This window comes from Gordonia sp. HS-NH1, from assembly GCF_001418765.1.
In the GTDB taxonomy this organism is placed as follows: domain Bacteria; phylum Actinomycetota; class Actinomycetes; order Mycobacteriales; family Mycobacteriaceae; genus Gordonia.
The window spans coordinates 1-57,671 of the sequence record NZ_LIYC01000015.1 but is presented as its reverse complement, the minus strand read 5'-3'; the positions used below and the strand labels follow the sequence as shown (position 1 = coordinate 57,671).

The 57,671-nt window shown below is 68.7% G+C and carries 34 protein-coding genes and 2 pseudogenes (1 of these 36 running past the window's edge); 27 read left to right on the top strand and 9 right to left on the bottom strand.

What is annotated here, in order from left to right:
* The 3 genes in view from AMD30_RS12550 to AMD30_RS12540 are tightly spaced (at most 1 nt apart) and all read left to right on the top strand, a layout consistent with a single transcriptional unit that may run on beyond the window.
* A protein-coding gene (locus AMD30_RS12550) for an ABC transporter substrate-binding protein (RefSeq protein WP_055475868.1) crosses the window boundary here: on the top strand, window positions 1–886 show its 3' portion. It extends 29 nt beyond the left edge of the window; 886 of the gene's 915 nt are visible here — the last part of the coding sequence; its start codon lies off the left edge, out of view; its stop codon occupies window positions 884–886.
* A gap of 1 nt (window position 887) precedes the next feature.
* On the top strand, window positions 888–1,847 hold the full coding sequence (locus AMD30_RS12545) for an amino acid ABC transporter permease (protein WP_055475867.1): 960 nt from the start codon (window positions 888–890) through the stop codon (window positions 1,845–1,847).
* Window positions 1,844–2,653: an amino acid ABC transporter ATP-binding protein gene (locus AMD30_RS12540; protein WP_442902700.1), complete on the top strand. Its 810-nt coding sequence runs from the start codon at window positions 1,844–1,846 to the stop codon at window positions 2,651–2,653. The genes AMD30_RS12545 and AMD30_RS12540 overlap by 4 nt, the downstream gene beginning before the upstream one ends.
* 6 nt (window positions 2,654–2,659) lie before the next feature.
* Here the strand turns inward: AMD30_RS12540 and AMD30_RS12535 are convergent, their stop codons facing one another.
* Entirely contained in the window at window positions 2,660–3,523 is an 864-nt protein-coding gene (locus AMD30_RS12535; RefSeq protein ID WP_055475866.1) for a class I SAM-dependent methyltransferase, read from the bottom strand.
* Between the two features lie 44 nt (window positions 3,524–3,567).
* Between AMD30_RS12535 and AMD30_RS12530 the strand changes: the two genes are divergently transcribed.
* The gene (locus AMD30_RS12530) at window positions 3,568–6,567 is read left to right on the top strand and encodes an ATP-binding protein (protein WP_231632708.1); all 3,000 of its coding nucleotides are present in this window, start codon (window positions 3,568–3,570) and stop codon (window positions 6,565–6,567) included.
* On the opposite strand, the gene AMD30_RS12525 is transcribed toward AMD30_RS12530, so the two are convergent.
* The gene (locus tag AMD30_RS12525) at window positions 6,533–7,630 is read right to left on the bottom strand and encodes a class I SAM-dependent methyltransferase (RefSeq protein ID WP_055475864.1); all 1,098 of its coding nucleotides are present in this window, start codon (window positions 7,628–7,630) and stop codon (window positions 6,533–6,535) included. The two genes, AMD30_RS12530 and AMD30_RS12525, sit on opposite strands and share 35 nt — an antisense overlap.
* A gap of 488 nt (window positions 7,631–8,118) precedes the next feature.
* Here AMD30_RS12525 and AMD30_RS12520 point away from each other — a divergent pair, with 488 nt between their 5' ends.
* From AMD30_RS12520 to AMD30_RS12480, 9 genes are read left to right on the top strand one after another with little or no spacing between them, the layout of a single operon-like run.
* Window positions 8,119–9,000, top strand: a complete 882-nt coding sequence (locus tag AMD30_RS12520; protein ID WP_425307025.1) for a glycosyltransferase family 2 protein — start codon at window positions 8,119–8,121, stop codon at window positions 8,998–9,000.
* Complete coding sequence (locus AMD30_RS12515; RefSeq protein WP_055475863.1) at window positions 8,990–10,330, top strand: lipopolysaccharide biosynthesis protein; 1,341 nt, start codon at window positions 8,990–8,992, stop codon at window positions 10,328–10,330. Before AMD30_RS12520 ends, AMD30_RS12515 begins: the two co-directional genes overlap by 11 nt.
* On the top strand, window positions 10,327–12,012 hold the full coding sequence (locus AMD30_RS12510; RefSeq protein WP_055475862.1) for a glycosyltransferase family 2 protein: 1,686 nt from the start codon (window positions 10,327–10,329) through the stop codon (window positions 12,010–12,012). Before AMD30_RS12515 ends, AMD30_RS12510 begins: the two co-directional genes overlap by 4 nt.
* Window positions 12,009–13,757 carry a hypothetical protein gene (locus tag AMD30_RS12505; protein WP_055475861.1) on the top strand — a complete coding sequence of 583 codons (1,749 nt, stop codon included), beginning with the start codon at window positions 12,009–12,011 and terminating at the stop codon, window positions 13,755–13,757. The genes AMD30_RS12510 and AMD30_RS12505 overlap by 4 nt, the downstream gene beginning before the upstream one ends.
* Window positions 13,754–15,037 carry a hypothetical protein gene (locus AMD30_RS12500; protein ID WP_035717242.1) on the top strand — a complete coding sequence of 428 codons (1,284 nt, stop codon included), beginning with the start codon at window positions 13,754–13,756 and terminating at the stop codon, window positions 15,035–15,037. The genes AMD30_RS12505 and AMD30_RS12500 overlap by 4 nt, the downstream gene beginning before the upstream one ends.
* Window positions 15,034–16,215, top strand: coding sequence for a glycosyltransferase family 4 protein (locus AMD30_RS12495; protein ID WP_055475860.1), 1,182 nt, complete (start codon window positions 15,034–15,036; stop codon window positions 16,213–16,215). The genes AMD30_RS12500 and AMD30_RS12495 overlap by 4 nt, the downstream gene beginning before the upstream one ends.
* Window positions 16,215–16,976: an alpha/beta hydrolase gene (locus tag AMD30_RS12490; RefSeq protein ID WP_010842433.1), complete on the top strand. Its 762-nt coding sequence runs from the start codon at window positions 16,215–16,217 to the stop codon at window positions 16,974–16,976. The genes AMD30_RS12495 and AMD30_RS12490 overlap by 1 nt, the downstream gene beginning before the upstream one ends.
* Complete coding sequence (locus AMD30_RS12485; protein ID WP_231632707.1) at window positions 16,949–18,157, top strand: glycosyltransferase; 1,209 nt, start codon at window positions 16,949–16,951, stop codon at window positions 18,155–18,157. Before AMD30_RS12490 ends, AMD30_RS12485 begins: the two co-directional genes overlap by 28 nt.
* A 59-nt stretch (window positions 18,158–18,216) precedes the next feature.
* Complete coding sequence (locus tag AMD30_RS12480) at window positions 18,217–18,942, top strand: glycoside hydrolase family 16 protein (protein ID WP_231632706.1); 726 nt, start codon at window positions 18,217–18,219, stop codon at window positions 18,940–18,942.
* A gap of 283 nt (window positions 18,943–19,225) precedes the next feature.
* Here the strand turns inward: AMD30_RS12480 and AMD30_RS12475 are convergent, their stop codons facing one another.
* Entirely contained in the window at window positions 19,226–19,801 is a 576-nt protein-coding gene (locus AMD30_RS12475; protein WP_055475858.1) for a 2'-5' RNA ligase family protein, read from the bottom strand.
* A 226-nt stretch (window positions 19,802–20,027) separates the two neighbouring features.
* On the opposite strand from AMD30_RS12475, the gene rpsA reads away from it, so the two are divergent.
* Window positions 20,028–21,506, top strand: a complete 1,479-nt coding sequence (rpsA, locus tag AMD30_RS12470; protein ID WP_055475857.1) for a 30S ribosomal protein S1 — start codon at window positions 20,028–20,030, stop codon at window positions 21,504–21,506.
* Window positions 21,507–21,579: 73 nt separating this feature from the next.
* Here rpsA and AMD30_RS12465 read toward each other — a convergent pair whose 3' ends face one another.
* The gene (locus tag AMD30_RS12465) at window positions 21,580–22,185 is read right to left on the bottom strand and encodes an SWIM zinc finger family protein (protein WP_055475856.1); all 606 of its coding nucleotides are present in this window, start codon (window positions 22,183–22,185) and stop codon (window positions 21,580–21,582) included.
* Window positions 22,182–23,866 (bottom strand): annotated as a pseudogene (locus AMD30_RS12460) (DEAD/DEAH box helicase). The gene AMD30_RS12465 and the pseudogene AMD30_RS12460 overlap by 4 nt, the downstream one beginning before the upstream one ends.
* Before the next feature lie 162 nt (window positions 23,867–24,028).
* On the opposite strand from AMD30_RS12460, the gene AMD30_RS12455 reads away from it, so the two are divergent.
* Both AMD30_RS12455 and aztD read left to right on the top strand, forming a co-directional pair.
* Window positions 24,029–24,775, top strand: a complete 747-nt coding sequence (locus tag AMD30_RS12455) for a TetR/AcrR family transcriptional regulator (RefSeq protein WP_197282776.1) — start codon at window positions 24,029–24,031, stop codon at window positions 24,773–24,775.
* A gap of 101 nt (window positions 24,776–24,876) precedes the next feature.
* Complete coding sequence (gene aztD / locus AMD30_RS12450) at window positions 24,877–26,112, top strand: zinc metallochaperone AztD (protein WP_055475854.1); 1,236 nt, start codon at window positions 24,877–24,879, stop codon at window positions 26,110–26,112.
* Window positions 26,113–26,237: 125 nt separating this feature from the next.
* On the opposite strand, the gene AMD30_RS12445 is transcribed toward aztD, so the two are convergent.
* Window positions 26,238–26,993 (bottom strand): hypothetical protein, encoded by a 756-nt coding sequence (locus AMD30_RS12445; RefSeq protein ID WP_055475853.1) that lies wholly within the window; start codon window positions 26,991–26,993, stop codon window positions 26,238–26,240.
* A gap of 81 nt (window positions 26,994–27,074) precedes the next feature.
* Here AMD30_RS12445 and AMD30_RS12440 point away from each other — a divergent pair, with 81 nt between their 5' ends.
* Window positions 27,075–27,908: a hypothetical protein gene (locus AMD30_RS12440; protein WP_055475852.1), complete on the top strand. Its 834-nt coding sequence runs from the start codon at window positions 27,075–27,077 to the stop codon at window positions 27,906–27,908.
* Window positions 27,909–27,933: 25 nt separating this feature from the next.
* On the opposite strand, the gene AMD30_RS12435 is transcribed toward AMD30_RS12440, so the two are convergent.
* Window positions 27,934–28,485 carry a TetR/AcrR family transcriptional regulator gene (locus AMD30_RS12435; protein ID WP_197282775.1) on the bottom strand — a complete coding sequence of 184 codons (552 nt, stop codon included), beginning with the start codon at window positions 28,483–28,485 and terminating at the stop codon, window positions 27,934–27,936.
* A gap of 93 nt (window positions 28,486–28,578) precedes the next feature.
* Here AMD30_RS12435 and AMD30_RS12430 point away from each other — a divergent pair, with 93 nt between their 5' ends.
* From AMD30_RS12430 to AMD30_RS12415, 4 genes and pseudogenes are all read left to right on the top strand, one after another.
* Window positions 28,579–29,493 (top strand): alpha/beta hydrolase, encoded by a 915-nt coding sequence (locus AMD30_RS12430; RefSeq protein ID WP_055475851.1) that lies wholly within the window; start codon window positions 28,579–28,581, stop codon window positions 29,491–29,493.
* A pseudogene (locus AMD30_RS12425) lies at window positions 29,490–30,289 on the top strand (SDR family NAD(P)-dependent oxidoreductase). The gene AMD30_RS12430 and the pseudogene AMD30_RS12425 overlap by 4 nt, the downstream one beginning before the upstream one ends.
* Window positions 30,290–30,406: 117 nt before the next feature.
* Window positions 30,407–31,303: a dephospho-CoA kinase gene (gene coaE / locus AMD30_RS12420; protein WP_055475850.1), complete on the top strand. Its 897-nt coding sequence runs from the start codon at window positions 30,407–30,409 to the stop codon at window positions 31,301–31,303.
* 135 nt (window positions 31,304–31,438) lie between these two features.
* Window positions 31,439–31,909, top strand: a complete 471-nt coding sequence (locus AMD30_RS12415) for a hypothetical protein (RefSeq protein ID WP_035717260.1) — start codon at window positions 31,439–31,441, stop codon at window positions 31,907–31,909.
* A gap of 22 nt (window positions 31,910–31,931) precedes the next feature.
* Here AMD30_RS12415 and AMD30_RS12410 read toward each other — a convergent pair whose 3' ends face one another.
* Window positions 31,932–32,522, bottom strand: a complete 591-nt coding sequence (locus AMD30_RS12410; RefSeq protein ID WP_055475849.1) for a DUF402 domain-containing protein — start codon at window positions 32,520–32,522, stop codon at window positions 31,932–31,934.
* Between the two features lie 94 nt (window positions 32,523–32,616).
* Between AMD30_RS12410 and AMD30_RS25435 the strand changes: the two genes are divergently transcribed.
* The 4 genes from AMD30_RS25435 to AMD30_RS12395 all read left to right on the top strand — a co-directional run bounded on the left by AMD30_RS25435 (window position 32,617) and on the right by AMD30_RS12395 (window position 36,130).
* Window positions 32,617–32,913 carry a hypothetical protein gene (locus AMD30_RS25435; protein ID WP_231632702.1) on the top strand — a complete coding sequence of 99 codons (297 nt, stop codon included), beginning with the start codon at window positions 32,617–32,619 and terminating at the stop codon, window positions 32,911–32,913.
* On the top strand, window positions 32,910–33,284 hold the full coding sequence (locus tag AMD30_RS25430; RefSeq protein WP_231632701.1) for a hypothetical protein: 375 nt from the start codon (window positions 32,910–32,912) through the stop codon (window positions 33,282–33,284). Before AMD30_RS25435 ends, AMD30_RS25430 begins: the two co-directional genes overlap by 4 nt.
* Before the next feature lie 20 nt (window positions 33,285–33,304).
* Window positions 33,305–35,461 (top strand): excinuclease ABC subunit UvrB, encoded by a 2,157-nt coding sequence (gene uvrB / locus AMD30_RS12400; RefSeq protein WP_014927058.1) that lies wholly within the window; start codon window positions 33,305–33,307, stop codon window positions 35,459–35,461.
* 225 nt (window positions 35,462–35,686) lie between these two features.
* On the top strand, window positions 35,687–36,130 hold the full coding sequence (locus AMD30_RS12395) for a universal stress protein (protein WP_004018865.1): 444 nt from the start codon (window positions 35,687–35,689) through the stop codon (window positions 36,128–36,130).
* Between the two features lie 88 nt (window positions 36,131–36,218).
* Here the strand turns inward: AMD30_RS12395 and AMD30_RS12390 are convergent, their stop codons facing one another.
* Complete coding sequence (locus AMD30_RS12390) at window positions 36,219–37,121, bottom strand: hydroxymethylglutaryl-CoA lyase (RefSeq protein ID WP_055475848.1); 903 nt, start codon at window positions 37,119–37,121, stop codon at window positions 36,219–36,221.
* 588 nt (window positions 37,122–37,709) lie between these two features.
* Between AMD30_RS12390 and AMD30_RS12385 the strand changes: the two genes are divergently transcribed.
* Together AMD30_RS12385 and AMD30_RS24555 are read left to right on the top strand one after the other, a co-directional pair.
* Window positions 37,710–45,902 carry an amino acid adenylation domain-containing protein gene (locus tag AMD30_RS12385; RefSeq protein ID WP_055475847.1) on the top strand — a complete coding sequence of 2,731 codons (8,193 nt, stop codon included), beginning with the start codon at window positions 37,710–37,712 and terminating at the stop codon, window positions 45,900–45,902.
* The coding region (locus AMD30_RS24555) for a non-ribosomal peptide synthetase (RefSeq protein ID WP_084817253.1) at window positions 45,899–57,671 on the top strand (11,773 nt) is incomplete at its 3' end. The genes AMD30_RS12385 and AMD30_RS24555, both read left to right, overlap by 4 nt.

The following is a 57,671-nucleotide window of genomic DNA, read 5'->3' as shown; positions in this document are numbered from 1 at the left end:
TCGCTGGCTCGGCGTCCTGCTCGCCGTCCTGGTCGTCGTGACGGGTTGTGTGGACAACGAAGCCCGTGAACGCGCGAACCAGGTCGCCCCGATCGACGTCGACGTGGCGAAGGTGCCGGCGATCGCCGCCCTCGTCCCACCGGAGATCGCTCGCACCGGACGGCTGATCGTCGGGGTCAACATCCCGTACCAGCCGAACGAGTACAAGGACGCGTCCGGGAAGATCGTGGGCTACGACGTCGACCTGATGAACGCCGTCGGCAAGGTGCTCGGACTCGTACCCGAATACAAGGAGTCCCAGTTCGACACGATCATCCCGTCGATCCAGGCCGGCACCTACCAGGTCGGCATGTCCTCGTTCACCGACACCCTCGAACGCGAGAAGCAGGTCGACTTCGTGACCTACTACAGCGCCGGCGTGCAGTGGGCGCAGGCGACCGACAACGACGACGTCATCGATCCCGACAACGCGTGCGGTCTCCGGGTGGCGGTCCAGACCGCCACCTACGAGGACACCGACGAGATCCCCGCGAAGAGCGAGGCCTGCGTCGCGGCCGGTAAGCCCGCGATCGACAAGGTCAGGTTCGACAGCCAGGACGAGGCGGTCAACGCGCTGATCCTGGGACGCGTGGCCGCGATGTCCGCCGACTCGCCGGTCACCGCCTATGCCATCAAGCGCACGAACGGCCGGCTGAAACCGGCCGGTGGGATCTTTGATTCCGCCCCATACGGTTGGGCCATACGGAAGGGCTCGCCGCTCGCGGTCGCGATGCAGCGCGCAGTGCAATACCTCATCGACAACGGACAGTACGAACAGATCGCGGCCAATTGGGGTCTCGAGGAGGGGATGATCGATGTCTCCGTCATCAACGGGGCGGTGAGCTGAGGTGACGTCACCACAGGCCGGCCCCACCACATCGGCCGAACCGGAACCGATCAAGGCGGTCCCGCTCCGTCGTCCCGGGCAGTGGATCGCCGCCGTGATCATCATCGTGCTGGCTGCGCTGTTCATCTACGGTGCCGCCACCAACGAGGCCTACAGCTGGGGCACGTACGGCAACTATCTCTTCGACTCGCGCATCTTGTCGGGTGTCGGCTACACCCTGGCCCTGACCCTGCTGTCGATGGCGATCGCCATCGTGCTCGGTGTGCTCCTCGCGATCATGCGGCTGAGCCCGAATCCGGTGCTGCGCGGGACGTCGTGGGTGTACCTGTGGATCTTCCGCGGCACGCCCGTGTACGTGCAGCTCGTGTTCTGGGGCCTGTTCCCGGCGATCTACAAACAGATCGACCTCGGCATCCCGTTCGTGCACCAGTTCGTCTCCTTCGACATCCAGACCCTCAATGCGGCGTTCCTGTTCGCGGTGATCGGTCTGGGCCTCAACGAGGCCGCATACATGGCGGAGATCGTCCGGGCCGGTGTGTCTTCGGTCGGTGAGGGACAGACGGAGGCCTCGGTCGCGCTGGGTATGTCGTGGTCGCAGACGATGCGACGCACGGTCCTGCCGCAAGCCATGCGGGTCATCATCCCGCCCACCGGCAACGAACTGATCAGCATGCTCAAGACCACCAGCCTGGTGGCGGCGGTCCCGCTGACCCTCGACCTCTACGGACGCCAGCGTGACATCTCGGGCGTGATCTTCGAGCCGATCCCGTTGCTGCTCGTCGCCTCGACCTGGTACCTCGTCATCACGAGCGTCCTGATGGTGGGGCAGTACTACGTAGAGCGCTATTACGCCAAGGGAGCGACCCGCGCGCTGACCGCGCGACAACTCAAGACGATGGCCGACGGAGCGGCCACGGCCCCCGGCGGCGCCGCCGGCCCGGCAGGGGGAGAGAAGGCATGACCCAGCCAGAGCACACGGCCGCATCGGCAGCACCCGGTGGCTCGCCGCCGCCGATGGTCGTGGCCGACCGTGTCTGTAAGAGCTTCGGTTCGGTGCAGGTCCTCAAGGGGATCTCGCTGGAGGTCGCACGCGGTGAGGTGTTGTGTCTCATCGGGCCGTCGGGGTCGGGGAAGTCCACGTTCCTGCGATGTGTGAACCATCTGGAAGTCGTCAACGCGGGCCGGCTCTACGTCGACGGTGATCTCATCGGCTACCGCGAACGCAGCGGCAAACTCTACGAGATGAGCGCCAAGGACGCGGCCACCCAGCGACGCGACATCGGCATGGTGTTCCAGCATTTCAATCTGTTTCCGCATCGCACGGTGCTCGAGAACGTGATCGAAGCTCCGATGCAGGTGAAGAGACAATCGCGATCGGAAGCGGTCGACAAGGCACGCTATCTGCTGGACCGGGTGGGGCTGTCCACGCGGGCCGATGCCTACCCGGCGCAGTTGTCGGGGGGCCAGCAGCAGCGGGTCGCGATCGCCCGTGCGCTCGCGATGGACCCCAAGCTCATGCTCTTCGACGAACCGACTTCGGCCCTCGATCCCGAACTCGTCGGCGACGTCCTGAAGGTGATGCGCGAACTCGCAGCTTCGGGCATGACCATGATGGTCGTCACGCATGAGATGGGTTTCGCCCGGGAGGTCGCCGATCAGCTGGTCTTCATGGACGGCGGTGTCGTCGTCGAGCGGGGCGATCCCCGCGAAGTCCTCGCCGACCCGAAGGAACAGCGCACACGGGAGTTCCTGTCGAAGCTCCTGTGAGTGCCGCTAGGCGGCCTTGTGACTGCAGAAGATCGCGGTTCCCGGAAAGTAGCTGCCACGCAACGGACTCCACTGGCCCCATGTTCGGTCGAAACCGTCCGGCCACTCGGGTTCGATGATGTCGTCGAGGACGAAGCCGGCGGCACGGAGTTCACGGACACGGTCACCGATCGTGCGGTGGTGCTCGACATAGGTCAAGGCGCCGTCGGCATCGGTCTCGGTGTACGGCGTGCGGTTGAAGTAGGGGATCCGCACGGTCAGACCCTCCGGGCCCGGGTCGTCGAGGAACATCCACCGCATCGGGTGGTTGACGGCGAAAACCCAACGCGCGCCCGGCTTCAGGACTCGGGCGACCTCGCTCATCACGCCGGCGGAGTCGGCGACGAACGGTACCGCGCCGAACGCCGAGCAGGCGGCGTCGAACGACTCGGCCGCGAAGGGCAGGGTCTCGGCGGTGGCCTGCACGAGCGGTACCCGCACACCTTCGGCAGCCATCGCGTCGAGCCCGATGCCCAGCATCCGCCGCGAGAGGTCCACCCCTACCGCACGTGCGCCGTGCGCGGCCAGCCACCGGGCACAGGGCGCCGAACCGCAACCGATCTCGAGGATGTCGCGCCCGTCGATGTCGCCCAGGAGCCGGACATCGGATTCGCGGAGGCCTTCCGGGCACCAGACGAAGTCGCCGCCCGCGGCATGCGCGCCGAGAAAATCACCATGCTCGTCGTGGTAGTTCTCGGCGTCGTGATCCCACCACGACCGGCTGGCACGGTCGCTGGTCGCGGAGTCGACGTCGCCGAGAATTCTCGGGGGTCGGCTCGATCCGGGGCCGGTCGACGTCGTTTGTTCGGATTCCGCCTGGTTGGGGGACATCCTGCGATGATAAGGCCATGGTCTGTCTCGCTCTGCTGGGTCCGGTGGACACATCGGACGGCGCGGGCGTGCCTCGACCCCAGTTCGGGACCCCTCGTCTCCGGTGCCTGCTTGCCGCACTGGCGTTGCGTGCCAACGCGGTCGCCGACGTGGACTGGCTGACCGAGATCCTCTGGACGGATGTAGCTCCCGCCACCCCCGAGTCCGCACTGCACAACCTCGTCTTCCGGCTGCGGGCAACCCTGCGACAGCGTGAGGTCGATGACCGGCTGAGGGTCGTCACGACCTCACCCGGCTACACCCTCCAGGTGGATCGGGCCGACGTCGACACCCTGTTGTTCGACGACATGGTGACGCGCGCCTGCGCTGTCGTCGACACCGAGCCCCGACTGGCGGTCGATCTGCTCGACAGGGCCGAGACTCTGTGGCGTGGAAGGCCTTTCGGGGAGTTCGCCGACGCCTCCTGGGCGCGGGCGGAGGTCGGGGCACTGATCGAGCGGCGCGTGCTGGGAGTCGAGACCGCGGCCGACGCCCTGATCGCCCTCGGCCGCCCGGAGGATGCCTATGTGCGGTTGCTGCCGATCATCGACGAGCACCCCTATCGCGAGGGACTCCACCTGAGAGTCATGGATTCGTTGTGGCGGATGGACCGTGCGGCCGACGCGCTCGACGTGTACCAGCGGCTCCGTCGACGTCTCGCGGAGGACATCGGCACCGATCCGGCCGTGTCGGTCCGCGAGCTGCACGCCCGCATTCTCGACGGGGAGTCGTCATCGTGGACGCTCGGTGTCGCGACGGACCCGGACGCGCCGGACCCGGACAAACCGGCCCACGACCGGACGGTCACCGCCTCGGATGCGCGTGACGGTGCACCGCAGTCCGGATCGGCGTCCCTGATCGGACGCGAGGCACAATTGGCCGACTTGGCGGCAACCATCCGCGCCGGCGGGGTGGTCACTGTGGTCGGACCCGGAGGCGTCGGCAAGACGGCTCTCGTCCGTCGGCACGCACGGTCGGTGAGCGATCGTCCCGTCTGGTTCGCCGAGCTGGCGGCGATCGGGAGTCCCGACGGGGTCGCGCATGTCGTGGCGTCCGCGACGGGGTCGACGATGCGGCGCGACCTCCCGACCCTGGACGCACTCGCCGACGCCCTGAGCGGGCAGCAGGGTCTGCTCGTGCTCGACAATTGTGAGCACGTACTGGACGCCGTGGCCGAAGTCGTTGTCGCGCTACAGGATCGATGTCCGAACGTCACCGTGATCACGACCTCTCGGGCACCGCTCGGACTCGCGACCGAACAGATCATCGTTCTCGATCCGCTGCCCGTGCCCGACGTGGACGCGACCGCCGATGACATCGAGTCATCTGATGCGGTGCGGCTGTTCTGCATGCGCGCCCGTGCCCGGGACCCGCGGTTCGAGTTGAACCCGAACAGCGCGCCGGCGGTCGCCGAGATCTGCCGGCGACTCGACGGGCTGCCGCTCGGTGTCGAGCTCGCAGCGACCAAGGCCCGCGCGATCCCGCCGACCGAATTGGTCGACCGGTTGCACTGGCGTTTTCGAATCCTGCGGGCTCCACACGGAGTCGAGCCTCGGCACCGCAGTCTCCATGCGCTCGTCGACTGGTCCTACACGCTGCTGAGTGAACCGGCACGCGGTCTGTTCGACGTGCTCAGCGTCTTCCCCTCTCGGTTCGGCCTCGACGACGCGGAGTTCCTGGCGGAGGCCATCGGTGTGCTGGCCCGCGACGCCGTGGCCGACGCCGTGGCCGAACTGGTCGAGGCGTCCATGGTGTCCACCGACACGGGTGGCTACCTGATGCTGGAGACGTTGCGCGCGTACGGTACGGAGTCGCTGACCGGCCGCGACGCCCTCGGCGCCGCGCGATGTGCGCACACCGCGTGGGTGGCGGACTGGCTCGGGCCGTTGGGATGCGACGTCTACGGACGCGGGCACCTCGAGGCCGCGCGACTGGTGCACGACCGGCTCGACGACGTGCGGCAGGCGATCGACCACGCGGGCGTTCATGACCTCGACCTCGCCGACACGATGCTGCAAGGGTTGATTCCCTATCTCGAGCTGACCATGAGCCCGGAAGTCACTGGGTGGGCACGGGTCCTCGTCGACCGTCACGAACCCTCGTTGCTCGGTGCCGGCGTGTGGGCCGTGTCGGCCGGCGGCGCTCGATTCGACGGGGATCTGCCGGCCGCTCGGCATTGCACCAACCAGGGCCTCGCCGCCGACCCCGGCCCGGCCGTCCGGGTCTATCTCCACATGATGTTGGTCGACGTCGGACTCTTCCAGGGGGATCTCGACGCCGCGCTACGAGACGCGCGTACGTTTCGCGAACTCGCGCTGGTGGCCGACATGCCGGGCGCGGCGCACATGTCCGACATCAGCGCTCTGCTCATCCGCTCCTACCAGGGCGAGGACTCCTACCCGGCGGCCCGTGCCCTCGAGATCGCCTGCTCGACCGCGGGGGAGGACGTGGTCGCCGCATGGTGCCGATACGTCTCGGGCGAGTGCTTGCTCGACACGGATCCCGTCCGGGCACGGCAACTTCTCGACGGCGCCATCGGATCGGCGCGCCGTCACGGCGATCGGTATCTGCTCGGGGTGGCGATGGCGTCTCGGGCGTCGATCGTGGCGCGGTCCGGCGATACCGAGCGCGCCGCTCTGCTCTACGTCGACGTACTCGAGCACTGGCGACAGACCGGGAACTGGACCAATCAGTGGGTGACCCTGCGTTCGGTGGTCGATGTCTTGGTGGAGCTCGGACGGAGTGAACCGGCCGCGCTGCTGCTCGGCGCCATTCGGCGCGCGAGCCGGGTGGCCGGGTCCGATCCGTTCGGGAGTGATGTCGAACGACTCCGCTCGGCCGAGAACCGCATCCGTGACGCGGTGGGTGACACGACGGCGGACGATCTCGTGGCCACCGGTGCGGCGGTGACACCCTCGGATGCTGTCGACGTGGCCCTGACCGCGTTGGCCACCGGGCGCGCCGACCAGCTCAGGTGGTCAGCTCGTAGAAGCGGAAGAAGCTGAAGTCCTCGATGGGGAGGACTTCCACGCCGGCGAACCCCGCATCGTCGGCGTACTGCCGCAGGGTCGACGACCGGAACACGGTGCCGGTGGCTGCCGACGGAGGCGAACTCATCGAATCGGGTAGACAGACGAACAGCGAGAACCCGTACATGATCTTGTCCAGATCGTCTGCGGGGCCGGTGAATTCGTCGGACACCGCCTCATCCATGACGATCAGCGAGGCGCCGGGTGCCAGCGAGCGACGGACCGCGGCGAGCACCTCGACCGGCCGGGGCATGTCGTGTAGGCACTCGAAAGCGAAGGCGGCGTCGAACGGACCGTGTGCCGCCGCCCCGTCACCATCGGCGACAAGGAAGGTCACACGCTCGGAGACCCCCGCGGTTGCGGCGTTGGCACGGGCCATCCGGACCGACGCCTCGTCGACGTCGAGTCCGATGAAGGTCGCCTCCGGGTAGGCCCGGGCGAGAGCGATGGTCGAGTGGCCCGCTCCGAACCCGACGTCGGCGACACGGGCACCGGGGCGCGACAGCCGCTCGTGGAGGTGTTCGACGCCGGCGAGCGCAGGAGCGAGTCGGGCGTCGAACCACGGCCGATTGAGGTCGGCCTGGGACTCGCGCGCGTCGGCGCCCAGGGTCTCCCAGCTGACGCCTCCGCCGTGCCGGTAGGCGTCGAGCAGCTCCGGCAGATGACGTGCCGCCGCCGCGAACATGCGCGGGAGTGCTCCGAGATACGACAGGCTCGAGGTGTCGGTGAGCACCTCCGCGACGCCCGGCGAGATCGCGAAGGTGGGTGGCCGGTTCGTCAGGTCGGCGTCGAGGATGCCGAAGGCGCACTGCATCTCGAGCCACTCGCGGGCGTAGCGCGCGTTGGTCTGGGTGCGTTCGGCGAGCCCGTCGGCGGTGAGGGGGCCGGATTCGGACAGGCATCGGTACCACCCGAGCCGGTCCCCGAGATAGACGCTCAAGGTCTCGGCGGTGGCAAGGGCCGAACCGAAGAGTCGTTCGGCGAACTCGTCGGCGCCCGGTGCTGATGAGTCGGTGGCGGGTGTCGTTGTTTCGGTCATGACCCGATGATGGCGGCAGCACCTCTCACGTCGCTCTCACGGCGATCGCGAAACCGCGTCGCCGGTGCTCTCGGAAATCAGCTCCGACCGGGAAACATTCCCTGAAGGTATGGAAGAAATGATTTCGCGGCCATCCATATCGGCGGGCGGAAAGGGGTCGATTCGCGATGCCTTGTCGGTGACTGGTTCGCACCGCGCATCCAAACGGATTGGTGCGCAACGTTAAACGGTTCCGTGATTTAACTCACTGGGCGGAAATGCGTTGTTCACACTGTCGCGATTGCGCGCTTAGGGGTTCTGTGCCAGATTGGATTCAGCGATGCACGGGGGGAAACCATTCCGGGGGGAAAGGTTCCGGCGTCGCCCAGCCCCGAGTTCGGGGGCTTCATGCGCAACTCACTGGTCCGACAGGCCGCCGCGGTTGCCGGCATGTCGGACCGACCATGTGTGAGCGCTTCGCTTCTGGTCGACCGGAAAAGGTTTTTGTCATGGGGGAGAATCAATTCGCTCCCGGGGGGAGTTCTGCTGTTCCCGGGATCTGGGACCATCTGGCGCCGGGAACCCCGCGCCCGAAGGTCTCGGTGATAGTGCCTGCGATGAACGAGGCGAGGAACCTGCCGCATGTCGCGGCGCGGATGCCACCGGACGTCGACGAGATCGTCGTCGTCGACGGGCATTCGGTCGACGACACGGTGGCGGTGGGTCGTGCCCTGTGGCCCGACGGCATACACGTCACCCAATCCCGCAAGGGCAAGGGCAATGCGCTGGCCTGCGGTTTCGCGGCCTCGTCCGGCGAGATCATCGTGATGATCGACGCCGACGGAAGTACTGACCCGCAGGAGATCTCGCGGTACGTCTCGACGCTCGTGGACGGTGCGGACTACGCGAAGGGCTCACGGTTCGTGGCCGGCGGCGGCAGCGCGGACATCACCAAGGTTCGCCGCGTGGGGAACTGGGGACTCAATCTGATTGTGAACACCCTCTTTTCGTGTCGGTTCACCGATCTGTGCTACGGCTACAACGCGTTCTGGCGGCAGTGTCTGGGCGTCATGCAACTGCCGTCCACGGCTGAGCCCGATCCGCAGTGGGGCGACGGTTTCGAGATCGAGACACTCATCAACGTCCGTATCGCGGTGAGCGGTCTTCGGGTCGCCGAGGTGCACAGCTTCGAGGCGAACAGGATCCACGGAGAGAGCAACCTCAACGCGGTTCGCGACGGACTCCGGGTGCTGCGGACGATCCGTCAGGAATTCACCCATCAGCGCAGGTCGGCCCGGTCGGTGGGCCCGGTCCGGAACCTGCCGCCGGTGCCAGCCGCGCCGGAACCGCGCGGCGACTCGGGCTGGGCGAGATCCCGCAATGTCAGCTGACCTCGACGCCGGGCATCCATCGACCTCACGGTACGGCGCTCAGCGAGTGCAACGCGAAGCGATTGCGGTCGCCATCGGTTCGGCGATCAATGCTGTTCTCGGGGTTGCCTTCTGGGCGTTCTCGGCGCGGTTCGTGGCACCGGACGAGCTCGGTGTGATGACGGCCGTCCTGTCGGTCATCACTGCGGTCGGATCGGTCATCGCCGCGGGTGTCGGCGACGCCTACACCGCGATCCTGCCCGCCGTCGGTCGCGACCGCCCAGCCGTGTTCCGGCGTGGCCTCCGCCTGACGACTGTGCTGTCGACCGTCGCCGGAATCGTCAGCGGCCTGGTGGTCATCACCTCGCTGTCCGAGGTGCGCGGCGACTACGCGGTTGCCGCCGTCGTCGTCGTCGGGATCATCGCTTGGTCGGCATACGGATTGCAGAGCGCCACGCTGATCGCCATCGGGCGGGCGAACTGGACACCGCCGTCGAACATCGCGCACGGCGTCGCCAAGATCGTGGTGCTGCCGGTGCTCTGTGCGACCATCGCGTGGCAGAGCGTGCCCCTCGCGGTGGTGATCGCCTCTGCGGGAATGGTGGTGGTGCTGCGGCCGTCGATCAGGCGGCTGATCGACACCGGTGACGGGCTACCCACGAGCGGAACCATCTCCGCGGGACAGGCGATGGTCGAGTTCCATCGCGTGGTCAGCCGTACGACCGCGTTGTCCGGGCTCAACCTGGGCGTTCTCGCCCTCACTCCATTTCTCGTGACACTCTTCGCCGGTCCCGAAGACGGTGCGCGATTCGCCCTCGTCTTCGCGATCGTGTCCACCCTCGACTTCATCGGTGCGTCGATGGCGGTGTCGCTGGCGGTTCATGCGTCCGCGGAGCCCGCCTCGGCCGGCGCGATGGCCAAGAGGCTCATGGCCCGTGCGGGTGTCGTGACCGTGCTCGGATCGGTCGGCGCCGCAGCAGTCGTTCCCACCGCGCTCCATGTGCTCAACCCGGCCTACGACAGGGGCACGACTCTTGCCGTGGTCGTGGTGCTGTGCGCGGGCTCGATCATCCGGTTGCCCTATCTGATGTGGGCGGCGCTGCGGCAGTCGGAGCGGCGTCTTCGGGCGCCGTTGGTACTCAGCGGCGCCACCGCGATCCTGCTGTTCGCGATGATGCCGGCGTGCTGCGCGGCGTTGGGAGCCGTCGGTGCGGCGTGGGTCGTTCTCGCGCATCAGGCAGTACTCACCGCGGGAGCGGGGATCGTGTTCGGGCGCAGGTACTTCGGTGATAGTGCCCGTGGTCGCGAAGTGTTGTCCCGCGGCTCGTCTCGGAAGAAGGAGAAGCGATGAGAGACACCGAGACGTCCACTGGACCGGCGACGCTCACACCGGTCAGACAGATCGTGGGCGCGGGTCCGGTGTGGTCGGGAGCCGTCTGGGTGGGGCAGGTCGAGGACGGGGACATCCCGCCCGGGCGGATCGAGGTCGTCGGCGGCTCCGGCTTCTCCGAAGCACGGTTTCTCGTCAGACGGGACGGTCAACCTCTCGGCTTCGTCCAGGTCCCGATCGTCGACGGTACGGTCGACGGGTCGATTCTGCGCACACGCGCCCGTGAACTGCCCGGTCTCGTGTCGCAACCGCGTCGGGAGACCTCACCCGCGGTGTCGGTGGTGATCTGCACCAGGGACCGCCCGGACCATCTCGCGCGGCTGTTGGCGAGCCTCGTCGAACTCGACTACCCGGAGTTCGAGATCCTGGTGGTCGACAACAACCCGGCGAGCGGTGTCACCCGGCCCGTCGTCGAAGCGGCTTCCGGCCTTCCGGTGCGGGTCGTCGACGCGGTCGGGCAGGGATTGTCGATCGCCCGCAATGTCGGTGTCCGCCATGCTATCCACGACATCGTCGCCTTCACCGATGACGACGTGGTCATCGACGCGCAGTGGCTCGATCGCCTCGTGATCGGCTTCGAACGGGACTATCGCGTGGCCTGCGTCTGCGGGATGGTGCCGTCGGTGGAAGTGCTGACGCCGACGCAGGCCTGGTTCGACCATCGGGTCGGTTGGGCCCGGCGGTGGGAACCGGCGCTCTACGGGCTCGACGACCACGCGGCGGACGACGACCTGTTCCCGCTTCGCGTGTCGGAGTTCGGGACGGGCGCCAACTTCGCTGTGCGCAAGGCGGCGGTCACTGCACTCGGCGGGTTCGACGAGGCGCTCGGCGCCGGGTCGCCCGCCGGGAGCGGTGAGGACATGGACATCTTCGTGCGGATCCTTCTGTCGGGCCGGCTCCTCGCGAGGGAGCCCGGTGCGATCGTCTGGCACAGCCATCGGGAGACCGTCGCCGAACTCGACAAGCAGATGCACGACTACGGAGTCGGGTTGAGCGCCCTGCTCGTCAAGATGCTGGTGCATCCCCGCACCACGGGCATGGTCGCCAAACGACTCGTCGTCGGTGTGCGCCATCTGGGAGCAGTCACCGACGTCGAGCATTCCGCGGCGCTCGCGGCGGAGCCCGAGCTGGCCACGGTACGCCGGCGGGAGCTGACCGGCGTCGTTCGTGGTCCGTGGAGGTTGCTGCGAGGCAGACTCGCCGGGCGTAGCGGCACTCCGCTGCGCAACCGTGCGCGCGGGGTCGCCGGGCTCTTCGACTTTCGTCGCGAGCAGATGTGGGGGGACCGGGGCAACACGATCCTGGCGGGCCGCCTGGCAGGCACCGCCGTCTGGTGCGGGGCGATCGGCATGCTGGCGGCGGCCGGGGTGCTGCCGGGCGCGCTGCAGGCGCTGGCGGTGGCAGTGTTCGTCCTGGCCGGGCCCGGTTCACTCGCGGTGTCGTTCTCGGCATACCTGCCGGGTTCGGCGCGTTGGGTGCTGGTCCCGACGCTCGGTTCGGCCATCTGCACCTTCTCGGTGACAGGTCTGCTGATGGCCGGGTTCTGGGATCCATCGGCGCTGTTGGCGGGCCTCGGCGCGCTCACGAGCGTGGGAGGACTGCTGCGTGGCAGGTACCTCGCGTCCCGGGCGGTGCGGCGATGACGGCCACCCCGACCATCGAGCCCATCACCACCGCACGCGAATCGGCAGCCACGGGTTCGACAGCGGCGGGGTCGGCGGCACGGGTCCGCCCGCCGTGGCGCCGGGTGGCGACACCCTGGGTCGTGCTGGCGCTCTGCCTGGCGTGTTTCGTCCACGGCGTCCGGACGATCCCGACGTCGGCCTTCAACCAGTTCGGACTGCTCGCCGGGGCGTCGCCGACGTATGCGATCTCGATCGTGCTCGCCGCACTGGGTTTCGGTGTTGCGATACGACAGCGCAATTCGCCCGCGGCGGTGACGGCGATCGTCGCGATGGTCGTGTGTCAGCGGCTTCCGCGGGCGATCTCCACCGAGGAGCCGATGTATGCATGGACCTACAAACACCTGGGTGTTGTCGACCATGTCCAGCAGAGTCATTCGCTCGCGCACGGTGTCGACGTCTACAACGGCTGGCCCGGGCTCTTCGCACTGACCGCCTGGCTCAGCGATCTCACCGGCGTCGAGCCGATCGACATCGCGCACGGATTCACCCCGGTGTTCTGTCTCGCATTGGCCGCTCTGGTCTACGCCGCGGCGCGTGCCTGGCGATTGACGCGGGACCAGAGTCTGACGGCGACGTTCCTGGTGGTGTCGTTGAACTGGGTGGAACAGGACTATTTCGCTCCCCAGGCCTTCGCCATCCTCCTCACGGTCGGCATCCTCGTTCTCATCGGGCTGTCCCGGACCCGGCCCGCGGGGACCCTCGCCCTGGTGATCCTCTTCGCTGCTCTCGCCATCTCCCATCAGCTGACCCCGTACTGGGTCCTGGGAGCTGCCTGCCTACTCGTGCTGGGGCGACAACTCAAGCCCTGGTGGGTCGTCCTGCTGATGGCCGCGGCCCTCGCCGCGGTTCTCGCCTACAACTTCGACGTCGTATCGCAGTACACGCTGTTCTCCAGCGATGTCACGGGCAATGCGCGGACGAATGGTGCGGGACTCACCGGAATGGCCGGACAGGTCGTCGCGAGCTGGGTGATGCGACTTCTCACGGTGTCGATGTGGGGCGCCACCGCGACCGTCCTGCTGATCAGATGGCGACGTCGCCAGCCGGTCTGGGCGCTGGGAGTGCTGGCGCTGAGTCCCATCCTGATTCTCGGTGGCCAGAGCTACGGGGGCGAAGCGGTGTTCCGCGTGTTCCTCTACTCGCTGGTCGGTTGCGCATTCGTCCTGGCTCCGGCGCTGGTGGGTGGATTACGTTCTCGGCCGGCCATATCCGTGCCGGCGTTCGCGGTGTTCTTGTTGGTCACCGTGATGGCCGCACAGGCGTCCTCGGCCAACTGGTACACGAATCTGATCGGTGCCCCGCAGGTTGCGGCAAGCGAGGAGCTGCTGGAGGGCAACGTCTTTCCCGCCTACGTCACGCCGCTGGTGCCGACGTGGCCGGAGCGCAGCACCGGCGACTACGTGCGCTTCGCCGAGTTCACCGACACCTACGACCACTCGCTGATGTTCGTACCCGGAATGCGCGGCCGGAGTTTCGCGTCCGACACCGACTACCAGCAGTTCATGTCGGTCGTGACCGGACGGGACCGGCCGACGTATCTCGTGCTGTCCGAACCGATGCGGGCCTACGGCGCCTATTTCGGAATGTTCCCGGCCGACTCGGTCGCGAACCTACGCGCCCACGTGTCCACCGACCCGCGGTGGGAGGTCGTCGACGACCGTCCCGGCGCGTGGGTCTACCTGTACCAGGAGGCTTTGAGATGAGTAGAACCGTGACGAGCGATGCGGTGACGAGTGACACCGGGGCCGGCAGCAGCACCGGTCGGACGGACCCCCTCGCGTTGCAGAGGCGCGACCGGCCATGGGTCGGAACGGTGTTGAGCCTGCTGCTCGGCCCCATCGACCTGCCACCCCTCGAGGGTGTCCGGGCGGCGGTGGCCAGGGTGGCCGAGGAGAATCCCCATGCCCGCATCGGATGGGGACTCGACCGCGACGAGCTGCGCTGGATACCCGGAGCGCCGACCGAGGCCATGGTGACCGAGGGCGCGGCGTGGGACGACACCACGGGTATCGGTGAGGTCGTGGATGCGATGGTCGCGGACGCCGACCCGCACCTGCCGCTCCAGTTCGTCGTGTACCCGGGATATCTCGGGATGGTGGTCTGGCATGCGCTCGGCGACGGGCGGAGCAACGGCGCCCTCATCGAGGCCGTGGCCGGCGCGGCGTCCGGTGGCGGGTACAAGCCGGTGGCCTCGCACCCTTCGGGACGGGCACCGGTTCTCGCCGCCGCCTGGGCGACCTTCGGGCGAGACCCGAAACGGCTGCGCGCGGCCTTCACCGACCGGCCGGATCGTCCGGAGACGCCGGCGTCCGGTCTGACGGTGCCCTGGCGACCCTCACGGAAGACGTTGTACACCAGTATCGACGGTGCGGTCCGCGATGAGGCGTTGTCCGCCGCGCGGGAGGCGTCGGGCAAGGTCAGCAACTTCGCGGTCATGGCCTTCGCGGTCACCCGGGCGCTGCGTGAGGCCGGCATCGTCATCGCGCCGATCTCGAACGTCGTCGTCGACCTGCGAACCTACCTCGACGGGGACTGGATCAACGGCAACTTCCTCGGCTCGCTGCCGATCCGGATCGACGACCGCACCTCGATCTCGGATGTGTCGCAGTCGATCCGCTCGGGTCTGCGGACGGGCCGGCCCCTGGCCGGGGCGGTCCTGTCCTCCGTGCGTACCGGCGGACGACGGCACCGCACCGCGATCCCCGAGTCTGCCGACCGGGGCATGCCCGCGGTCGTCTCCTTCTCCGATGTCGGAATGCGCACCGACATCCCGTTCGCGCCCGGTGGCCGTCCGGTGTACGCGAGCAGTTCCGAACCCGATGGGCCCCACGGGGTGACGGTTGTCGGCCTGCACACCCGCGAGGCGAGTCTGCTGTCGGTCTCGTTCCACGACAACGTCGTCGACGCCGACCGCGTCGGCGCTGCGCTCGCCGCGCTGACACATGACTTCGGCGCGATCGTCGCGGGAGGGAGGGTGCGGTGATCAGGGTCCTGGCGGTCTCTCCGTCGCCCGACGTGACCGGCGCCGAGCAGAGCCTCCTCAACATCGCGGCGCACTTCGAGCAGTCCGCGATCCACATGACCCTCGCCGCTCCCGCAGGCGGGACTTTCGAGAAGCGCTGGCGCGAGACGGGTCTCGGGTTCCACGCGCTGGATGTTCCCGCCCGGCAGGGATTGCGGTCCGGTGATGGCCGCCGGTGGCATGGTCTGCGTGCGCTGTCGACCAGCGTGTGGCGAACGGTCCGGGCGACCGGCCGGCTGGTTCGCTCGGTCCGGGAGACCGAGGCCGACGTGATCCACTCGAATCTGCTGATGACGCACGTGGATTGCGTGATCGCGGGTTTGCTCACCGGGGCGAGGCCGGTGCTCGAACTCCACGAGATCGTCGCGCCGGGTCTCCCGCGCTGGATTCTGGGCGCGCTGATCCGCATGTCCGGTGCGACCATCGCCATCAGCGCCGCGTCACGGGACCAGGTGCCGACGTGGGCCCGAGCCGGAGTGGTCGTGGTCCCGCAGTGCGTCGACCCCCGCCGGTTCGACACCCGCCGAGAAGGGAACGGCGCGGCCGACACCCCGTGGCGGGCACGGCTCGCGGCACGCCCGAACGAACTGATCGTGGCCGCCGTCGGCCGCGTCGACCCCGAGAAGGGTCTGCACATCCTGGTCAGAGCGGTTGCGCGGTCCCGGGAGAAGGGACACCCGTTGCAGTTGGCCCTGGTGGGTTCGCCGGGGACCGACGATGGACGGTACCTGTCGGAGCTGACCGCACTGGGTGCGGAACTGCTCGGTGAGGCGGTGCGGGTCGTCCCGCACACCGACGACATCGCCGGCGTGCTGGGCGCGATCGACGTGCTCGCCTGTCCGTCCTACGCAGAACCGTTCGGCATGATCTTGCTGGAGGCCCAGTTGTGCGAGCTACCGGTGATCGCCTGCCGGTCGGGCGGGCCGGCGGAGTTCATCGAGGACGGGGAGACCGGGTTGCTGGTCGAACCGGGGGACGTCGACGATCTCGCCGCGGCACTCGTCCGGCTCGCCGAGGACGACCTCCTGCGGAAACAGCTGGCGCGTTCCGGTTCCGAGCGTGTGCGCGACGAGTACACCGCTCCGGTGCGTGCGAGTCGGGTCGGATCGCTGTACGAGTCAGTGGCGGGTGTGCAGTGATGCGCCGTGTCGGCCTCGTCATGATGCTGGCGGCAGTGCTCGCGTCGACGGGGTGCTCGACGGTCGACGACGGCGGCCTCACCCGTGACCGCGTGGTCGTGGACGGGGAGAACACTGTGGGCGTCGTCGACGCGGATGTGACCACACGAGGCGTCGTCGTCTACTTCCACGGGCTCGACGAAGACGAGTCGATCCTCGAGAAGGATGACCCGCACCGGTCTCTCGTGCGCGATCTCACGGACGCGGGCTACGCGGTCGTGGCCAGTCGTGCGGGCGGAAATGCATTCGGAAACAATGCGTCCCAGCTGAACTACGCCGAGTTGGCGACCTGGGCGGCCGACCGGTATCGCGTCTCCGACGTGTTCTTCCTCGCGGAGTCGATGGGAGCGATCGCCGCGATGAACCTGCTGGCGAAAGATCCGGACCTGCGGCCCCGAGGGCTCGCCGCGATCGGGCCCGCGCTGAATTTCGACCAGGCGCCTGCCGACTATCGGACGAGTATCGCGGACGCGAACCCCGATCCGGCTGCGGTCGATCCGATGCAACTGCCGGTGGAATCATTGAGCGGCAGCAACATCCGCTTCTACGTGAGCCCGTCGGACACCCTGGTCCCGACGTCGGCGAATGCCGATGCGTTCCGCGCGCGGTTCGGTGGCGTGGCGGACATCTCGATCGTCGAATGCACGGGACCGCACCTGGATCCGTCGTGCCTGCAAGGAGAGGATGTGGTGACGTGGTTCAACGGACTCACCCGTTGGTGATCGAGGAGGCCCCCGCACCCTCGGTACCGGACACCGGCATCGAGCGGGTGATGGTCGTGGGCTCCGGGCCGCACTTCGTGAGCGGGATCAGCTACTACACGCACGCTCTCAGCGAAGCGCTCGGTACGCGGTACGACACTTCGGTCGTCCTGATGCGACGCCTGCTGCCGACCCGGATGTACCCGGGCGCGGAACGGGTCGGCGAACCCATCGCCGACCTCGAGTATCCACGGGAGATGCACGTCTACGACGGGGTCGACTGGTTCTGGTTCCCGTCCATGTTCCGGGCCCTCTTGCTGTTGTGGCGGCGTCGCCCGCACGTGGTCACCTTCCAGTGGTGGACCGGGACCGTCGCGCACAGCTATCTGTTGCTCGCCGCGGTGGCACGGTGCCGCGGATCGCGAATCATCATGGAGATGCATGAGATACAGGACACCGGCGAGGCGGACATACCTCTCGTGCGTCGGTACACCCGCATCATGATGACGCTCCTGCTGCGACTCGTCGACGGCTTCGTCATCCACTCCGAGGCGGATCTGGTACCCCTGGCCACGACCTATCCGATCGGCTCGAAACCCGTCGAGGTCGTACGGCACGGGCCCTTCCGGCAGTATTCGTCGAGTTCCCGACCGACGCGGGTGGCGCCGGCGGACTGCACCAACCTGACCTACTTCGGCACCATCCGGCCCTACAAGGGGCTCGAGGATCTCATCTCTGCGTTCGAGACCCTCGAGAACCCGGAACGGTTCTGGCTGACGGTGATCGGGGAGACCTGGGAAGGGTGGGAGCTGCCCGCCCAGCGCATCGGCACGAGTCCGCTCTCCCATCGGATCACCTTCGTCAACCGCTACGTGACCGACGCCGAGGCGGCGAGCTGGCTCGCCGGCGCGGACGCCCTGGTCCTGCCGTACCGGAGATCGTCGGCCAGCGGCCCGTTGCACGTCGGCATGTCCCTCGGCCTCCCCGTGGCGATCACCGCCGTACCGTCCCTGACGGAGGCGGCGCGGGGTTACGACGGCTGCGTGTTCTTCCCGTCGGGGGACATCGGTGCCCTGCGCGATGCCCTCGTCACCGTCGCGACGATGCGCGACACGACCTTCGATGATCCCGCGTCCTGGCAGCATTCGGTGCAGGCGTACGGAGATCTCGTGGGCCGAATCGACGCACGGGCTCGCCGGTGAACCGCCACCGTCAACGGAGTCGCTCCGGAGGGCTGTCCCGTCGATACCTCTGGATCGCGTTGCCGCTCGCGGTCATCGCCGTCCTCGCCCTGGTCGGTGGTCATCAGCTCGGCGTCGGGTCGTCATCGGCGGATCCGGAACGGTGCACCGCCACCGCGGCGCAGCGTGGGGGATGGGGGAGTCCGTCGAAACTGGATTCCTTCGACACCGAGGCCTCGCTGGACAACTGGTGGATCTACGACGGTCCGGGTCACGCCGACAACGGCCGTCGGACGCCCGACGCGGTGGCCGTCTCGGACGGCAACCTGGTCATCACCGCCCGCCCGGACGGCAGCTCGGGCGGGATGGCCGTTCGCGGCGGGGGCAGCAGATTCGGGCGCTGGGAGATCTGCTCGCGGTCCTCGGTGGCCGCGCCGACGTGGCACGCGGTGGCGCTGCTATGGCCCGACACCAACGACTGGCCGGTCGGAGGCGAGATCGATTTCATGGAGATCATCGATCCGCTCCGCCGTTCGGTCGAATACAACCTGCACTACGGAGCGCAGGACGACATCGAACATCACCGGGTGGAGGTCGACGCCACGAGATGGCACGCGTGGGCGGTGGAATGGACCCCGCGCCGCATCGCGGTGTACCTCGACGGAGAGCTGTGGGCGCAGAGCACCGACGTCTCCCGTTTTCCGCCCCGCTCGATGCACCTCTGTCTGCAACTCGACAACTTCGGCGGGCCGACGGTGCCGGGTGGCGAGATGCTCGTCGACTGGGTGACCGAGTATTCCGTGTAGCGACCTCACGTCATAGCCGGTGGATTTCGGTCCCGAGTGGGTAATCTTTGCGCCGTGGGCGACGAGACTTGCCGATGCGGTCACGACCGAGCGGCGCACGAGCACTATCGGGCAGGCACCGAGTGCGCATTGTGCGGCGCCGGCTCCTGTCCGCGATTCCGGCGGAGGTCCCGGCTTCGGCGCCTTCTCGGCGTATTGCCCGGCGGCCCGGGCTCCGGCCGCGCATCCGCCTGACGCCGTTCGGGTCTCTCGGGCGTGATCGGCGGCGCTGTCGTGGCGTCCCTCAGCAGGCCCGCCCCGCGAGCACCACGTCGGCTCCCTCGTCGGGGTCCCAGCGGCGGAGCGCGGTGAACTCGCCGACGATCTCGGCGCGCGGGTCGAGGACGGCCAGTGCCCGGACGAGCTGCTCGGCGTCCATCCGTCGTGCGAGGGTGACGTGCGGTGTCCACTGCCCGGGGGAGGTGTGCGCGAACGCGGACCCGCGACTCCCGGGCGTCGCCGAGGCGCCCGCCTGTCCGGACTCGACGAAGTCGGCGGACAGCCGGCAGACCTGCGCATGGACCGAGAGGAGTTCGCTCGACGGCACCACGAGTCGTGCGAGCGTCGATCGGGTGCCGGCGCCGAAGACGATCGGAGCGCCGAGCCGCATGCCGACCGGCAGGCGCATGGCGACCCCGGCGAGCGCCGCATCGGCCTGGGGATCGATCCGCGACGCGGCCACGAGCGTCACGTGGGGCCGGTTGGTCGCCGAGGCGACGCGCCCCTGATGGGGCAATCCCGCCGTGGCGAGTGCGGCCCATTCGGCACGAACCTGCTGGTCGGACGAGTCGTCGAGGAGGAGTTCGAGCGAGTGGGCCACCAGGCGATCATCTCATCCGCCCGCGGGGCGCTCGTCGGTGCGCACTCATGCGACGAGCCATTTGCCCAGCACATTGCCGCTGGAGTAGGCTTCTACACGCGCGTGTGCGCTATGACGCGCGGTTCGCACCTGACCTGACCGGTGACAGGCTGGTCCAGGTGGTGTCGATCAACAAAGCTTTGACGAAATCGTACCTACTACACACCTGTCCGGAGCAACTCAACATATGTCGTCCCCCACGATCACCTCGCCGCAAGTAGCCGTCAATGACATCGGCACTGCCGAGGACTTTCTCGCCGCCATCGACTCCACGATCAAGTACTTCAACGATGGCGACATCGTGGAAGGCACCATCGTCAAGGTCGACCGGGACGAGGTTCTGCTCGACATCGGTTACAAGACCGAAGGCGTCATCCCTTCTCGCGAACTGTCGATCAAGCACGACGTCGACCCCAATGAGGTCGTCAACGTCGGTGACGAGGTCGAGGCCCTGGTTCTCACCAAAGAGGACAAAGAAGGTCGTCTGATCCTCTCCAAGAAGCGCGCGCAGTATGAGCGTGCGTGGGGCACCATCGAGGAGCTCAAGGAGAAGGACGAGGCCGTCAAGGGCACCGTCATCGAGGTCGTCAAGGGCGGCCTGATCCTGGACATCGGGCTGCGCGGCTTCCTCCCGGCATCGCTGGTGGAGATGCGTCGCGTCCGCGATCTGCAGCCGTACATCGGCAAGGAGATCGAGGCCAAGATCATCGAGCTCGACAAGAACCGCAACAACGTGGTCCTGTCGCGTCGTGCATGGCTCGAGCAGACCCAGTCCGAGGTCCGCAGCGAGTTCCTGCACCAGCTGCAGAAGGGCCAGGTCCGCAAGGGCGTCGTGTCCTCGATCGTCAACTTCGGTGCGTTCGTCGATCTCGGCGGTGTCGACGGTCTGGTTCACGTCTCCGAGCTGTCCTGGAAGCACATCGATCACCCGTCCGAGGTCGTCGCAGTCGGCGACGAGGTCACCGTCGAGGTCCTCGACGTCGATCTGGACCGCGAGCGTGTGTCGCTGTCGCTCAAGGCAACCCAGGAAGATCCGTGGCGTCAGTTCGCCCGCACCCATGCGATCGGTCAGATCGTGCCGGGCAAGGTCACCAAGCTGGTGCCGTTCGGTGCGTTCGTCCGCGTCGACGAGGGCATCGAGGGTCTGGTCCACATCTCCGAGCTGGCCGAGCGCCACGTCGAGGTGCCGGATCAGGTTGTCGCCGTCGGTGACGACGCGATGGTCAAGGTCATCGACATCGACCTGGAGCGTCGCCGGATCTCGCTGAGCCTCAAGCAGGCCAACGAGGACTACACCGAGGAGTTCGACCCCTCGAAGTACGGCATGGCCGACAGCTACGACGAGCAGGGCAACTACATCTTCCCCGAGGGCTTCGACGCCGAGACCAACGAATGGCTCGAAGGCTTCGAGAAGCAGCGTGAGGCATGGGAGGCCCGGTACGCCGAGGCCGAGCGTCGCCACAAGATGCACACGGCCCAGATGGAGAAGTTCGCCGCTGCCGCCGCCGAGGCCGCCAACGTCCCGACCGACTACTCGTCGGCGACGGAGAGCCGCGGAGGCTCCTCGTCGAGCAGCAGCTCGACCGGTGGGTCGTCGGCGGGCGGATCGCTGGCCAGCGACGAGCAGCTCGCTGCGCTCCGCGAGAAGCTGTCGGGCAACGCCTGACACACCCCGCTCACCGAGCAGTAGAGAAGCCCTCCCGGGAAACCGGGAGGGCTTCTCTCGTTCTCACCTCCGGTCAGCGAGGGAGGTCGGCGCGAGGCCCGGACTGCCAGTAGTCCCTGACATCGAACGCGGTCAGCGCCGACCAGCGCGGGGGTATCCGACTCGATGGTGCGTCGGGATCCGGTGCGGCGTCGACGGACGAGCCGTCGAGCGATCCCTCGAAGTCGCGGAGCCGGAGGGCAAGGGCGGGCTCCCGGTCGACCGCGGCGGCGAGCGCGTACAGCGTCGCGAGGATGTGCAGGCACCGATCGCCGCGCGCGCGACACGAACAGTCGGCGACATCGAGACCGGCGGGCGACCACGCCGCGGCCTCGACCAGCCGGTGGTACATGTCGTCGGTCGGTTCGGTGGACGCGCCGAGCAGCTCGCGCAGGGCTGACGCGGTGGCCGAGGTCATCGGGCCGAATTCGAGATGTGCCACCGACGCCTCGCCACCCCGTTGGACCAGACCGCTGACCGATCGTCCGTCGACCGTCAGCGTGACTCCGCCATTGCGGGCGACACTGCGGGCGCGTGGCGCGAGCTGGTTGGGAGAGCGCGTCGAGATCGGCTCGGCGAGCCGGACGATCTCGGCACCCCAGCGGCTGAAGCCGAACTCGGCGGGTGGGCCGGCGGTCATCGCACCTCCCGATTGCGGCGCAGGACGTCGATCAGCCGCTCGTCGCTCAGGCCGGTCAGCTCGGCGAGGGCCGAGGAGTCGTCGGCGTGCGCGCTGAGTGCGGACTTGCGGCGGTGCAGGTCGTCGATGTGCTCCTCGAGAGAGGTGGCCGACGTGAGGGTCGTGATCGTGACCGGACGCTGCTGACCGATGCGGTGCACCCGATCGGAGGCCTGGGCCTCGACCGCGGGATTCCACCAGCGATCGAAATGGATGACGTCGCACGCGCGAGTAAGGGTGAGTCCGACGCCGCCGGCCTTGAGACTCATCACCATCACCCCGGGCCCCGGCCGGCCTGGAAGTCGGCGACGAGTTCATCGCGCCGGCCCGGTGGAAGACCGCCGTGGAAGAACGGGACGTCGACACCGAACTGCTCGGCGAGGTGACGGACCAGGAGTTCGCCCGTGTCGCGGTACTGGGTGAAGACGAGCGTGGGGGAGTCGGTACGCAGGTTGTCGACGAGAATCTCTGTGCACACATCGAGTTTGCCCGAGCGGCCCGTGAGCACTCGGGTGTCGCCGGTGACGAGACCGGGATGGTTGCAGATCTGTTTGAGCCGGGTGAGGGTGGCGAGAATCCTTCCGTGCCTCTCGAATCCATCGCCGAACCCATCGTCTTCCACGCGTGCAAGATGGGCGTCGTAGAGCTGCGCCTGCTCGTCGGTCAGATCGACGAGAACGGGATTGGAGATCTTCGGTGGCAGTGCCGACGCCACGCGGGATTTGGAACGCGCCAACACCACCGGCGACACCGCGACCCGGAGTCGGTGCAGTGCTCCGGTGTCACCGTCGTCCAGGGCCCTGGTGAATCGGCGTCGGAACACCGCCCGGTGGGGGAACACTCCGGGCGCGATGACGCGGAGGATCGCCCAGAGGTCGTCGAGACTGTTCTCGATGGGCGTGCCCGTCAACGCGATGCGAGCGCGGGCGTCGATGGAGCTGGCCGCGCGGGAGACCTGGGTCCGCGGGTTCTTCAAGGCCTGCGCCTCGTCGAACACGACTGTCGCCCAGGGATACCGGCGTATCGCCTCGATGCTCAACCGCAGTCTCGCGTAGGAGATCACGGCGACCGAACCGGGCGCCTCCGGGGTGTGATCGAGAGGTCCGGTGTGCACGTCGAGTGTGGGCGCGAAGCGGGTCATCTCATGTGCCCAGTTGGTCACGAGGCTCGTCGGGCAGACGACCAGTTGGGGTCCCTCGTGTGCCCGGAGCGTCAGCAGCCCGATGGCCTGGACGGTCTTGCCGAGTCCCATCTCATCGGCCAGCACGGCGCCACCGGTGACCTCCGCGGTACGGGCGAGCCATGCGACGCCGCGGATCTGATACGGCCGCAGGCTCGCTCGAAGCGAGTCGCGTAGTGCGTCCTCTGCGGCTAGACAGTCGTGCATCGCCGAGCGCGCGAACTCGGCCGTGGTCATCGCGGTGCCGGTGGGGTCGACCTCGGCGTGCGCGGCGAGAGGCAGTGACGTCGCGGAATCACCGGCGAGCGTGCGCTGCCAGGCGTGTACCGACTCGGCGACCGGACCGGACGCGCTGAGTTCGCCCGGTTCGCCCGGTTCGCCTGCGGCGACGAGCGTCGGGACGTCGACGAGGTCGCAACGGACGTCGCGGACGACGAGGCCGCGGCCCTCGGGAACCGCCAGGCGGCACGAGTCCGGACGGTGTGCGGCATCGGGATCGTGTGACGACCACAGGGCGAATTGATGGAGATCCGGCAGATATGTGGCCTGGATGGTCAGCAGGGGCTCCTCTTGGTACGGTGTACGGAGTTTCTACTCGGTACACCGTACGGGAAAGGCTTCGCCGTGTCGACCGCTGATGACGCACGCGTGCTGGTCCGGCTGTTGTGGCGGGCCGAGGCCGGAGTCGAAGGTCCGCGGCGCGGTCCGCGACAGCGGGTCTCGATCGACGACATCGTGACGACGGCGATCCGCCTCGCCGATGCGGGGGGACTCGACGCGGTGTCGATGCGCGCACTGGCCGCCGAGATGGGCGTCGGGCCGATGAGTCTCTACACCTACGTACCGACACGTGACGTCTTGGTGGCGCTGATGGTCGACCAGGTGGCGGCGGACGCGCCGATGCCTCCGAGCTCGCCGACCGTGGTGGAGTCGCTGGCGGGTGTCGCGCGTGCACTGCGCGCCGAGTGTCTCGCCCACCCGTGGCTGCTGGAGGCCACGCCCTGGCGCCAGGTGCTGGGGCCCCACCGGCTCGCCCGCTATGAGCGACAGCTCGAGCTGCTCGAGTCTGCCGACATCTCGGATGTGCAGCGCGACAACATCATCGCACTGATCGGCGCCTTCGTGACCGGCAACGCCCGCGAAGCGGTCGGGGAGCGGTCGGCAGCCGTGGAGACCGGGATGAGCGATGCGCGATGGTGGGAGATCGTCGGCCCCGCACTCGCGGCGGTCGTTCCTGACGGCGCGTTCCCCCTTGCGGACCGGGTCGGGAGTGCGGTCGGTGAGCTCCATCAGGCGCCCGGCGCCCCCGACGACGCCTTCGAGTTCGGGCTCATGCACGTACTCGACGGATTGCGACCATTGCTGACCTGACTCCCGGGCGCGAGTGCTCGGAAGGATAGCTGCGGACGCGAGGGCTCACCTGCATCCATGCGTTGTTGACAATCATTTTCATTGAGCTGTTCACTGTTCGGGTGTTTGCACAACGGACAAATCTGACCCGATCTCTGGCGATCCTCACCGCCGCATCGTTCGCGCTCGTCGCCTGTGGCAGCGAGGATTCCGGCGACTCGACGCCCGCTGCCCCCAGTTCGGCCAAGGCCGTCGAACAGCAGAGCGCCACACCGCGTCTCGCGCTCAGCTACGACGGCGGCATCCTGGTTCTCGACGCGGAGTCGCTCGAGCAGGTGGCCGACCTTCCGGTCGACGGCTTCATCCGACTCAACAGCGCCGACAACGGCCGGAACGTGTTGGTCTCCGAGTCGGACGGATTCCGGGTTCTCGACATGGGGACCTGGACGCGCCAGCACGGCGACCACGGTCACCACTACACGACCACTCCGGCCCTCACCGACATGACCTTCGGCGGCGAGGAGCCCGGACACGTTGTGCCCCATGACTCCCGGATCACACTCTTCACCGACGGGACCGGCGAGGTCGAGATCGTCGAACCCGCCGAACTTCTCCGTGGCAACCCGGCATCGACCTCGTTCACACTCCCCGAGCCCCACCACGGGGTCGCGGTGTTCCGGGAGGACGGCACCGTCGTCGTCACCGTCGGCAACGAGGACTCGCGCAGCGGGGTCGCGATCCTCGACGGTGAGCGCAAGGAGATCGTGCGCAACGACCAGTGCCCGGGAGTGCACGGTGAGGCCGCCGGCGCCGACGGTGTCCTCGCCTTCGGTTGTGAGGACGGCCTTCTCATCGTGCGAGGGAACGACATCCGCAAGGTGGACAGCCCCGACCCCTACGGCCGGATCGGCAACCAGGCAGGCAGCGACGAGTCCCCGATCATCCTCGGCGACTACAAGTCCGACCCCGACGCCGAACTCGAACGCCCGACGCGCTTCTCGCTCACCGACACCCGCACCGGTCAGCTCCGTCTCGTCGATCTCGGCACCTCGTACAGTTTCCGGTCCATCGAGCGTGGTCCCGGAGGTTCCGCGGTGATCCTGGGAACCGACGGCGCCCTGCACGTCTTCGACGTCAACACGGCCACGAAGACCGCCACCATCCCGGCGATCGGTGCGTGGACCGAACCGGACGAGTGGCAGTCCCCGATGCCGAACGTCGTCGTCCAGGAGGGCATCGCGTACGTCAGTGATCCGGCGGCGAAGAAGATCGTCGCCATCGATCTGAACAAGAACGAGAAGGTCGGTGAGGCGGAACTGCCGCACGAGACCATCGAACTCGCCGCCGTCACGGGCTGACCGGCAGTCCACGGAGACCTCGTCCCGCCGGCGTGTTCCCGATCCGGGATCGCGCGGGTGGTACGAGGTCTCTGCCTGTTTCGTAACATCCGTTCCGGTGGTGCGGCCACGACACCGCGCAGTACTCAGCCGAGGAACAGGGGTCCGGCGTCGTCAGCTCGCGGTACCCGGCCGACGGCCCGGAATAGGGACCAGACCGTCACCTGCGTGGCGGTCAACACCGGAACCCCGGCGGCCTGCACGAGGGCAGAGGTCAAGTGGTCGGTGTGCAGAGCAGTTTCCGGAAGTAGGACGACCCGCGCATCGGGATGAGCGGCCTTATCGACCAGGTCGATGATCCTGGCATCGCCCCACTCCGCCAGGTCACGATCGGTGCGAGCGTTCGCATCGACCCGGTGGATGACCGAAGTGCCGGACTTGGCGATGTGCTCGATGAATCGGTCGGTGAAATGCGGCGGGTACACCGAGGCGACGCTGACGGCAGTCGCCCCGAGATGGGCCAGTGCCTCCTGAAATCCACGCATCGTCGAGGTCGCGGCACACCGGGCTGTCGATTCGATGGTTGTCAGTTGTCGCCGGTGGGCACTCGGGCTGAGCATGAAACTCGCCGAGGTGACCGCCAATGCAACGGCGTCGAACCGGTCCGCAGAACCACTCAGCGCATCGGATATCGCGGAAGGATGACCGAGCCGGGCGACAGTGGCCGCCAGATCTCGGTCCGACATGCTGCCCAGTTCGAAATGCGTCTCTGCCGGCCACGGCAGCTCGACCACCTGCAGCGTCGACCGCGGTGAAGTTCGCCCCGCGAGGCTGGCGAAGTCGTGGACATCGGCGTTCGCAGTAGGGAAGAGCAGACCGAAGTCCGGGTCGGCGTTCGACATCTCGTCACCGTCGCACGACGCAGTCGGTTCCGTCGAGCGGGGCGTGGAACCCGTCGGTCCGATTCAGCCTAGGCTGCACGTATGAAAACGCCGTCGTGGGTGGAGCTCGCCGGTCGCAATGCGGCCGCCGAATCGGTGTATGTGGCCGGTACATTGGCGGTCCGCGAGTCGCCGGACGAGGAGATTGCCTTCGACTTTCAGCACGCCCCGGGCGGGAGATGGCGCGTCGAGAGGGCCGGCAGACCGATATACCTCGCGAATGGCCGGTCCTCGGTCGTTCGCGTCGACGATCACATGCAGCAGCTCGACGGCGACATCCGTATGGCACTTCTGGGTGCTCGGTTCAGCCCACTCGATCTGTTGGGCCCGGACTCCTTGTTGCACAAGATGAGTGCCGGGTTGGCGGCCGACGCGACGAGCCCTGAGGACATCGGCGGCCGGCCCGGGTGGTCGGTCCGACTCGTCGGGGCGGGCGCGGGCGCGGTCGTCCTGGTTTTCGACGACTCGACCGGCTTGCTGGTGCGGGTGGCGAACGACCGCGGCGACGTCCTGCTGCAGGTCGACAACCTCGCCGAACCGGAGACGCTGCCCGACGCACTCTTTGTGTGGGACGGGCCGATTCGCCCGGCCCCGTCGCCTCGCGATCGGCGTCGGAACACGGCAGACGACGACACCGAGCGCCTCGAGTACATGCGGGCCGTCGTCGCCGCGCAGGCAAGACCTCACGAGGTTCTGGCTGCTGTCACCGCTGCCGACGGCGAGGCCTCTGCCCGGGCGGCCGTGATTCGGCTTCTCGGCGTCACCGAGTTCGGCGCCGACGCGATCATGGCGACACCCATCGGTCGGTTCCGGGGTGATCACACGGCCGCCGACCGCCGGACCTTCGAGGTCCTGGAGGAGCGGCGCCGGTACTGATCACCGGTCCGGGCCAGCGCCCCGGCTAGCTTGTGGCCGACGGCCACCGATGGGCCAATGTCTCGCATATGGTGCGCTGTTCGCCTTCGTCCCGCGTGTGCATCAAAAGTCCCTCGACGGTGAACACGGCGATCGTCACCTCGGCGTCGACGGTCTCCGCAGGGACGCCTGCTGTTTCCAGCTCGGCACGGAACAAGGTGGCCGTGAGGAGGTGAAAATTGTTGTGCCACTCCGCTACTGCAGAGGAGTGTGGTACGCGAGAGTGCACTGTGGTCACCAGACCGCTCATCTCGGTCAATCGCCGCACGATCCACAACACCCGAGCGGCGATCGGCTCGTCTGCAATTGCCTGATACTGGGGCCAGACATCGGCCATGACGGCGGACACGACTGCAACGAGCACGTCATCCTTGTCATCGAAATACCAGTAGATGGTGTTGGGCGCCACCCCGGCTTCCTTCGCCAACCTGCTCATCGACGTCGCCTCATATCCGCCTTCGATGAACAGCCTCCGGGCGGCCGCGACGATCTCCTGGCGCTTCTCGTCGGCAGCCTGCGGCCTCTTGTTCCGCGCCACGGACACCACCTCCACACCACTTGGTCTTGAACGGCATTCAAGAAGCTGCTAGCTTGTTGAACGCCATTCAAGATACCTGATGGAGGTCCATCGATGACGCGTCAGTTCACCTACGTTCGATCCGATGTCACGTTCGAGTCCGGCGATGTCCAGTGCGCAGCCTGGCTCTACCGCCCGGATGGGGTCGTGAACCCGCCCATCGTCGTCCTCGCTCACGGTTTCGCCGCATTCCGCGAACTGAGGCTCGACGCCTACGCCGCACGGTTCGCGCAGGCCGGGTATGCCGCGCTTGTCTTCGACTACCGCCATTGGGGTGCCAGTGGCGGGTCGCCGCGTCGCATTCTCGACATCGGAAAACAGCTCAGTGACTGGGATGCCGCAATCGCCTACGTTCGGGGCCTGGAGGGCGTCGACACGCGGCGCGTGGTGGCGTGGGGGTCGTCTTTCGGCGGCGGCCACGTCCTGAAACTGGCTGCCCACGACCACGATGTGGTCGCCGCGATCGTCCAGGTTCCGCACGTGAGCGGCCCCGCGTCAGCGTTCTCCCAGTCTCCAACACTGGTGGCGCGACTGATCATCGCCGGGGCGCGTGATCAATTCCGGGCGTGGACGGGACGGACGCCCTACCGGATGGCCGCGATAGGGCGACCCGGCGACGTCGCGATGATGACCTCGCCAGGCGCTTACGAGCAAGTCGAACGCATGGGGGACATGCGTGAGGAACTGCTCGCCGAAAACGACGTCGCCGCCCGGATCGCACTGCGCGTGCCCTTCTACTCTCCCGGACGTCACGCAGCGGCGATCAACGTCCCAGTGCTGGTCCAACTGGCAGCGAAGGACGACGTCACGCCGATCGACAAAGCCCAGGCTGTAGCGCGCCGCATACCGAAAGGCGAGGTGCACACCTACGATTGTGGCCATTTCGAGCCCTACCTCGACCCGTACTTCGAGACCATCGTCGCCGACCAGCTCGACTTCCTGGACCGCCACGTTGGCGACCCGCGATGAGCGCACACCCTCCCCGCCGCACAGCTCTCGTCACGGGAGCCTCCGCCGGAATCGGAACCGCGTTCGCCCGACATCTCGCCGCCGAAGGCCACGACCTGATCCTGGTGGCGCGACGGGCAGGCCGGCTCGACGAGCTCGCAACCGAACTCCGTCAGCAACACGGCGTTCTCGCCGAGGTCATTGCGGCCGACTTGAGTGACCCGGCCGCTCCCGCCGCCGCGATCATCGATCGGGCGGACGAGCTGGGGATGCCGATCGACGTGCTGGTCAACAACGCAGGCCTGTCCTCGAGCACCAAGTTCTCCGAGACCCCATGGGAATCGGTTGCCGCCGAACTCCAGCTCATGGTCACGGCGGTGACCGAGCTGACCCATCGCGTGATACCCGACATGAAAGCACGGCGCTGGGGACGGATCGTGAACCTGTCGTCTCTCGCTGCGGTATCGCCCCGGGGGAGGGCCTGCTCTACACCGGGATCAAATCCTATGTGCTGAACATGTCCCAATCGCTGGATATGGAGCTCAAACCGCACGGCATTCATGTGACAGCACTGTGCCCGGGCTTCACGCACAGCGAGTTCCACGACGTCATGGGCACCCGCGACGCCGCGGACCGGTTGCCGGGATTCATGTGGCAGGAACCCGAAGATGTCGTCCGCGAAGGTTGGGCCGCGGTCAAGGCCGGAAAACCCGTCTGCATCCCCGGCGTCATCAACAAGGTGTCCGCGGCCGCGATGCGCCCCATCCCCGGACGTATCGGCTACCGCCTTGGGCGCACACTGAACCCGTTCAAGTAGCAGCAGACGAGTTCGTACGTTCTGTTGGGAGGCCGCTTCGTTGACCGCGGCGTGATGGTGTGCAGGGCGACTGCCCCGGACGTACTCCAACGTGAAGGCGTTTGTCAGACTGGGGTCGTGATCAGGCTTGGACTGACCGGTGGCATCGGCGCCGGCAAATCGACCGTGGCAAAGACGTTCGTCGAGCGGGGCGCGTACATCATCGACGCGGACAAGATCGCCCGGGAGGTGGTCGAGCCGGGGTCGGAGGGTCTGGCGGCGCTGGTCGAGGCGTTCGGGCCGGACATCCTGGCCACCGACGGGAGCCTCGACCGTCCGGCTCTCGCGGCGAAGGCCTTCGTCGACGACGAGTCGCGGCAGACCCTCAACGGCATCACCCACCCGCTCATCGGGGCGCGGACGCAAGCCTTGCTCGACGATGCGCCGGCGGACGCGATTGTGGTGCAGGACATTCCGTTGCTGGTGGAGAATCACACGGCGCCGTTCTTCCATCTGGTCGTCATCGTGTTCGCCGAAGCCGACGTGCGGTTGCACCGGTTGACGACGATGCGCGGTGTCGCCGAGGCCGACGCCCGCGCCCGCATCGCCGCGCAGGCGACCGACGAACAGCGTCGTGCCGTCGCCGACGTGTGGCTGGACAACTCCGGCGCCCCCGAGGATCTGGCGGCATCCGCGGCGCGGGTCTGGGATGAGCGTCTCGTGCCGCTCGAGATGAATGTCCGCCGTCGCCGGGTCGCCGATCCCGTCCCTGAACTCGTCGCGTCCGAACCCGATCCGCACGGTCCGTCCGCGCGTCTGGTCAATCGGCTGTGGGCGGTGGCCGGTGAACTGGCCACCGCCGTCGACGTCACCGACGCGGCAGCGGTCGAGTTGCAGGTGACGGCCCGTGATGCCGCTGCCGCCGAAGGCCTGGTCGACCGGTTGGCCGACGGTGGATTCGCGCCGGCCGGGCCGGATCTGTACGGCTCGTGCGACCCCGGCAGACCGGCCACGGTGCGAGTCGTCACCGGGTGAGAGGCGCGCGGCACAAAAACTGACTACAAACGTTGCCAAAATGCTTACGCGCGGTGCGGAGCGCTGCTAGCTTGTGAGTCGCACGCCTCCGCGGTGGTGGTGTGCTCGAGGACGAGCCCAGGAGTGGAGCACAGCATGGTCGGTCGGGGACGTAGGGGTCGCGCGCGGATTGTCGGCGGCGCAATAGCTTTCGGTGCGGTGACGTGCGCCGGTGTCGCACTGGCCGCGCCTGCCGAGGCGGCCCTGCAGGGCATCGCGGTGGACACCCTCCCGGGGTACGGGTCGTCGGCCAACGGCTCGTTCAACTACGGCGTGTACGGCGCAGGGTGTGCCTACGAGCTGTCCGTGCTCGTCGGTGACCCCGGCTCGGCGAAGTCGAATCTGAAGGTGACATCCGTCGGTGCCGGTCGCACGGTCACCATCTACGACCGGAAGCCCACGAGTGTCGAGGTCAGGCCGACGTGGCGCCCGTCGACACCGGGTCGATACGTGCTCAAGGCGACCCTCGACGGGGTGGAGAAGACGCGAGCGGTCACCGTCGGTACCGGCGTCCAGCTCCCGGACTTCATCCGCAACGGAGCCTGTTTCGTCCTTCCCACCTACTGAGACCTCTGAGGTCTGTCGAGATCTACCGGGCGCCGCCGCGGCGATGGTCGTGGTCGCTGAAGGCCACCACGCCGCCCGCCGCGGCGTCCAGCCAGGCCTGGACGTCGTTCCCGTGCTGGGCCGTACCGACGAGCGCGCGCGTGGCGATCTCGACGGCCTCGACGCACTGTGCGGTGTCGAGGAGCCCGTCCCGGTGCGCCTCGAGCAGTTCATCGGTGTCGAGCAGCACCGGCGGGGTGCCGGGTACGTCGACGAGATCGAGATACCAGTCCTCGGCGTACCACCTCCCGGCGTCGTCGGGGCCGGCGAAGCGGCCGACATCCAGATACAGGCGCTGACCCTCCCGGTAGCCGCCCTGATAGTGGAAGATGTTGGCGCGCAGTCCCAATGCGGGCAGGAGCCAGGATTCCAGGTGATCGAACCGCGGATGTCCGGGTGCGTGGCGCGACATGTACAGCCCGTAGTCGGTGACGCGGTACTCCTCGACCGGCCGGACGAACCCCTTGTTGTCCGTGTTCGTCATCCCGGGTACGTCGAAGACCTCCCGCTTGGGCGGGTGCACCGGGTGTGATGCGGGCACCGGCTCGGCCGCGCGTCCGCGATGGTTGGTCATGCACCGAATCTAGACAGAACGACCGACGATCTCAGGGTGAAAGCCCGAGTTCTCACCGATGTGCGAGGCGGGGCGGTCGGCGCAAGGTCGACAGATGACTTCCGTCGAAGCGACCCGTGGTCCCGCGCGCCGATTCACCGCACCGAAATCGTCTGCCAGGCGCGCGAGGCAGATGCTCCTGTGGATCCATGTGCTGTCCTCGGTCAGCTGGATGAGTCAGGCGCTCGCCCTGCTGGTGCTGATGCTGAATCCAGGGGAAGGCGGCGTCGTCGCGGCGCACGTCCTGGACACCACGGTGCTCGTCGTCTCGGCCAACCTGTCGGCGATGTCCGGGTTCCTCCTGTCGTCGACGACGCCCTGGGCTTCTTCGTGCACTGGTGGGTACTCGTGAAATTCGTGATCACGGTCGGGCAGCTCGTCGTCGGGATCGCGGTGCTCTCGCCCACGCTCGACGAGGCGACGCGATCCGGCGACGACGCAACGCCGGGTCTGCTGACCGCGACTGTCGTGATGGCGACGCTGATCGCATTCCAGGCCTGGCTGTCGATCGCCAAGCCGTGGCCGCGGGTGCCGCGCCGGACCCAGGGAAAGGCGCCGGTCCCGGGTACTGTCGTCCGGATCGCGGCGCCGGCGGCGCTCCTCGGCGACGTCGTCGTGTTCGTCTCCGTCGGCCAGCCGATCCCGCTCTGCTCGGTGGTCGTTCTCGTCGCCGCACTCATCGGGCGTCGGCGGGCGCATCGAGCGGGAACATCGTTGTCATAGGTCGCGTTTACCCTGGCACTATGGCTTTTGCAGCAGAACGCCCCGTCATCGCGCACTCGGAGTTCCGGCCGGTCGGCGAGATCGAACGGACCGAAGCCCGGCTGGAGGTCGTCAGCGAATACGAACCCGCCGGCGACCAGCCCGCCGCCATCAAAGATCTGACCCGCCGGATCAACGCGGGTGAGAAGGACATCGTGCTCCTCGGTGCCACCGGTACCGGAAAGTCGGCGACCACCGCCTGGCTGATCGAGCAGGTGCAGCGTCCCACCCTGGTCATGGCTCCGAACAAGACGCTCGCGGCGCAGTTGGCGAACGAACTGCGCGAGATGTTGCCCAACAACGCCGTCGAGTACTTCGTGTCGTACTACGACTACTACCAACCCGAGGCCTACATCGCGCAGACCGACACCTACATCGAGAAGGACTCGTCGATCAACGACGATGTCGAGCGTTTGCGTCACTCGGCGACGTCGAGCCTGCTGTCCCGGCGCGACGTCGTGGTGGTCGCCTCGGTGTCCTGTATCTACGGCCTCGGCACACCGCAGTCGTACCTCGACCGATCCGTCGAGGTGGAAGTGGGTCAGGAGATCGATCGCGATGCACTGCTGCGGCTTCTCGTCGACGTCCAGTACACGCGTAACGACATGTCGTTCACCCGCGGGAGTTTCCGTGTCCGTGGCGACACCGTCGAGATCATCCCGTCGTACGAGGAACTCGCCGTCCGCATCGAGTTCTTCGGCGACGAGGTCGAGTCGCTGTACTACCTGCACCCGCTGACCGGAGACGTCGTGCGCCAGGTCGACTCACTGCGCATCTTCCCGGCCACCCACTATGTCGCCGGGCCCGAACGCATGGAGAAGGCCATGGCGAGCATCGAGCGCGAACTCGAGGAACGGCTCGCCGATCTGGAGGGCAAGGGCAAACTGCTCGAAGCCCAGCGTCTACGGATGCGGACCACGTACGACCTCGAGATGATGCGCCAGGTCGGATTCTGCTCGGGCATCGAGAACTACTCTCGGCACATCGACGGACGCGCCGCCGGGAGCGCCCCGGCGACACTGATCGACTACTTCCCCGACGATTTCCTTCTCGTCATCGACGAGTCGCATGTGACCGTGCCCCAGATCGGCGGCATGTACGAGGGCGACATGTCGCGCAAGCGCAACCTCGTGGAGTACGGATTCCGCCTACCGTCGGCCGTCGACAACCGGCCGCTGACATGGGACGAGTTCGTGGATCGCATCGGACAGACCGTGTACTTGTCCGCCACCCCGGGGCCGTATGAGCTGGGCCAGTCCAACGGCGAGTTCGTCGAGCAGGTGATCCGCCCGACGGGTCTCGTCGATCCCCAGGTCGTTGTCAAACCCACCAAGGGCCAGATCGACGACCTGGTCCACGAGATCCGTGAGCGAACCGACCGTGACGAGCGCGTGCTGGTGACGACCCTGACCAAGAAGATGGCCGAGGACCTCACCGACTACCTGCTCGAACTCGGCATCCGGGTCCGCTATCTCCACTCGGAGGTCGACACCCTGCGCCGCGTCGAACTCCTGCGTCAGCTCCGATCGGGTGACTACGACGTCCTCGTCGGCATCAACCTGCTGCGCGAGGGCCTCGACCTCCCGGAGGTGTCCCTCGTCGCGATCCTCGACGCCGACAAGGAGGGTTTTCTCCGGAGCACCACCTCGCTCATCCAGACGATCGGTCGTGCGGCCCGCAACGTGTCCGGCGAAGTCCACATGTATGCGGACAAGATCACCGACTCGATGCGCAACGCGATCGACGAGACGGAGCGACGTCGCGAGAAGCAGATCGCGTACAACAAGGCGAACGGGATCGACCCCAAGCCGTTGCGCAAGAAGATCGCCGACATCCTCGACCAGGTCTACCGGGAGGCGGAAGACGAGACCGTTGCGGTCGGCGGTTCCGGACGGAACTCCAGCCGCGGACGCCGCGCCCAGGGCGAGGTCTCGAAGGCCGGCAGCTCGGGGGTCATCGAGAAGCGCGACGTCTCGCTGATGCCCCGGGCCGAACTCGCCGACCTCGTGTCTCAACTCACCGACCAGATGATGAGCGCTGCTCGGGACCTGCAGTTCGAACTCGCCGGGCGACTCCGCGACGAGATCGCCGATCTGAAGAAAGAGATGCGCGGGATGGACGCGGCCGGGATCAAGTAGACGCCTCACCGGTTCGCCCGCGCCGTGTGAACGGACAGCTGAGAGTGGTAGTGGCCCGAGGTGAGCGGACCGCCGTGATGCGCAGCTGATGTGCCGATCACCACGAACGGGGGACAGACACGTCCGTGGCAAACTAGTGTCCCGATGCAAGACCCCTGCAATTCGGGGATACGCGGTGACGCCTCGCTGATGGGCAGCGAGGCGATTTCATGTCGGGAGGTTGGGATGAGCTCTTACGAAACCGTCGTCGTCGGTACCGATGGCTCCGAGTCGTCGATGAAGGCTGTGGAACGTGCGGGTGCACTCGCGGGCGACGCTCAGTTGGTGATCGCGTGCGCGTACTTCCCGAACGAGCGCGGTGCCGGGGACGCGGCCGACGTCCTCAAGGACGAGGCATATCAGGTCACCGGGTCGACCCCGACCGAGGAGATCCTGCGGACCGCGAAGGAACGCGCCGCCAAGGCCGGTGCGACGAACGTGGTGCAGCGCCCGGTCAAGGGCGCTCCGGTCGACGCGCTCCTGCAACTGGTGAGCGACGTCAAGGCCGACCTCCTGGTCGTGGGCAACCGCGGCCTGAACTCGATCGCCGGCCGGCTTCTCGGATCGGTCCCCGCCGATGTCGCTCGCAAGTCGGCGTGCGACGTCCTGATCGTGCACACCACCGGGTAGTCGCCGGGAGTCGCCGCGCAGTCGTGCTGCGGCCCACCGATCTCGAGGGCCGATCGATCTGCGTGGCTCATCGACAGGTGTCCCCGCCTCAGCGGGCGGCCGGAAAAGGTCCGGCACGTCCGAGGAGTGCGGGGACATCCTTGTCGAGGGCTGTGCCCAGCCATTGTGCGGCGTCGACCAACTGTCGCATGTCGACGCCGGTGCTGACATCTGATCGATCCAGTGCGTAGACGAGATCCTCGGACGCGATGTTGCCGGTGGCCGCAGGCGCGAACGGGCACCCGCCGAAGCCGCCGATGCTCGCGTCGAGCGCGCGCGCACCCGAATCGAGTGCGGTAAGCGCGTTCGCATAGCCGGTGTTCCGCGTGTTGTGGAAGTGCCAGCGTTGCGGGATGCCGGGAGCTCGTTCGGCGGTCCGTCTGGCGAGGTCGCGAACCTGTGCCGGCACCCCGACGCCGATCGTGTCGGCGAGCGCGATCTCGTCCGGTGCGGCCTGATCGGTCAGCCGGGCCACGATGTCGGAGACCCAGCCCGGACTGACCTCGCCGGTGAACGGGCAGCCGAACGCCACCGCTATGGTCACCGTCGACGCGATCCCGGCCGCGCGCGCGTCCCGGACGACGTCGACGGCTGCCGCGACGGTGTCCTCGACGCTGCAGCCCTGGTTCCGTCGACTGAACTCCTCGGTGGCCACGACCACCGCGTTCACCTCGTCGACCGCGGATGCGAGGGCGCGGTCGAGACCACGACGGTTGAGGACGAGCCCGATATAGGAGACGCCATCCACGCGGGGCACCCGGTCCATGACCTCCTCGGCACCGGCCATCTGCGGAACCCGCCTGGGGTTGACGAAGCTGACCGCCTCGATGCGGCGCACGCCGGCGTCCACGGCCCGGCTGATGAAATCGACCTTCTGGTCGATCGAGAGCAGCGCCTGTTCGTTCTGCAACCCGTCCCGCGGCCCGACCTCGATCACCTGCACGTCTGACATGAGTTCGATCTTGCCCGTTCCGCCTCCACGACTCCACGGGGGTCTCGTTCGGCGCCGGGCGCAATTCGGCCCGCTCGCTTCGCTCCCGGCGCCGGGCGCAATTCGGCCCGCTCGCTTCGCTCCCGGCGCCGGGCCCCATTCGGCCCGCTCGCTTCGCTCCCGGCGCCGGCGACGCCATGTCCGGTATGTCGTTCCATCCCTCTGTCGGTCGAACGACCGAATCTCGGGGGTCTCGAACCGCCTCAGACGGTACGGGAGTGGCCAGTGTGACCCTGCTGGACTCGGGTGATCCCATCTGTCACATATGCTTTCGACTTCTTTTGTTCTCACGAACCACCCGAAGATGCGGGATGTATCACTTTCGGAAGCCGATGCGATGTACCGCGTATGATTCGTTGCTGTTCGACGATCGCTGCGGGGGGACGCGGGGGCGTCTTCGTCGAGCGACCCAATCGGCGAAACCGACGTCGGACGAGGCATGGATGACACTGCGTCCCACCGAGATGGGACTGGGGGGCACAGGCGCCCGGGGACACCCCGAGCGCCTCGAGGGGCGGACCTGCTGGGTCGACCGCGGCGCAACGTGCGATGTGGTTTGCCGAGAACCTCGTCGACGACCACTCGGTCACGGTCGCGCACTACCTCGACATCGTCGACGACGGGCGCCCGTTCGATCGGGACTTGTTCCGTCGTGGCGTTCTCGAAGCGGCGCGTGACCTCCAGACGGCGTACACCCGCGTGATCGAGGTCGACGGCACGCCCCAGCAGTACATCGACTTCTCCGTTCCGTTCGACGTCGTCGACGTCGACCTGCGGTCCGATCCGGATCCCGAAGCGGCGGCCGAGGACTGGATGCGCGCTGACCATCAGCGGACTGTGGACCTGCTCGCCGACCCGGTCGCCGTCGCCGCCTTCATCCGGATCGCCGACGATCGCACGTACTGGTACATGCGCGGGCACCACATCGCGTTCGACGGGTACGGCGCGCTGATGTGCCTCCACGAGGCGGTGGCTCGGTACAACCGGCATCGTGAGCCCGGCGGCGACGATCCCGGCAACATGGCATCGTCAGGGACCGGTCGCCGTCCGGTGCGGCGTGCCAGCGTCGCCGAGGTCGTCGCCGACGACGCCGCGTACCGCGAGAGCACCAGGTTCGAGAAGGACCGCGAGTTCTGGCGCGAACGCGCCGCCGGACTCCCCGAGCGGGTCACCCTGGCGGCCCATCCCGCGACGACGGGCGTCTGCAACGAGACGATCGTCTCCGCTGGAATGCTCGGCCCCGAGCTGGACGAGGCACTGCGTCGGTGTGCCCGGGACCTCGACGCCTCGGTTGCCGCGATCCTCACCGCCGCATTCGCCGCATTCCTCGCCCGTATGTCCGGAAGCGACGACATCGTCCTCAGCCTGCCGGTGACCGCGCGTACGACGGCGCGGATCCGGCACTCGGCCGGGATGGTCTCGAACATGCTGCCCCTGCGGGTGGACGGAATCGCCTCGGCGACGTGTGCCGACGTCGTCTCGGCCGTGACCGCGGAGATCACCGCGGGTCTCCGCCATCAGCGCTACCGGTCCGAGGACATCAGGGCGGCAGCCGGTTTCGGCGACACCCTCGGCACGACATTCGGGCCACTGGTCAACCTGCTGCTGTTCGACAAGCCGATCGTCATCGACGGCGCCCGGGTGCGCTATCACATGTTGTCCGCCGGGATGGTCGAGGACCTCGTGATGAACGTCTTCGCGGCCGGTCCGGACGCGCCGCTGGAAGTGGGCCTGCACGCGAACCCCGCCCTGTACGAGTCGGCCGAACTGAACCTGCACCGGGAACGCCTGCTGAACCTGCTCACACAGTTCGTGGCCGGGCCGAACCGGCCCGTCGCAGACCTCGACCTCCTGATGGTCGGGGAGTCGGCGACGCTGGACGACCTGGGGTCCGGCGGACCGGCCGTCGGCGTGGACGGTGAACACGTCCTGGACGCCTTCGATCGCCAGGTCGCTTCGACGCCGGACGCACCCGCGGTGACCTTCGGCGACACCACCCTCACATATCGCGAGTTCGCGTGGGCCTCCGCGAGATTCGCGGATCGGTTCGCGAGTCTGGGCGTGCGCCGTGGTGATCGGGTCGTCGTGGCGCTGGACCGGTCGATCGAGCAGGTGTGCGCCGTCTACGCCGCGATCGGGCTGGGTGCGGCCTATGTGCCTGTCGATCCCGCCGAACCGGAGGAGCGTCGACGGGCGATCACCGCCGCGGTGGATCCGGGTCTGGTCGTCGACGCGCGGTTCGTCGCCGACCTCCACGCCGACCTCGTCTCACCGGACCCTGTTCCGGCCGCACCGCCGCACCGAGATCGGCAGGCGCCGGCGGGTTTGGCGGCCTATGTCATCTTCACCTCGGGGTCGACCGGGACTCCCAAGGGCGTCGAGGTCGGTCACCGGGCGATAGAGCAGCGCCTCGCGTGGATGCAGCATGATCACCCGATCACCGCCGGGGATGCCGTGCTGTACAAGACACCGGCGACCTTCGATGTGTCGGTCTGGGAGTTGCTGTGGCCGTTGCGCGTCGGGGCGCGGATGGTGATCGCGGCGCCGGGCGGGCACCGCGACCCCGACTATCTCCGCGACCTCATCGAGCGTTCCCGCGTCACCGTCCTGCACTTCGTGCCGTCCATGCTCGACGCATACCTCGACGTGGTGCTCGGACGGGACCCTGCCGGTCCGGAGGCCGACGGGCGCCGGGTGATCGGCGATTCCGGCCCGCGCGACGCAGCGCACGAACGGATCTCGTTGCCCGATCATGTGCGCTGGTTGTTCACCTCCGGGGAGGCGTTGCCTGCCCGGCTCGCCCAGCGCGTGCGGTCGACCAGCCGCGCCGGACTCGTGAATCTGTACGGACCGACCGAGGCCGCGATCGACGTGACCGCCCAGCGGATCACGACCGATGGGGTCGTCGTTCCGATCGGTCGGCCGGTGCCGGGCACGGTGGTGCGGGTCCTCGACGGCCGTCTGCGTCCGGTCCCGGTCGGAGTCGCCGGCGAGTTGCACCTGGTGGGGGATCAACTGGCGAACTGTTATGTCGGCGCACCGGGTCAGACGTCGACCAGGTTCGTGGCCGATCCACAGGGCCTCGCGGGTGCTCGGATGTACCGCACCGGTGACCTGGTCCGGTGGACCGGCGACGGAGAGCTGGAGTATCTGGGGCGGACCGATCAACAGATCAAGATCCGGGGTCAGCGTGTGGAACCCGGCGAGGTCGAGGCGGTGATCGCCGCGATACCGGGCATCGACGCGGTGGCGGTCGTCGCACGCCGCGACCTCGGACCCGCGCCGGTCCTGGTGGCCTATATCCGCGCTCGCGGGGATCAGTTGGCGGGCAACGACTCCCACGCTGCCAACGGCCTCGGGGATGTCGGCGGTGTGGTGGATGCCGAGGTCGTGCGCGCACACTGCCGCCGTCGGCTTCCCGGCCACATGGTGCCCCACGGGGTGGTCGTGCTCGATTCGTTTCCCACCACCAGATCGGGAAAACTGGACCAGCGCGCCCTTCCGGCGCCGGAACTCGGTTCCGTCGCAACGAGTTTCCGGCCACCGCACACGCCTGCCGAGCGGGCGATCGTGGCGCTCGTGGAGGAGGGGCTCGACCGCGACGGGGTCAGCGTCTCGGACAACTTGTTCGCGTTGGGTTCCGACTCGCTGCTTGCCGCCCGGATGGTGTCCCGCGCACGCGTCGATCACGGGCTCGGGATCGCGCTGACCGATGTCTTCGAGGCGGTCGATCTCGCCGATCTCGCCTCGCGTGCGGTGGCGATCCCGGAGTCCGGCCAGGCCACCTCACGCCCGTCACGTCCGCTGCGTCCGGCACGAATTCCGCTGTCGCAGGCGCAGACCCGACTGTGGTTCATCAACCGGATGTCGCCGGCCGACTCGACCTACAACATGTCCGGGGCGCTGCGCCTGACGCATCCGGTCGACGCCGACGTGCTGCATCGGGCCGTCCTGGATGTCGTGAACCGACACGAGATCCTGCGCACGGTGTTCCCCGTCGTGGACGGGGAACCGGAGCAGCTGATCCTGGACCCGAAGGTGGCCGCCGATCTCCTCGGGAGCGGAGCGAGCGGGACGGGTGTCGACGGGAGGGACCTCGCAGCCGCGATCTCCGCGATCACGGACGTGGGATTCGACCTCGCCGAGCAGATCCCGTTCCGCTACCGGCTGGTGACGGGTCATCCCGACGGCGACGCCATCGTGCTGGTCCTGCACCACATCGCGGCCGATGGGCAGTCGCTCCGGCCGCTGCTGCGCGATCTGATGACCGCCTACGACTGTCGGCGCGCGGGCGAGGAGCCGGATTTCCCGCCGTTGCCGATGCAGTACGCGGATGTCGCCGTCGAGCGTGCCGAGACCCTCGGTACACCGGAGTCGCCGTCGCCGTTCCTGGTCGAGGGGCTGGAGTTCTGGCGTGCGGAGTTGCGTGGGGCGCCGGATCTGTTGCAGTTGCCCACCGACCGGCCGCGGCCGCGGGTGATGTCGAGTGGTGGGGCCCACGTGGACATAGTGCTCGGCCCCGATCTTACCGCCGGGATCCGGCGGCTTGCGATGTCGTTGTCGGCCACCCCGTTCGCGGTGTTCCAGTCGGCCCTGGCGATCACGCTGGGCCGGCTGGCCGCCACCGACGACGTGAGTATCGGCACCGCTGTCGCCGGTCGCGACGACCCGGAGGTCGCCGACCTGGTCGGCATGTTCGTCAACACCGTCGTCCTGCGCACGACGCTGCATCCGGGGGACACCGTCGCCGAGTTCGTCACCGCCGCGCATCGCCGCTGCGCCCGCGCGATGAGTTGCGCCGACGTCCCGTTCGAGCGCGTGGTGGACGCGGTCGCGCCGCATCGGTCTCCGGCGCACTCGCCGCTGTTCCAGGTCGCGCTGACGGTGCAGCCCGACCAGCTGGCCGAGCTCGCGCGCTGGACCGGGTCCGCGGAGGTTCTCGATGCGCGGGTGCCGTCGGCGAAGTATGACGTGACCGTCTCGGTGACCGATCACACCGACCGCTACGACGTCGAATTCGCCTATGCCACCGATCTCTTCGACGCCACCACGGTGCGGGAGATGGCGGGACGGCTGGAGTTCGTCCTGCAGCAGATGGTGCGCGGATCGTCGCGGACGATCGGTTCGATCGACCTGTTGCGGCCGGACGAGACGCGCCTCCTGGCGTCGCCGGCCCGGGGCGCGCGTGCGGAACAGACACTCGCCGGTCTGCTGGCGCGCGGCCTCGCCCGCGCGGACCCCGGCGCACCGGCCCTCGTCGGCGACAGTGCGTTGCGCTGGTCGGAAGTCGCGACCACCACCCATCAGATCGCCCGCGTCCTGATCGAGCGTGGCATCGGTCCGGGTGACGTCGTCGCCGTGAGCATTCCGCGATCACACCGGTCCGTCCTGGCCGTGCTGGGGGTGGCCGCGAGCGGAGCCGCCTTCGTGATGATCGACCCCCGTCTGCCCGTCGCGCGCCGAGCCGCGATGCTCGCCGACAGCGGGGCGGTGCTGCTGATCACGACGGATTCGGCCGCCACGGATGAGGGCATTACACCCGGTAGCGGGTCATCGGAGACCCGTTCCACGGTCGCACAGCTCGTCCTCGACGACCTCGAGGTCGATCTGGGCATCGCGGGTCGGCCGACGCACCCGGTGGCCGATGCCGAGAGGGTCCGGCCGATCTCCCTCGACGACGTCGCATATCTCCAGTTCACCTCTGGGTCCACCGGTCGGCCGAAGGCCGCCACATTGACACACGCCGGGTTCGCCGAGCTGGTCGCCGAACAACAGCACCGGCTGGGTGCGGCCCCGGATTCGCGCATACTGCACGTCGCCGCACCGGGATTCGATGTGGCGGTCTGGGAGATCGTGTTCGCGGTGTGTTCGGGGGCCCAGCTGGTGATCAGCCCACCCGATGTGTTCGCCGGACCCGAACTCGAGAACGTCATCGCCCGGCATCGGGTCACGCACACGATCATGACGCCCACCGCGCTCGCCACCCTCGATCCCGCAGCGGTGCCCGAACTCTCGGTCGTGATGGTGGCGGGTGAGGCCTGCCCGCCGGAGCTGGTCGCCAAATGGGACTCGGCGGGTCGCCCGCTGCTGAATCTGTACGGCCCCAGCGAGACCACCATCTGGGCCACCGCCTCCGCGCCCCTGCGGCCGGCGGAGCCGGTCACGATCGGCGGTCCGATCTCCGGAGTCGGCGTCAAGATCCTCGACGGGGGTCTTCGCCCGGTTCCGAACGGTGTCCTGGGTGAGCTGTATCTGTCCGGACGGGCGCTCGGGCGCGGCTATCACGGTCGTCCCGGATTGACGGCGGCCCGGTTCGTCGCCGATCCGTTCGACGTCGGGGGCCGGATGTATCGCACCGGCGACCTCGTCACGAGGACGCCGTCCGGTGACATCGTCTATCACGGCCGCAACGACTTCCAGATCAAGATCCGCGGGATGCGGGTCGAACCCGGTGAGGTCGACGGGGTTCTCGCGAGCCATCCCGACGTAGAGAGCGCGGTCACCGTCGGCACATCGACGCCGGCGGGGGAGACGGTCCTGGTGTCGTACGTGACCGCTCCGGCCGATCAAGTGCCGGCACCCGAGCACATCCTCGACCACGCTGCCGCCCGTCTGCCCGCACACCTCGTGCCGCACACCGTGGTGGTGCTCGACGAGCTGCCGATGACCCGCACAGGCAAGGTCGACCGCCGCGCTCTGCCCGCGGTGGAGATCTCGCCCGCACGTGAGTATGTCGCGCCCCGCAGCCGGCTCGAAGGCATCGTGGCCCAGATCTTCGCCGACGTGCTCGGGGTGCGACAGGTCAGCGTTCACGACGGGTTCTTCGAACTCGGCGGCAGCTCGCTGTCGGCGACCAAGGTCGCCTATCGCGTCGAACAGCACATCGGACGCCGCGTACCGATGTCGCTGCTCTTCGAGAATCCCACCGTGGCGGATTTCGTGGCCGCGGTGGCGACGGCCGACCAGGCGGTGGCCGGGCGCATGCTGACACCGCGCGAACGCACCCACGTCGTCGACCTCACCGGGGTCCAACGCGGGCTGTGGTCCATCAACCAGACCGATCCGACGTCACCCGCGTACAACGTCGGCCTGACCCTGGAACTCGACGGCCGATTGGACGTCCCCGCCCTCACCGGCGCGGTGGGCGATCTCGTCGCCCGCCACGAGTCGCTGCGGACCCGCTATCCGCTGCACGACGGTGCGCCGGTACAACTGATCATCCCCGCCGCGGATGCCGTGCACGTGTTGCGGATTCCGCTGGTCGATCTCGCCGGGGACCGGCTCGAGACCACCTCCGGGGACCGGGTGGCCGCCGAGGTGGCCGGGGTCGTCGACGCCGGTTTCGATCTGACCGGACCGCCGGCCGTCCGTGCGACGATCCTGCGACTGAGCGCCGACCGACACGTGCTGGTGTTCGTCGTGCACCACATCAACGCCGACGGTGGATCGCTCGGCCCGCTCGCTCGGGACCTCGCCGAGTTCTACGCCGCCCGGATCGCGGGCAAGCCAGGACCGCGCAGTGCCGCCGGGCAGCGAGTGCAGTTCGCGGACTACGCGATCTGGCATGCTGAGCGCCTCCAGACCACCCGACCCGACGGAGTCACCGAACGACAGCGTCAACTCGAGTACTGGGGACGGCGTCTCGACCGGGTGGGGGAGCCGGCGACGATCCCGACGGACCGTCCGCGGCCCGTCGAGCCGCGTCACCTCGGTGGCGTCGTCGATCTCCACATCCCGTCGTCGACCGCGACGATGATCCGACAGATGGCGCGGGTGGGTAACACGACCCAGTTCGCCGTCCTGCATGCGGCGCTCGCCGTCCTGATCGGACGACTGGCGGGCAGCGACGACGTCGTCATCGGCACGCCGTTCGCCGGCCGGGACGATCCCGCCCTGACCGACATGGTGGGAATGCTCGCCACCACGGTGCCACTGCGTACGCAGCTGCTCCTCGACGAGCCGTTCGCGGACCTGTTGCGACGCGTACACACCGACGATTTCGCCGACCTGGGGCACACCGACGTGTCCTTCGACGAGATCGTCGATCACCTCGCCCGCGCCGACCGCGGGTCGGTCCGTCGCGGACGCCGCAATCCGCTGTTCTCGGTGATGATCGCCTACCAGAACCTCGAATTCCCGGACGTCGAACTCGACGGCCTGCACGTCCGCCCGCGGCTGCCCTCGTCGTTCCCCGCCAAGGTCGATCTCGAGGTCATGCTCTACCCGGGTGACCCCGACGGCGTCGACCGGAACGGGGCCCTGGGCGGGCAGATCGCCTTCGACACCGATCTGTTCGACCCCGACACCGTGGCCTTGTTCGCCGATCGGTACCGAAACCTGCTGGCCGACATCGTGACACGGCCGGACACCGCGGTCGGGGATCTCGCGCTCTGGGAGGAGGGGACCGCCGCGGACCACCGGGGAACCGAGGACGCGCGGCCGCTGCACGACATCGTGTCGGCGGTCGCGGCGGTCGCGCCCGACACCGTCATCGGCGTCGCGGGGGCGCCGACGGTGACCTTCGCCGACCTCGAGGCGACGGCTGTCGCGATGTCGATCTCGGTTCCCGACGACGATCCGGCGGAGGCGCTGACCATCGCCGTGGCAACTCTTCTCGCCGATGCCGACCGGTCCATCGACGACGTCTTCGAGAGTGTACGAACCGCCGCCGAGGCCGTGTTGCATCTCGACACCGATTCCGGAACGGGTGCGGTCCCGCGAAATCGTGTGGGACCCGCGTGACGTCGGACGCCTCGATTCCCCGCGCCTCGACGGTGCCCGCCCCATCGTCGCCGCACCGCCCCTCGGCGCTACGGTCACTCGCGCTCGCCGCCACCCACGCGGGCGACGACCAGGCCATGACCGGTGCGGCGGGGCCGGTGTCCTTCCGCGCCCTCCATCGACGGGTGTCGGCGTCGGCCATCACCCTGGCCGAGCGCGGCGTCGCGTCCGACGCCGCGCTGCGTGCGACGGTGACGGCGTTGATGCCGCGCGCAGGGCTGAGTGGGTCGCAGCTCGCTGCGGCTGCCACCGAGATCGTCGAAGAACTCGATCGGCGCTTCGCCGAGGTACTCGGCGCCGGCGACCGCGAGTCGCTGCCGGGACTCTTCCGGATCGCCGCACGCCGCCGTGCCGACGCCGTCGCCATCACCGACCTCGACGGCGCGACGCTCACCTACCGTGACCTCGACGGGCGATCGGAACAGATGGCCCACGCCCTCGTTGCCCGCGGCGCGGGACCGGAGACCCTCGTCGGCGTCGCGCTGCCGCGGTCGGTCGACCTCGTCGTGGTGTTGGTGGCGGTCCTCAAGACCGGCGCCGCCTATCTGCCCCTCGATCGCACCCATCCGGTCGCGCGCCTGACCGGCATCGTCGAGGACGCGTCACCTGTCGTCGTCCTGGCCGAGGCCGAGACCGTCGAGGCCTGGGCCGAGATGGACGTGCCGCTGTGCACTCCGCAGGACTTGACGGCGCAGTACGAGATCGCCGCCGACGGCACGCCGCCCCCGCCGCTGCCGGAACACGTGGGCGCGCATACGAGCGCCTACGTGATGTACACCTCCGGGTCCACCGGGCGACCCAAGGGTGTCGTCGTCACCCACGACAACGTGGTGGCGCTGCTGACGGCACTCGACGCCGTCGTGGAGAGCACGCCCGACGACGTGTGGTCGCTGTTCCACTCCTACGCATTCGACGTGTCGGTGGGTGAGATCTGGGCTGCCCTGCGCGCGGGCGGGCGCCTGCTCGTGCTCGATCACGCGACCACACGCGCCCCCGACGACGTGGTCGAGGCCTTCGACCGGCACGGGGTGACGATCGTCAACTTCACCCCGTCGTCGTTCTATCAGTTCGCCGCGGCCGTCCGGCCGCCCCACGGCCGCCGGTTGCCCGACTCCGTTCGGCGAGTGCATTTCTCGGGAGAGCTGCTCGACTACGAGCAGGTCCGGAAGTGGCAGTCGGACCGGGAGACAGACGGGTCGGCGACCCGTTCGGGCGCCGACGTCGCGGGTCCGCAACTCAACAACATGTACGGTCCGACCGAGACGACCGTCTACATGACCCGCCGCGAACTGACGCGCGCCTTCGTCGACGAGGCGACCGCCTCCGACATCGGGACCTCACTGCTCGGTTCGCGTGTACACGTGCTCGACGGCCGGCTGGCACGCGTGCCCGACGGGGTGCCCGGTGAACTGTACGTCTCGGGTGCGCAGGTCACCCGCGGGTTCCTGAACCGGCACGGTCAGACGTCCACCCGGTACGTGGCCGACCCGTTCGGTCCGCCGGGCAGCCGGATGTATCGCACCGGCGACGTCGGGGTGTCCCGTAACGGGTCCATCGAATTCGTGGGACGACGCGATGGCCAGGTGAAGCTCCGCGGCTTCCGCATCGAGCTCGGCGAGGTGGAGTCGGCCATGTCGGGGCTCGCCGGTGTCGACGCCGCGGGAGCGGACATCCGCACCCTCGGCGACACCGAGCATCTCGTCGGTTACCTCGTCGCCACCGACGGGGTCGGTGATCCGGTCGCCACCGACGGGGTCGGCCTGGCGGCGAACGAGATTCGCACACTCCTGGCGACCGCGGTGCCCGACTACATGGTGCCGACGCGATACGTCTGGCTCCCGCGGCTCCCGCTCACCGTGAACGGCAAGCTCGATCGCGGCGCCCTGCCCGACCCGGTGGTGTCCGGGAACTCGCCGGCGGTCGCCGAACCGCCCGCCACCGCCACCGAGACGGCGCTGGCCGCGATCGTCGCCGAGATCCTGGGTGTCGGCGACGTCGGGGTCACCACGTCGCTGTTCGATCTCGGCGGCAACTCGCTCACCGTGACGCGGGTGGCTGCCCGGGCAGCCGAGCGATTCGACACCACCGTCTCCGCGCGTGCCGTGTTCGCCGACCCCACCGTTCGAGGTCTGGCATCGATCATCGACGGGCAGGACGGCGGGGACCCTGATCGGACGGGCGTCCCCGCGCGGCATGTGCCCCTGCGCCGGGTCGACCGCGACGGCGTGCTGCCGTTGTCGCCCGCGCAGCGTCGCATCTGGTTCCTGGAGACGCTCGACCCGGGCGGCGCCGGCTATCTGATCCCGGCGGTCCTCCGCCTGAGCGCCGCGCCGACGCCGAGTCGCGACGGCGGTCACCGGGCCCCGGACCCGGCGGTCGTCGCTGCCGCACTCGAGGATCTGCTTGCGCGCCACGAGGTCCTGCGCACGCGATTCGTGTCGGTGGACGGTGTTCCCGAACAGGTGATCGCCTCGGCCGGCGACCCCCGGCACGACGTCCGGGTGGCGCCCCCGATCGACATGCGCGGCGCGGACGAGGCCGATCTCTCGGCCACCATCGCCGAGATCACCACTCGTGGTTTCGATCTCGAGACCGCCGCGCCGGTCCGGGCGCGTCTGCTCCGCGTCGCCGACGACGACGCGATCCTGGTCCTGGTGGTGCACCACATCATCAGCGACGGCGGTTCGGTCGCGCCGATGGTCACCGACTTCATGGCCGCCTACGAAGCGCGTCAGGCCGGCCGGGAACCCGGCTGGGCGCCGCTGCCGGTCCACTACGTCGACTACGCGGTGTGGCAGCACGACAAGCTCGGGGACGCCGCCGATCCCACGTCCCTCGCCGCACGCCAGCTCGACTATTGGCGGACCCGCCTCGCGGGTGCACCGGAACTCGTCGAACTCCCGGTGGACCGACCGCGTGCCCCGGTCCGCGACGACACCGGGGCCGAACTGTCCTCGGTGTTCGACGCGGCCACCTGGAACGCGTTGAGAGAGCTAGCCGGACGGCACGGGGCGACGATGTTCATGGTCGTCCACGCACTGCTCGCGGTCACTCTCGTCAGGTCCGGCGCGGACGAGGACGTCGTCATCGGGACTCCGGTGGCCGGGCGAGGCGAGCGCGATCTGGACGCACTGATCGGGATGTTCGTCAACACGCTGGCGTTGCGAAGCCGGGTGCGTCGCGACGCCGCTTTCGCCGATCTCCTGGACGACATCCGCGACATCGACGTGGCCGCACTCGATCACGCCGATCTCCCGTTCGAGACCGTGGTCGACGAGGTCGTCGCAGGACGCAACACCGCACATCCACCCCTTGTCCAGGTTGCCCTCGCGTTCCAGAACGCCTCCCGGCCCGAGGTCGAGTTGCCAGGTCTCGTCGTCGCCGAGATCGAGGCCCCGGTCACCACGGCCAAGGTCGACCTGCAGGTCACCGTCCTCGATGAGCCGGGCCGCCCCGCCGACGCCGACACCCGCGTGATCGCGACCTACGCCACCGCGTTGTTCGACGCCGACACCGTGGACGCGTTCCTTCGTCGGATGGTCACCATCGCGCGAGCGGTCGCGGTCGACCCACACACGCCGGTCGGCGACCTGCCCACCGGCGACGACGACTCGGGCTCGGTGGTCGCATCCCCGGGAATCGCGTCGTCGAGGGCGACCTTGGCCGACCTGCTGGACGCGGCGATCTCCGCCAACCCCGACGGCATCGCGGTCACCGAGAACGGGCGGCATCTGACCTACGCCGAGCTCGACGTCCGGACCCGGCGGCTGGCCGGTGTGCTCGGCGCCCGTGGTGCCGGGCCGGGGTCCGTCATCGCCTTGGCCATCCCGAGATCGCTCGAGGGCACGGTGGGGTTCTGGGCCGTCGCACGCACGGGCGCAGCCGTGGCGCCCGTCGACCCCGCCCTGCCGGGCGAGCGTCTGCGACACATGCTGGACACCGTCGACTCACGTCTCGGGGTCGCCTCGGCCGCTGTGGTCGCCGGACTGGAGCCCGCGGTGGAGTGGGTCGTCGCCGACAACCACACTTGTGACGACGTGACCGGGAGCGGCGAGACAGGCGTCGAGACGGCCGCCCGACACCCGCGAACCGATGAGATCGCCTACGTCATCTTCACCTCCGGGTCGACGGGACGGCCGAAAGGGGTCGCGGTCACACACCGTGGGCTGGCCGACCTGGTCGCCGACGCCCGCGTCAGATTCGACCTCACGCCCGCGGCCCGCGTACTCCGCTTCGCCGCACCGGGTTTCGACGCCGCTGTCTTCGAGACACTGGTCGCGGTGGCAGCCGCGTCGACGATGGTGGTGGTACCGGACGGGGTGACCGGCGGCGTCGAGCTCGCGGCGACCCTGCGCCGGGAACGCGTCACGCACGCGACGATCACCCCGACCGCACTGGCCACCGTGTCCGATGCGCTCTCCGAGCCGGTGTCCGATGGGCTCTCCGAGCCGGGATCCGACGATCCGGGATCGGGCACGCGCGCGGCGGGATTCCCGGATCTCGAGGTCATCTCCGTCGCCGGTGACGTCTGTTCGCCCGAACTGGTCCGGACCTGGTCACCCGGACGCTCGATGCGAAACCTCTATGGCCCCACCGAGGCCACCATCTGGGCCACCTCGTCGGGGCCGATGCGTCCGGATTCGGCGGTCACCATCGGCGGTCCGATCGCCGGGATCACCGCCGCGGTGCTCGACCCGCGACTTCATCCCGTCCCGGCAGGCGTGACCGGCGAGCTGTATCTGGCCGGTCCCGCGCTCGCGGCCGGCTACGTCGGCCAAGCGGCGCTGACCGCCGAACGGTTCGTCGCCGCCCCGTTCCCGACCACCGCGTCCGGCGCGCCGGGGGAGCGCATGTACCGCACCGGGGACATCGTCCGGTGGCGCCGACGGAACGGTCGGTGGTCACTGGACTTCTTGGGCCGCACCGACTTCCAGGTCAAGATCCGTGGGTTCCGGATCGAGCTCGGCGAGATCGACGCCGTCCTCGGGGAGCATCACGCGGTGGACTTCTCGACGACCGCCGGCATCGAGCACCCGACATCGGGCGAGACGGTCCTGGTGTCCTGGGTGCACGGCGTCGCCGGTGTGGCACCCGACACCGACGACGTGGCCGCCCACGCGGCCCGTCGACTACCCGCCCACATGATGCCCGCCGTCATCGTGCCGATCGGCGAGATCCCGCTGACGGCCACCGGAAAGCTCGACACCGGGGCGCTGCCCACGCCGCGTTTCGGCGGCGACGTCCACGTCTCGCCGGAGACGGAGACCGAGCAGACGGTCGCGGCCGTCTACGCCCAGGTACTGGGACTCGACCCCGCGGAAGAGGTGTCGGCCGAGGCGTCCTTCTTCGCACTCGGAGGCACGTCGCTGTCGGCGACCCGGGTCGTGGCACGCCTGGGTGTCGCTTCCGGCGTGGAGATCCCGGTGCGCGCGCTGTTCGAGACCCCGACCGTGCGCGCGCTGGCCGCTGCCGTCGACGCCGGCACACACGGCCGCGGCGGCGACCTGCCGGCACTCGAGGCGGTCCGCAGGCCCGACCCGGTGCCCCTGTCGTACGCGCAGCGCCGGATGTGGTTCCTCAACCAGTTCGATCCGGACTCGACCGCCTACGTGATCCCGATCGTGGTCCGCGTGCGCGGCGACCTCGACGTGCCCGCGATGCGCTCGGCGATCCTCGACGTCGTCGACCGGCACGAGGTGCTGCGCACGATCTACCCGACGGTGTCATCCGACGATGCGGTCGGCGCCGGAGCCATCTCGGGCGGTGTCGAACCCGTGACGCACGTACCCACCGACTGGGCGGAGCGGATCACGGTCGGCCACACCGAGATCACGCCCCGGGCCGTCGCATCCTCCGACGAAGTCGTCCACCAGGAGATCCACGAACTGGTGGCCGCCACGTTCGATGTGACGACCGACCTGCCGGTGCGCGCTCGCATCGTGTCCGTGTCGGCGACCGAACACGTACTGGTCATCGTGCTGCACCACATCGCCGCCGACGGCGAGTCGGCGCCGGTGCTCGCGACGGAGATCGCCCGGGCCTATCGGTCCCGGCGATCGGGCCGGGCGCCGGACTGGCCCGCCCTGCCGTTCCAGTACGCGGATTACGCCGTGTGGCAACGACGTCGGCTCGGCGACGCCGCGGACCCCGAATCCCTGATGGCACGACAGCTGCGGTTCTGGGCCGAGCGGCTGACCGGCCTACCCGACGTCCTCCCGCTGCCGACCGACCGTCCCCGCCCCGCCGTATCCGACGGACGGGCGGCCACGGTGCGGTGGACGTTGCCGGCGGCGGCCGTCGCGCGACTGCGCCGGCGCGCCGCGGCGCGCCGCGCCACCCTGTTCATGGTCGCGCACACGGCCACCGCCGCGGTGCTCGCGCGTCTGACGTCGACCACCCGGATCGCGGTGGCCACACCCGTCGCCGGCCGCGGCCGCCAGGAGATCGACCAGCTCATCGGCATGTTCGTCAACACCGTCGTCCTGTCGGTCGACGTCGAGCCGCATCTCACCGTCGGCGCACTGCTCGAGCGTGTCAAGAACGCCGACCTCGCGGCGTTCGACAACGCCGACGTCCCGTTCGAGCGCGTGATCGACGCGGCGAACCCGCGACGCATCGAGAACGTGGAGCCGCTCGCGCAGGTCCTGCTCGTGCACGCCACGACCGGCGAACCGTCGCTCGGCGCACTCGACGGTCTCGACGGTCTCGACGCCGAATTCGTCGAACTCGAGGACACCGCGGCCAAGTTCGACCTCTCCATCGGCTTCCGCGAGACCGCCGACGGCGGGGTGGCCGGCTCGATCACCTATGCCACCGCGCTGTTCGACCAGGCGACCGCGGAGATGATCTCCTCGGCGTTGTCCTCGGCACTCACCGCACTCGCCGCCGACACCGATCTCCCGGTCGCCGACATCCCGATTCTCACGACGGCCGAAGCTGCTGCCCAACAACAACTCTCGGTCGGCCGCGTGGTGCGGTCGGCAGACCTCACGGTGCCGGGCGCGATCGCGGCCGCCGACCACGTCCGAACTCCGGAGGCGGTCGCGGTGCGCTGTGGCGAGCGCACGCTCACCCACCGCGAGTTCGGCGCGCGGGTGGCCACTCTCGCCCGGGATCTCATCGATCTGGGGATCGGCCCCGAGGACTGCGTCGCGGTGTGCATGCCACGGTCGGTCGAACTGGTCGTCGCGATCCACGCGGTCCTCGCCGCCGGCGGACAGTACATGCCGGTGGCACCCGACGCCCCGACCGACCGCACCCGGTACATGGTCGACACCTCGCACGCGACGATCGCGCTGGTCTGCGACGACCGGGCGCCGGCCGCACACGTGGTCGACCGCACCGTCGTGGTGGACGCCGGAAGCCCCGTCGACCTCGACACGGCCCCGGTCGCCGACGCCGAACGCCGGTCGACGCTACGACCCGAGCACGCGGCCTACACCATCTTCACCTCGGGCTCGACCGGCCGGCCGAAGGGCGTCACGGTGAGCCACCGCGCAGTTGTGAACCGGTTGCGGTGGGGCGTGGACGAATTCGGGATCGGGCCGGACGACTCGATCCTGCTGAAGACACCCGTCACCTTCGACGTGTCGGTTCCCGAACTGCTGACCCCGCAGCTGACCGGCGCCCGACTGGTCGTCGCGCCCGACGACGCACATCTCGATCCGCGCTCGATGGCCCGTCTCATCGACGCCGAGGAGATCACCACGGTCCACTTCGTCCCGTCACTGCTCGCGGTCTTCGTGGATGAGATTCGGGACGCCGCGCACCCACTCCTGCCGACCCTCCGCCACCTCTACTGTTCCGGTGAGGCGTTGCCGCCGGCGACCCTGCGGGCGGCGCGCGCGGTGCTCCCACATGTTCGCGTCACGAACCTGTTCGGTCCCACCGAAGCCGCCGTCGAGGTCACCGCGGCGACCCCGGACCCCTACGCCGACATGGTGCCGATCGGGCGACCGGTGTGGAACACCCAGACGCTCGTCCTCGACCGACGGCTGCGTCCGGTGCCCGCCGGCGTGACCGGCGAGTTGTATCTGGGAGGCGTCCAGCTCGCGCGCGGGTATGCCGACCGCCCCGATCTCACCGCCGAACGCTTCGTCGCCGATCCCGCGGGCGGCGGTGCCCGGCTCTACCGCACCGGCGACCTCGTCCGACGCAACCGCGCCGGAGACCTGGAGTATCTCGGGCGCAGCGACTTCCAGGTCAAACTACGCGGTCAGCGGATCGAGCTCGGCGAGATCGAGGCGGTCCTCGCCGAGGTGGACGGCGTCCGGCAGGCCGTGGTCACCGTCGCGAGCGCCCCGGGTGGGTCGGATCACCTGGTGGGATACCTCATCGGACCGGACACCAGCGGAACGGGCGGGGCCGACTCCGTCGCGCGCGCACGGGAGGCGGTGACCGCGTCGCTGCCGGCATACATGCGGCCGACTCTGTGGGTCCCGATGACCGAGGCACCGCTGGGCAGTACCGGCAAGTTGGACCGCAAGGCGCTGCCCGCGCCGCGATTCGACCCGTTGTCGGCAGCCGAGGACTCCGATGCCGCTCCCGTCGGTGAGTCGGAGCAGACGGTTGCCGCGATCGTCGCCTCGGTGCTGGGGCTCGAGGACATACCGATGACCCGTTCGTTCTTCGAACTCGGCGGGGACTCGATCGCATCCATCCGGCTCACGTCGGTACTGCGCGCCGCGGGACTGCACCTCACACCACGCGATGTGTTCGCGGCGTCGACGATCCGTGATCTCGCGCGAGTGGCACGGACGGAGTCGATCGCCGGGCTCGACGAATTACCCGGCGGCGCAGTCGGTCCGGTCGGAATGACCCCGGGTCTGGGGTGGATGCTCGAACTCGCCGACGAACCGGACGAGCTCGCGGACTTCTCGCAGAGCACTGTGCTCACACTCCCCGCCGAGGCCGACGATGCGGCGGTGCGGGCGGTGGTGACCGCCGTCGCCGCGGCCCACCCGATGCTCACCGCGTCGTTGCGGATCGATGCCGGTGGTGCGCCGAGCGTCCTGGCAGGCGGCGGCGACCCGGGGGACGTCGCGGTGGAGATCATCGACCGTTCCGACATCCCCGGGACGGGCACCGGGACGGCGACCTCGGCACCCGCGGTGGACGACGCCGTCCGGGCGGCCCACGCGCGAGCTCTCGGAACGTTGTCGCCCGCCGACGGGCGCCTGCTCGCCGCAGTCGGTGTCCGCTTCGCCGACGGCACCGGCCGACTGGTCGTCGCGGCCCACCATCTCGGCGTCGACGCCGTGTCGTGGCCGACCATCGTGACGGGTCTGGGCCGCGCGTGGTGGCAGCACCGCAACGGGGAGTCGCCGGCCCTCACCACATCGGGTACCTCGTTCCGGCGCTGGTCGGGCGTGCTGGCCGAACTCGCCGACCGGACCGCGGAGATCGACTGGTGGTCAGGACAGTTGCCCCTCGCGTCGCCTCCGGAGTGGACTGTCGACCGCGTCCGGGACCGCCTGGCCACCACGGTCTCGGCGACCCGTACCGTCGAGCCCGTTCTCGCCGAGCGGGTGCTGGGCACGGTCACCGAGTCGTTCCGCGCGCGCCCGGACACGGTGCTGGCGGCCGCCGTCGCGCTCGCGGTCCGGGGTCCGGAGTCGGCGTCGGGTCCGGTGTCGATGATGATCGAGAACCACGGCCGCGAAGAGGGCATCGCACCCGGTGCCGACCTGACGGAGACGGTCGGGTGGTTCACCTCCTTCGTCCCGGTGAGTGTCGATGTCCCGGGGACAGCGTGGACCGGAGGTGTGCCCGGCCCGGTCGGGAAAACCCACGACGTCACTCCGGGGCGTCGTCTGGCAACGATGGTGAAGGCGCTCAAGGACATACAGGCCCGCATGCCGGACAACGGCATCGCGTTCGGACCGCTGCGCTGGTCACGTCCCGACTCGCCGCTTCGGGCGCGGCCCCTCCCACCGATCACGGTGAACTACCTGGGCCTTCTGGGTCATGGCGCCGGGCGCGAAGCGAGCGGGCCGAATAATCGTGCGAACCTCGATGAAACCGAGACGACCGCAACGGAATTCGTTCCGGTCCCCGATGCGCCGTCTCTTCCGCCGTCGGTGCGGGGCGAGATGTCGGCCCTGGCCGCGCTCACCGTGACGGTCGCAGCGGCGGCGACCGCACACGGTCGCGAGTTGCGGGTGGACCTCACCGCGCCCGAAGGTCTGCTCGACGAGTCGGCACTGGCCGGCATCGCGGATCGATGGGCGACGGCCCTGTCGTCGCTCGCGGCGTATGTGGACGCCGTGGGCGATCCGGGGCCCAGTGAGACCGACGTGATCGGCGGACTCGATCAGGCGGAGATCGACCACGTGCTCGCCGCGCGGTCGGCGACACCACGTACGCGCGCCCCCTACGCGATCTGGCCCCCGACCCCGCTGCAGCACGGGCTGTTCTACGAGGCGGAGCGGCTCGTGGGCGCCGACCCCTACGTGACGCAGTCGATCATCGAGTTCGACGGCAATCATCCCGTCGACACGATTCTGCCGGCGATCCGCGAACTGCTGGCCCGGCAACGCGTCCTGCGTTCGGGGTTCACCCGGACGCCGTCCGGCCGGCTGGTGGTGGTCGTGCCGCCGACCGACCATCCCGCGGTCACCGAACCGGACTTCCGCGGCGCCGATCTGACCGATGTGAGCGTGGCCGACGCTGCGGCGCGGATCGCGGAGATCGCCGCCGAGGACCTGCGCCGCCCGTTCGCACTGGACACCCCGCCGTTGCTCCGGTTCTCGGCGGTGTCCCACGACACGGTGACCGGCCCGGCTCTCACGCTGGTGATCACGGCCCACCACATCATCCTGGACGGCTGGTCGGGTCCGGTCCTCGTCGCCGACCTGCTCGCGGCACATCTCGGCCGGCCCGCGATCACCCCCGCCCGCGACTTCGAGTCCTACCTCGCATGGCTCGAGAGTCGCGACCGGACGACCGCGCTGGACGCGTGGCGCGAGCATCTCGCCGACGTCGGCCCGACGCTGGTCTGTCCACAGGTGCACCCCCGCGGTGATCGCGAACCCCGCCGCCACGAGGTGACCGTCCGGGTCACGGCGGACCGGCGGACGGCACTGGAACGGACGGTGCGCCGGCTGGGCACGACGACGAGCACGGTGCTGCACGCGGCGTGGTCGATCGTGCTGTCCCGCTTCACCGGCGAGGAGCGAGTCGTCTTCGGTGAGACTGTGTCGGGGCGGCCCGCCGACCTCGACGGTGCCGACAGCATGATCGGCCTGTTCATCAACACGGTGCCGGTGGTCGCCGACGTCGACCCGCGTCAGACGCTGGCCGGGCTCATCGGTGAACTGCACCGCGCCCGGGCGCGGATGCTGGACCACCAGTTCGTCGGGCTCGGGGACATCACCGCGGTCACCGGACACTCGAGGCTCTTCGACACCCTCGTGGTCTTCGAGTCGTATCCCGTGGACGTGGACACGGTGGTGGAGGGGTCGCGGACCTCGGGTCTGGAGATCCGCGACGTGAGCACGACTGATGCCACGCATTATCCGTTGGCACTCATCGCCGCGCCGGAGGGGGACGACCTCTGTCTCACGGTCAAGGCCGATCTGGCCGTCGTCGGTGACGGGATCGCCGAGGTGATCGCGGCCACGCTGACGGATGTCCTGGACGCGGTAACCGATGATCCGGCGCTGCCGACCGCCGCGCTCGATCCGATGCCGGCCGCCATGCGCTCGACGGTCGAGGGTTGGTCGCGTGGTG

Coding starts and splice junctions, on each gene's coding strand:
- AMD30_RS12540 (WP_442902700.1), top strand. CDS start 1,844: ATGACCCAGCCAGAGCACACGGCCGCATCGGCAGCACCCGGTGGCTCG.
- AMD30_RS12535 (WP_055475866.1), bottom strand. CDS start 3,523: ATGTCCCCCAACCAGGCGGAATCCGAACAAACGACGTCGACCGGCCCC.
- AMD30_RS12525 (WP_055475864.1), bottom strand. CDS start 7,630: ATGACCGAAACAACGACACCCGCCACCGACTCATCAGCACCGGGCGCC.
- AMD30_RS12520 (WP_425307025.1), top strand. CDS start 8,119: ATGGGGGAGAATCAATTCGCTCCCGGGGGGAGTTCTGCTGTTCCCGGG.
- AMD30_RS12515 (WP_055475863.1), top strand. CDS start 8,990: ATGTCAGCTGACCTCGACGCCGGGCATCCATCGACCTCACGGTACGGC.
- AMD30_RS12510 (WP_055475862.1), top strand. CDS start 10,327: ATGAGAGACACCGAGACGTCCACTGGACCGGCGACGCTCACACCGGTC.
- AMD30_RS12505 (WP_055475861.1), top strand. CDS start 12,009: ATGACGGCCACCCCGACCATCGAGCCCATCACCACCGCACGCGAATCG.
- AMD30_RS12500 (WP_035717242.1), top strand. CDS start 13,754: ATGAGTAGAACCGTGACGAGCGATGCGGTGACGAGTGACACCGGGGCC.
- AMD30_RS12490 (WP_010842433.1), top strand. CDS start 16,215: ATGCGCCGTGTCGGCCTCGTCATGATGCTGGCGGCAGTGCTCGCGTCG.
- rpsA (WP_055475857.1), top strand. CDS start 20,028: ATGTCGTCCCCCACGATCACCTCGCCGCAAGTAGCCGTCAATGACATC.
- AMD30_RS12465 (WP_055475856.1), bottom strand. CDS start 22,185: ATGACCGCCGGCCCACCCGCCGAGTTCGGCTTCAGCCGCTGGGGTGCC.
- AMD30_RS12445 (WP_055475853.1), bottom strand. CDS start 26,993: ATGTCGAACGCCGACCCGGACTTCGGTCTGCTCTTCCCTACTGCGAAC.
- AMD30_RS12440 (WP_055475852.1), top strand. CDS start 27,075: ATGAAAACGCCGTCGTGGGTGGAGCTCGCCGGTCGCAATGCGGCCGCC.
- AMD30_RS12430 (WP_055475851.1), top strand. CDS start 28,579: ATGACGCGTCAGTTCACCTACGTTCGATCCGATGTCACGTTCGAGTCC.
- AMD30_RS12415 (WP_035717260.1), top strand. CDS start 31,439: ATGGTCGGTCGGGGACGTAGGGGTCGCGCGCGGATTGTCGGCGGCGCA.
- AMD30_RS12410 (WP_055475849.1), bottom strand. CDS start 32,522: ATGACCAACCATCGCGGACGCGCGGCCGAGCCGGTGCCCGCATCACAC.
- AMD30_RS25435 (WP_231632702.1), top strand. CDS start 32,617: ATGACTTCCGTCGAAGCGACCCGTGGTCCCGCGCGCCGATTCACCGCA.
- uvrB (WP_014927058.1), top strand. CDS start 33,305: ATGGCTTTTGCAGCAGAACGCCCCGTCATCGCGCACTCGGAGTTCCGG.
- AMD30_RS12395 (WP_004018865.1), top strand. CDS start 35,687: ATGAGCTCTTACGAAACCGTCGTCGTCGGTACCGATGGCTCCGAGTCG.
- AMD30_RS12390 (WP_055475848.1), bottom strand. CDS start 37,121: ATGTCAGACGTGCAGGTGATCGAGGTCGGGCCGCGGGACGGGTTGCAG.
- AMD30_RS12385 (WP_055475847.1), top strand. CDS start 37,710: ATGTGGTTTGCCGAGAACCTCGTCGACGACCACTCGGTCACGGTCGCG.